General features: G+C 45.6%; 42 protein-coding genes (1 of these 42 running past the window's edge). 24 read left to right on the forward strand and 18 right to left on the reverse strand.

Going from position 1 to position 57,671, the window contains the following annotated elements:
• The first annotated feature begins 146 nt into the window (after positions 1-146).
• The gene (locus DWX23_RS22850) at positions 147-1,346 is read left to right on the forward strand and encodes an MFS transporter (RefSeq protein WP_122353476.1); all 1,200 of its coding nucleotides are present in this window, start codon (positions 147-149) and stop codon (positions 1,344-1,346) included.
• Here DWX23_RS22850 and DWX23_RS22855 read toward each other — a convergent pair.
• Positions 1,338-2,579 (reverse strand): glycosyltransferase, encoded by a 1,242-nt coding sequence (locus DWX23_RS22855; RefSeq protein ID WP_122353477.1) that lies wholly within the window; start codon positions 2,577-2,579, stop codon positions 1,338-1,340. The two genes, DWX23_RS22850 and DWX23_RS22855, sit on opposite strands and share 9 nt — an antisense overlap.
• Before the next feature lie 375 nt (positions 2,580-2,954).
• Here DWX23_RS22855 and DWX23_RS22860 point away from each other — a divergent pair, with 375 nt between their 5' ends.
• Together DWX23_RS22860 and DWX23_RS22865 are read left to right on the forward strand one after the other, a co-directional pair.
• Positions 2,955-4,133: a DUF4925 domain-containing protein gene (locus DWX23_RS22860; RefSeq protein ID WP_122376197.1), complete on the forward strand. Its 1,179-nt coding sequence runs from the start codon at positions 2,955-2,957 to the stop codon at positions 4,131-4,133.
• Between the two features lie 18 nt (positions 4,134-4,151).
• Positions 4,152-6,965, forward strand: a complete 2,814-nt coding sequence (locus DWX23_RS22865) for a TonB-dependent receptor (RefSeq protein WP_122376198.1) — start codon at positions 4,152-4,154, stop codon at positions 6,963-6,965.
• 74 nt (positions 6,966-7,039) lie between these two features.
• Here the strand turns inward: DWX23_RS22865 and purN are convergent, their stop codons facing one another.
• Complete coding sequence (purN, locus tag DWX23_RS22870) at positions 7,040-7,603, reverse strand: phosphoribosylglycinamide formyltransferase (RefSeq protein WP_122376199.1); 564 nt, start codon at positions 7,601-7,603, stop codon at positions 7,040-7,042.
• 154 nt (positions 7,604-7,757) lie between these two features.
• On the opposite strand from purN, the gene DWX23_RS22875 reads away from it, so the two are divergent.
• The 3 genes from DWX23_RS22875 to rnc are packed head-to-tail and all read left to right on the forward strand — an operon-like array spanning position 7,758 to position 10,200.
• A complete protein-coding gene (locus DWX23_RS22875; protein WP_009860668.1) occupies positions 7,758-7,994 on the forward strand; it encodes an acyl carrier protein in 237 nt (78 codons plus the stop codon).
• 21 nt (positions 7,995-8,015) lie between these two features.
• On the forward strand, positions 8,016-9,281 hold the full coding sequence (gene fabF, locus DWX23_RS22880) for a beta-ketoacyl-ACP synthase II (protein ID WP_122376200.1): 1,266 nt from the start codon (positions 8,016-8,018) through the stop codon (positions 9,279-9,281).
• A gap of 1 nt (position 9,282) precedes the next feature.
• Positions 9,283-10,200, forward strand: coding sequence for a ribonuclease III (gene rnc / locus DWX23_RS22885; protein ID WP_122376201.1), 918 nt, complete (start codon positions 9,283-9,285; stop codon positions 10,198-10,200).
• On the opposite strand, the gene DWX23_RS22890 is transcribed toward rnc, so the two are convergent.
• Complete coding sequence (locus DWX23_RS22890; RefSeq protein ID WP_122353483.1) at positions 10,201-11,214, reverse strand: ATP-dependent 6-phosphofructokinase; 1,014 nt, start codon at positions 11,212-11,214, stop codon at positions 10,201-10,203.
• Positions 11,215-11,295: 81 nt separating this feature from the next.
• Here DWX23_RS22890 and DWX23_RS22895 point away from each other — a divergent pair, with 81 nt between their 5' ends.
• Positions 11,296-12,831: a GH3 auxin-responsive promoter family protein gene (locus DWX23_RS22895; RefSeq protein ID WP_122376240.1), complete on the forward strand. Its 1,536-nt coding sequence runs from the start codon at positions 11,296-11,298 to the stop codon at positions 12,829-12,831.
• Here DWX23_RS22895 and DWX23_RS22900 read toward each other — a convergent pair.
• Entirely contained in the window at positions 12,819-13,547 is a 729-nt protein-coding gene (locus tag DWX23_RS22900; RefSeq protein ID WP_233587753.1) for a phosphatase PAP2 family protein, read from the reverse strand. The genes DWX23_RS22895 and DWX23_RS22900 overlap by 13 nt on opposite strands.
• 143 nt (positions 13,548-13,690) lie before the next feature.
• On the opposite strand from DWX23_RS22900, the gene DWX23_RS22905 reads away from it, so the two are divergent.
• On the forward strand, positions 13,691-14,527 hold the full coding sequence (locus DWX23_RS22905; RefSeq protein ID WP_122376203.1) for a copper resistance protein NlpE N-terminal domain-containing protein: 837 nt from the start codon (positions 13,691-13,693) through the stop codon (positions 14,525-14,527).
• 348 nt (positions 14,528-14,875) lie between these two features.
• The gene (locus tag DWX23_RS22910; protein ID WP_122353488.1) at positions 14,876-17,053 is read left to right on the forward strand and encodes a PAS domain-containing sensor histidine kinase; all 2,178 of its coding nucleotides are present in this window, start codon (positions 14,876-14,878) and stop codon (positions 17,051-17,053) included.
• A 70-nt stretch (positions 17,054-17,123) separates the two neighbouring features.
• On the opposite strand, the gene DWX23_RS22915 is transcribed toward DWX23_RS22910, so the two are convergent.
• The gene (locus DWX23_RS22915) at positions 17,124-18,950 is read right to left on the reverse strand and encodes an alpha-1,3-galactosidase B (RefSeq protein WP_122376204.1); all 1,827 of its coding nucleotides are present in this window, start codon (positions 18,948-18,950) and stop codon (positions 17,124-17,126) included.
• 111 nt (positions 18,951-19,061) lie between these two features.
• Here DWX23_RS22915 and DWX23_RS22920 point away from each other — a divergent pair, with 111 nt between their 5' ends.
• The 5 genes from DWX23_RS22920 to DWX23_RS22940 all read left to right on the forward strand — a co-directional run bounded on the left by DWX23_RS22920 (position 19,062) and on the right by DWX23_RS22940 (position 25,088).
• A complete protein-coding gene (locus DWX23_RS22920) occupies positions 19,062-21,032 on the forward strand; it encodes a heavy metal translocating P-type ATPase (RefSeq protein ID WP_122376205.1) in 1,971 nt (656 codons plus the stop codon).
• A 1-nt stretch (position 21,033) separates the two neighbouring features.
• Entirely contained in the window at positions 21,034-21,444 is a 411-nt protein-coding gene (locus DWX23_RS22925) for a Fur family transcriptional regulator (protein WP_122353491.1), read from the forward strand.
• An 87-nt stretch (positions 21,445-21,531) separates the two neighbouring features.
• Complete coding sequence (gene cysS, locus DWX23_RS22930; RefSeq protein ID WP_122353586.1) at positions 21,532-23,007, forward strand: cysteine--tRNA ligase; 1,476 nt, start codon at positions 21,532-21,534, stop codon at positions 23,005-23,007.
• Positions 23,008-23,089: 82 nt separating this feature from the next.
• Positions 23,090-23,497, forward strand: a complete 408-nt coding sequence (locus DWX23_RS22935) for a PaaI family thioesterase (RefSeq protein ID WP_009860656.1) — start codon at positions 23,090-23,092, stop codon at positions 23,495-23,497.
• A gap of 160 nt (positions 23,498-23,657) precedes the next feature.
• The gene (locus DWX23_RS22940) at positions 23,658-25,088 is read left to right on the forward strand and encodes a DUF4933 domain-containing protein (RefSeq protein ID WP_122376206.1); all 1,431 of its coding nucleotides are present in this window, start codon (positions 23,658-23,660) and stop codon (positions 25,086-25,088) included.
• 76 nt (positions 25,089-25,164) lie between these two features.
• On the opposite strand, the gene DWX23_RS22945 is transcribed toward DWX23_RS22940, so the two are convergent.
• From DWX23_RS22945 to DWX23_RS22965, 5 genes are read right to left on the reverse strand one after another with little or no spacing between them, the layout of a single operon-like run.
• Entirely contained in the window at positions 25,165-27,588 is a 2,424-nt protein-coding gene (locus tag DWX23_RS22945; RefSeq protein WP_122376207.1) for an ABC transporter permease, read from the reverse strand.
• 16 nt (positions 27,589-27,604) lie between these two features.
• Positions 27,605-28,294 carry an ABC transporter ATP-binding protein gene (locus DWX23_RS22950; RefSeq protein WP_122353494.1) on the reverse strand — a complete coding sequence of 230 codons (690 nt, stop codon included), beginning with the start codon at positions 28,292-28,294 and terminating at the stop codon, positions 27,605-27,607.
• Positions 28,295-28,311: 17 nt separating this feature from the next.
• On the reverse strand, positions 28,312-30,717 hold the full coding sequence (locus DWX23_RS22955; RefSeq protein WP_122376208.1) for an ABC transporter permease: 2,406 nt from the start codon (positions 30,715-30,717) through the stop codon (positions 28,312-28,314).
• Between the two features lie 15 nt (positions 30,718-30,732).
• Entirely contained in the window at positions 30,733-31,980 is a 1,248-nt protein-coding gene (locus DWX23_RS22960; RefSeq protein WP_158607117.1) for an efflux RND transporter periplasmic adaptor subunit, read from the reverse strand.
• A 46-nt stretch (positions 31,981-32,026) separates the two neighbouring features.
• Complete coding sequence (locus DWX23_RS22965; protein WP_122376209.1) at positions 32,027-33,415, reverse strand: TolC family protein; 1,389 nt, start codon at positions 33,413-33,415, stop codon at positions 32,027-32,029.
• Between the two features lie 574 nt (positions 33,416-33,989).
• On the opposite strand from DWX23_RS22965, the gene DWX23_RS22970 reads away from it, so the two are divergent.
• Together DWX23_RS22970 and DWX23_RS22975 are read left to right on the forward strand one after the other, a co-directional pair.
• A complete protein-coding gene (locus tag DWX23_RS22970; RefSeq protein WP_122376210.1) occupies positions 33,990-35,339 on the forward strand; it encodes a sigma-54 dependent transcriptional regulator in 1,350 nt (449 codons plus the stop codon).
• A gap of 5 nt (positions 35,340-35,344) precedes the next feature.
• Positions 35,345-36,412, forward strand: a complete 1,068-nt coding sequence (locus tag DWX23_RS22975) for a PAS domain-containing sensor histidine kinase (RefSeq protein ID WP_122376211.1) — start codon at positions 35,345-35,347, stop codon at positions 36,410-36,412.
• Here the strand turns inward: DWX23_RS22975 and DWX23_RS22980 are convergent.
• From DWX23_RS22980 to DWX23_RS22990, 3 genes are all read right to left on the reverse strand, one after another.
• Positions 36,386-37,270: a DUF3108 domain-containing protein gene (locus tag DWX23_RS22980; RefSeq protein ID WP_122353499.1), complete on the reverse strand. Its 885-nt coding sequence runs from the start codon at positions 37,268-37,270 to the stop codon at positions 36,386-36,388. The two genes, DWX23_RS22975 and DWX23_RS22980, sit on opposite strands and share 27 nt — an antisense overlap.
• The gene (locus tag DWX23_RS22985; RefSeq protein WP_122353500.1) at positions 37,209-39,122 is read right to left on the reverse strand and encodes an Ig-like domain-containing protein; all 1,914 of its coding nucleotides are present in this window, start codon (positions 39,120-39,122) and stop codon (positions 37,209-37,211) included. Before DWX23_RS22985 ends, DWX23_RS22980 begins: the two co-directional genes overlap by 62 nt.
• Before the next feature lie 825 nt (positions 39,123-39,947).
• A complete protein-coding gene (locus DWX23_RS22990) occupies positions 39,948-41,225 on the reverse strand; it encodes a DUF2851 family protein (RefSeq protein ID WP_122376212.1) in 1,278 nt (425 codons plus the stop codon).
• 110 nt (positions 41,226-41,335) lie between these two features.
• On the opposite strand from DWX23_RS22990, the gene dapB reads away from it, so the two are divergent.
• From dapB to DWX23_RS23010, 4 genes are read left to right on the forward strand one after another with little or no spacing between them, the layout of a single operon-like run.
• Positions 41,336-42,052: a 4-hydroxy-tetrahydrodipicolinate reductase gene (gene dapB / locus DWX23_RS22995; RefSeq protein ID WP_122353503.1), complete on the forward strand. Its 717-nt coding sequence runs from the start codon at positions 41,336-41,338 to the stop codon at positions 42,050-42,052.
• A 20-nt stretch (positions 42,053-42,072) separates the two neighbouring features.
• Positions 42,073-43,470 (forward strand): S26 family signal peptidase, encoded by a 1,398-nt coding sequence (locus DWX23_RS23000; protein WP_122353504.1) that lies wholly within the window; start codon positions 42,073-42,075, stop codon positions 43,468-43,470.
• A 19-nt stretch (positions 43,471-43,489) separates the two neighbouring features.
• Complete coding sequence (lepB, locus tag DWX23_RS23005) at positions 43,490-44,347, forward strand: signal peptidase I (protein WP_122376213.1); 858 nt, start codon at positions 43,490-43,492, stop codon at positions 44,345-44,347.
• A 2-nt stretch (positions 44,348-44,349) separates the two neighbouring features.
• Positions 44,350-44,976: a WbqC family protein gene (locus DWX23_RS23010; protein WP_122353506.1), complete on the forward strand. Its 627-nt coding sequence runs from the start codon at positions 44,350-44,352 to the stop codon at positions 44,974-44,976.
• A gap of 3 nt (positions 44,977-44,979) precedes the next feature.
• Here the strand turns inward: DWX23_RS23010 and DWX23_RS23015 are convergent, their stop codons facing one another.
• Positions 44,980-45,255: an HU family DNA-binding protein gene (locus DWX23_RS23015; protein ID WP_122353507.1), complete on the reverse strand. Its 276-nt coding sequence runs from the start codon at positions 45,253-45,255 to the stop codon at positions 44,980-44,982.
• A gap of 334 nt (positions 45,256-45,589) precedes the next feature.
• On the opposite strand from DWX23_RS23015, the gene DWX23_RS23020 reads away from it, so the two are divergent.
• Together DWX23_RS23020 and DWX23_RS23025 are read left to right on the forward strand one after the other, a co-directional pair.
• Positions 45,590-47,623 (forward strand): HAMP domain-containing sensor histidine kinase, encoded by a 2,034-nt coding sequence (locus tag DWX23_RS23020; protein WP_158607115.1) that lies wholly within the window; start codon positions 45,590-45,592, stop codon positions 47,621-47,623.
• Positions 47,624-47,634: 11 nt separating this feature from the next.
• The gene (locus DWX23_RS23025; RefSeq protein WP_122376215.1) at positions 47,635-49,737 is read left to right on the forward strand and encodes a HAMP domain-containing sensor histidine kinase; all 2,103 of its coding nucleotides are present in this window, start codon (positions 47,635-47,637) and stop codon (positions 49,735-49,737) included.
• On the opposite strand, the gene phnW is transcribed toward DWX23_RS23025, so the two are convergent.
• Genes phnW through DWX23_RS23040 form a run of 3 tightly spaced genes read right to left on the reverse strand, consistent with a single transcriptional unit; the run spans position 49,730 to position 53,017 of the window.
• A complete protein-coding gene (gene phnW / locus DWX23_RS23030; RefSeq protein ID WP_122376216.1) occupies positions 49,730-50,821 on the reverse strand; it encodes a 2-aminoethylphosphonate--pyruvate transaminase in 1,092 nt (363 codons plus the stop codon). The two genes, DWX23_RS23025 and phnW, sit on opposite strands and share 8 nt — an antisense overlap.
• A 26-nt stretch (positions 50,822-50,847) precedes the next feature.
• Positions 50,848-51,630 carry a phosphonoacetaldehyde hydrolase gene (gene phnX / locus DWX23_RS23035; protein ID WP_122376217.1) on the reverse strand — a complete coding sequence of 261 codons (783 nt, stop codon included), beginning with the start codon at positions 51,628-51,630 and terminating at the stop codon, positions 50,848-50,850.
• Between the two features lie 46 nt (positions 51,631-51,676).
• On the reverse strand, positions 51,677-53,017 hold the full coding sequence (locus tag DWX23_RS23040; protein ID WP_122376218.1) for a DUF5690 family protein: 1,341 nt from the start codon (positions 53,015-53,017) through the stop codon (positions 51,677-51,679).
• 197 nt (positions 53,018-53,214) lie between these two features.
• Between DWX23_RS23040 and DWX23_RS23045 the strand changes: the two genes are divergently transcribed.
• Entirely contained in the window at positions 53,215-54,093 is an 879-nt protein-coding gene (locus tag DWX23_RS23045; RefSeq protein ID WP_183672055.1) for a hypothetical protein, read from the forward strand.
• Between the two features lie 209 nt (positions 54,094-54,302).
• Here DWX23_RS23045 and DWX23_RS23050 read toward each other — a convergent pair whose 3' ends face one another.
• Entirely contained in the window at positions 54,303-56,558 is a 2,256-nt protein-coding gene (locus tag DWX23_RS23050) for an inorganic phosphate transporter (protein ID WP_122376220.1), read from the reverse strand.
• 659 nt (positions 56,559-57,217) lie between these two features.
• Between DWX23_RS23050 and DWX23_RS23060 the strand changes: the two genes are divergently transcribed.
• Positions 57,218-57,671 carry the start of an OprO/OprP family phosphate-selective porin gene (locus DWX23_RS23060; protein ID WP_122376222.1) on the forward strand. It continues 677 nt past the right edge of the window, so the window shows 454 of its 1,131 coding nt (coding positions 1-454); its start codon is at positions 57,218-57,220; its stop codon lies beyond the right edge, outside the window.

Here is a 57,671-nt window from a genome sequence, read left to right on the forward strand (position 1 = left end):
GTCCTTTTTGAAACTTATTTTTTTTCAAGACTGTCAACTTATTTCAGGACAGGACACATCAATATACAAAACATAATGATAAAAGGTACTGGAGATCAGCATCTTATTTATATAAAAAACAATAATAAATCCAACGACTCACAGCAATGGCGAAAGACAAATTATTATCACCCGGCTTTTGTTATATACTGATGGCAAATTTCCTGCTATTTTTTGCCTTCTACCTGATACTGCCGATCCTGCCATTCTACTTGCAGGAACGGTTTATGACGGACAAGTCGATGATCGGGTTCATCCTGTCCTGCTACACGATAGCCTGTCTTTGTATCCGTCCGTTCTCAGGATATCTGTTGGATACGTTTGCGCGCCGCCCGTTGTATTTGGTAGCTTATGCCGTATTCATGGTCATTTTTGCCGGATATATGGTTGCAAGCCTGTTGAGTATATTCATCGTGCTGCGCATCCTGCATGGGTTCGCTTTCGGGATGGTAACAGTTTCGGGTAATACGATCGTGATCGATATCCTTCCATCTTCCCGACGCGGCGAAGGGATCGGTTATTATGGGATGGCGAATAACCTGGCCATGAGTTTCGGACCGATGATCGGGTTGTTCATGCATGCCAGTTTCAGCTATGAAGTGATCTTCGGCTGTTCACTGGCTTCCTGTTTCCTGGGGTTTATCATGGCTTATCTGGTGAAGACTCCTTACAAGCAACCGGTAAAGAAAGAACCGATCTCGCTCGACCGCTTCTTTCTGGTAAAAGGGGGCTGGGCAGGCATCTCTTTGTTAATGTTATCTATTCCCTACGGGATGACGACTACTTATGTCGCCATGTATGCGGATGAAATAGGGATTTCTGTCAATTCAGGGCTTTACTTTACCTTTATGGCGATAGGCCTGGCCATATCGCGGCTGTTCTCCGGACGGCAGGTAGATAAAGGACGTATCACGCTGGTCATTACATTGGGGATGTATCTGGCTTGTGCCAGTTTCTTCGCCCTGGCTTCCCTGGGGACATTGATGAAATGGAATCCGGTATTTACTTCCTATTTATATATAGGTATAGCATTATCACAAGGAGTAGCCTTCGGTACGATGTTCCCGGCATTCAATACCCTGTTCGTGAATCTGGCCCCCAACAGTCAGCGCGGGACAGCGACCTCCACCTATCTGACCAGCTGGGACGTAGGTATCGGTATCGGATTGATGATAGGCGGAAGCATTGCACAGGAATTCGGTGGTTTTAATTATGCCTATCTGTTCGGGGCCTGCCTGACGGTATTGTCTACCTTCTTTTTCATTATCAAAGCAGGACCACATTTCAACAGGAATAAATTACGGTAATAACCGTTCGATATAGTCACACAAGTTTCCGATGCCGTTCTCGCTTTTGATCTGCCCGCTTACCGTGGCGGCATTCTTTTTATAATCCGGATTACCGACCAGGTCCGCTATTTTACGTTCCAGTTCATTCTCGGAAACTTTAGCGATCTTCACCCGTTCCGGACCTAATCCCAGCACCTGGACCCGATACGCCCAATAAGGCTGGTCGAGCAATAAAGGAGTAATCAGCTGGGGAACACCCGCACGCGCTACGCTATGTGTCGTACCGCTTCCCCCGTGGTGGATAACGGCATCGCAATGCGGAAAAATCAGATGATGGGGAATCGGTTTCTTCATCAGGAATAATTGTTCGCTTCCCTGTAAAGTTTCCCCTGTCTTCGCCCAACCTGAACCGACAACCAGCCGGTATTTTTTCCGGTCACTGATACGTGCCAGCATGCCGCAGAAACGCTCCCGGTCGTTCGAAGTACAACTGCCCAGCGTAAAGAAGATGACCGGTGTCCGGTCTCTTTGGATAAACGCCATCAGTTCCTGATATGCCTCTTCATCATATTCAAACGTATCATTGAAACAATATCCACCGATATTCCAGCGAAAACGTTCGTCCCACACCGGATCGGTATGTCCCAGATAACGGCTGTACAACAGGAAATTATCACTATTTTTTGCCGCATCCAGGCCGAAATTAGCGATCGGAGCCAGACCATACTTCGCCCGGTTCTTATTGATCGTATCTTTCACCATATAGTTGGATACCTTGTTCATCATCAGCCAAAGCAGTTTCGGCGTAATGACCGGATTAGGCTTCGGGTACGGAAAAGCAGGAGGCGGCATCTTCGTGCCGGGCAGGAAAGGAGCAAAAGCCGTACGGACAAAAGGCTTTTTACAATATTCTGCAATGCCGGTCGCGGCAAACTCCGTATTGGCTGCTACCAGGACATCGTTCTGTTCAAGAAGCGGGATCACCTGCACAAACTGTTTGTCGATCGCATCGCGCGTCCATTCCACGATCCTCTTAAAACTCTGTTTATTCTCGGCAGCATCGGCCATCATTCCGCCGATATTGTCGAAATCCTGCAAAACGACTTTTACAGGATATTTTCTGACCATTTCCTCAAAAACCTGGGGAACATTCATTGTTACCTCATGACCTCGTCCAACCAACTCGCGTGCCACCGCCAGATAGGGCAACACGTCACCTTGTGATCCTCTTGTTACAAGCAGTATTCTCATTTACTCTATATTTTTACATGCAGTTTTTTCCGGGCACTGTTCTTTTACTTCACAGGCCTCACTCACCTTTTTACCTGCAGCCTTCCGCTTAAAAAGCATCCGGACCAGAAAGGCTAAAAATCCTAATAATAGACTCATTAACATAATGAGAACAAAGAACGCATATATAAACATATCCGTCAATGTCTATTTTTCACATTCGATATTCTATTATTAATAATCTTCCTTTGGCACATATTCATATACAGACAGTTATTATACCCTATAAAAGTCAATTCTTAATAATGGAATATTGATTCTGAAATATAGCTATTGTTTGGTACAAAGTTATATCAGTACTTTGTAACATCAAATAAACAATAAAAAGAAAAGTAAATGAACAAGTATTTATTGCGCAATTTTCTTTATGCCATCTGTGTGGCCACCTTGTTGTTTGCCTGCGATGACAATGATGATTCCGATGGTTCCGGAATGAATGGAATCTATTCCAACAAGTTGAGCGCACCTGAAGGCGGCAACACATTGACCCTGACTTACAGTGGACGTGAGTTCATCGGTAAGGACGTCTCCTTTAAAATGACCAATGACAACACGGCTAACATCACTTTACATGGTATTCTCCCCGGAGAAACCACGACTCTGCTTGAAAACGTGGCCATTTCGGCCGGAAGCAACGGTTATTCTTTTTCCGGAAACGGGACAGGAACAAACGGGACCTCTTTTTCCTATACCGGTTCTGTCGAAAAAAGTAAAATGACTTTGGCTCTGACCGATGTGAAAGTCGCCACCAACCAACTGACTTCAAACGGCAACTGGTATCCGGTGCTGGGCAGAACTTCCACCGAAACAGATCCGGTGCTGGGAGAATATACCTTGATGCGCTGTGCATTTCATCTGGTGACCGATAATGCCCTCTTAGCACAGTTTGCTCCCATGCTGGAACCTATCGCCGGGAATCTGATCTGTTGGTTTATCAATGAAGTCACTTTCAATCCGGACGGTAATATCACGGCCCGTTATGCCACCATGCCGGAAGGCAAAGCGATCGGCGACCTCATCCAACTTCCCCCAAACAGACAGGACAGCGAATGGATCTCCTCTCCGATAAATCTGGCATCTTATTATGTAAAAGACGATTCGGAGCTTTATATCGTCCCCAATATCGATATGATCCTCTACCAGATCGAGCAAAACAAGACCAAAGCCGACGGAGGCCTGGATGCTGCCGTTATCGCTGCCGTCTACCAGCAACTTAACAAATGGAGTACGACAGGTATCCGGATGAATATCCGTAAAAACTCAGAAACTCCATCCAATAATATGGGCAACCTGATTGCTTACAAAGGCGACATATTCCTGTTCATCGATAAAGAAGAGATAGAAGCCTTCCTCCCTTTATTACCACTGGTAAAAGATCTGCTGCCGGAAGATATGCTCGGCGGTTCACTGGGATCGATGATAGGACCTTTGCTCGACATACTGGCGAACAGCCTGCAACAGACGAAAACACTGGAAATGGGCATGATGTTGAGCAAACAAAAGGATATACAATAATAAACAAAGAGTACAGACATGAAAAAATATACTATATTATTTTTACTGGCCCTTTTGAGCATCCCCTCTTTCGGGCAGATCATGAAAGGATTCGTGTATGACAAAGAGACCAACGAACCGCTGGCGGGTGTCAACATTACTTTCAAAAGAATCAGCGGAGAAACAAACGGAACGATCTCGGAAGCAGACGGTTCATACCAGATCAACTTGCCGGAAGGCGGTGTCGACCTGCTGTTCAGTTATATCGGTTACGAAAATGAGCAGGTTCCGGTCGTGATCAACCGCAATGAAACAAAGACGCAGAATATATTCATGCGTATTAAAGCCAACTTGCTGGGCGACGTCGTGGTCAGTGCCGGACGTTTCGAGCAGAAGCTGAGTAACGTAACGGTCTCCATGGATCTGCTGAAAGCCGAGGATATTACCAAACAGGCTCCTACCGACCTGAGTGCGACACTGAACACGATGCCCGGTGTGGATATCAATGACAAACAACCTTCTATCCGCGGAGGGAACGGCTGGACATACGGTGTCGGTTCACGCAGTATGGTACTGATCGACGGAATGAGTGCACTTACTTCTGGGACCGGTATCATCAACTGGAACATTGTTCCGCTGGAAAATATCGAACAGGTGGAAGTGATGAAGGGAGCTTCGTCGGTACTTTACGGATCATCCGCCCTGAACGGAGTGATCAATATCCGTACAAAACGCCCGGGTCTTACACCTGTCACGACTTTACGCACTTATTTAGGTATCTACGGAGATCCGGAAAACGAAGAATATCGGTGGAGTGACAAATCATTCTGGAAAGAAGGCAAATACGAAGTGGAACCATTTCTGCGTAAGAACGTATTTTCAGGTATCCGCAATCCGATATATGAAGGAGTCGATTTCTCACATGCCCGCCGCGTCGGCAATTTCGACCTTTCTGCCGGATTGAACATGTTCACGGATGAAGGATATAAAAAACAGGGATACAACAAACGTTTCCGTGCCGGAGGCAACCTGACTTACCACCAGCCGATGAACGACGGCAATTTGCTCAATTATGGATTCAACGTCAACTATATGAGCGATAAATATGCCGATTTCTTCCTGTGGCGTTCTCCGAAAGATGTTTATGAACCGTCTCCTATCGCCAATATGGGACGCGAAGCTAATACATTTTATATCGACCCGTTCTTTAATTTTACCAATCCGAACAACAATACATCACATAAGGTAAAGGCCCGTTTTTATTATCGCGGGGACAATATTGCTGACGGATCAAATAACGATGCATCCATTACAGATATTCTCGGGAATATGGGGACGGATGTCGGTGCCATCACAGGGATCATGCAAAATGTACAGAACGGTGATTACAGCATGTTCTATCCGATCATCCAACCGGCTTTGCAGGGTGACCTGAACGGGCTGGTAAACGGAACGACCAATATCCTGGGACAGATATTCCCTACAGCTACTACAGCCGATTACTGCGACTTGCTTTCATGGGTTATGAAACGCGGTATTCCGAGCAGTACGTCCGATCTGGTCCCCTGGTTGTCGAATGCGATCAACCCGAAATCCGATCCGGTCAGTATCGACAAGAACTATACGTATTATCTGGATTACCAGTTCAATAAGAAATGGGATAACGGCACACAGATCACAGCCGGCGCCACTTACGAACATATGCGTAGTACCTCGGTGACAACCGGCAACCATGACAGCGATAATGCCGCCATGTTCTTTCAGTACGACCAGCGCTTTTTCGATCGTCTGAGCGTATCAGCCGGTATGCGTGCGGAATATTACCGTGTCGATGATTTCCTGCGCGAAGCAGATACAAAGATATTCGGAACTAAGGTACCGGTAAAGCCGATCTTCCGTGCGGGACTGAACTATCAGTTGGCCGACTACAGCTTTATCCGTGCCAGCTTCGGACAAGGTTACCGTTATCCTTCCCTGACAGAAAAATATGCCCGTAAGGATATCGGTGGTGTCGGCGTATTCCCGAACAATGAAGTAAGGGCAGAAAAAGGGGTGAACGCCGAACTGGGTATCAAGCAGGGATATAAATTCGGTAACCTGATGGGATTCTTCGATGTAGCCGGTTTCTATACACAATATACGGATATGATCGAATTCCGTTTCGGCTTCTTCGATCCCAATTCGTATGCATATGCAAATAGTACGAAGGAAATTCTGGGTATCATCGCACAGGGACAGATGCCGGGCATCGGAGCACAGTTCTACAACGTATCCAAAGCACGTATCTACGGGGCAGAGATAAGTACGAACGGTTTCTATAACTTCAATGCCGACACCAAACTATCCTATAACCTGGGATATGTTTTCATCGAACCGGAAGATGCCGATTACAAGGAGAAGAACGAAATCGAAGCACAGTACAACGATCCTCTCCGTGCAAAAGAGAAATCCAATGATTCCAAGTATCTGAAATACCGTCAGAAACATACGGTGAAAGGTGTTGTCGACCTGCAATGGAAACGCCTGAACCTTGGAATGAACGTTACCTGGAAAAGCAAAATGCTGGCCGTCGACTACCTGATGGTGGACGAACGGGAAAAAGAACAGCCGGATGCCATGGAATATATCCGACAACTCCTGTACGGAAATATCGGTGGGGAAACGCTCAATACGTACTGGAAAGAAAAGAATACGGATTACTGTGTAGTCGACCTGCGTGCAGGTGTGAAAATAACGAAGGACGTGTCGTTCCAGTTCATGATCAATAATCTGTTCAATAAAGAATATTGCACACGCCCGATGCTTGTTTCGGCACCACGGACCTATGTGATGCAACTGAATATGTCATTCTGATAAACCACTAATAATTAGAAAGCCCTGCCGACACGATAATCCGGCAGGGCTTAATTTTTTATATCACTTTTCAGTTATTTCAACAAATCTTCGATCACATGCGGATAATGGGCATATTCCAGCGCATGCACCTTGGCAGCGACCTCGTCCGGCGTATCGGTAGGCAACACTTCACATTTAGCCTGAAAAATGACATCACCTTCGTCGTAATTTTCATTGATATAATGTATCGTAATACCCGATTCCTTCTCTCCGGCAGCCACTACGGCCTCATGCACATGCATGCCATACATGCCCTTTCCGCCATGTTTCGGCAACAAAGCCGGATGAATATTAATGATCTTACCCGGATAAGCACCCAGTAACGCATCCGATATCTTATTCATAAAACCGGCCAGGACGATCAGATCGACCTGATATTCCGCCAGTTTTGCCAGGACAGGCGTTCCCTCCACAAATTCATCACGGGAAAACACAAAAGAAGGAATTCCCAGTTTATTGACACGGGCATGCACGCCCACATTCTTATTATTGGACAAAACAACTGCTACTTTAACAGTTTCACTTTTAGAGAAATACCGGGCTATATTTTCGGCATTCGTACCCGAACCGGATGCAAAAATTGCTACGTTTTTCATATTTTCCTATGTTTTAGTGCACACGAAAAGAAAAAATGTGCAGTTTTCCGTATTTTTAGTGCATTAAATTTGTTTTGTAACATAAAAAATTCTTTTCTTTGCACTGCAAATTTAAAAAGTATATTCGTATTTATTAATCTAAATTGAAAAAGTTATGTCTGAAGTTGCATCTAGAGTAAAAGCTATCATCGTTGATAAGTTAAGTGTTGAAGAAACAGAAGTTACAAACGAAGCAAGCTTTACTAATGATTTAGGAGCAGACTCTCTTGACACTGTAGAGTTGATTATGGAATTCGAAAAGGAATTCGGTATTTCAATTCCTGATGATCAGGCAGAAAAGATTACAACAGTAGGCGACGCAGTTGCTTATATCGAAGCTAACGCGAAGTAATCAATCCTTTTAATTAAAGGTATGGAATTAAAAAGAGTTGTAGTAACAGGTCTTGGTGCCATTACTCCTCTTGGTAATACCCTCGCAGAAACATGGGAGGGTATTATCAATGGGAAGAGTGGAGCCGGTCCTATTACGCAGTTTGATGCATCCAAATTCAAGACACAATTTGCATGCGAAGTTAAAGGTTTCGATCCGTTATCAGTAATGGATCGTAAGGAAGTCCGCAAGTGTGACCGTTATAGTTTATATGCAATAAATGCTGCAAAACAAGCAATCGAAGATGCAGCTATGGACCTGGATAAAGAAGATAAGGACCGTATCGGCGTTATTTTTGCTTCCGGTATCGGCGGTATCAAGACATTTGAAGAAGAAGTTTTAGGATATGCGAAAACAAAAGATACGATCGGACCGAAATTCAACCCGTTCTTCATCCCAAAGATGATTGCGGACATCGCAGCCGGACATATCTCCATGCTTTATGGGTTTCATGGTCCTAACTTTGCTACAGTGTCAGCTTGTGCCTCTTCTACCAATGCAATCGCTGATGCATGCAACTATATCCGTTTGGGTAAAGCCAATGTGATTGTAACAGGTGGTGCGGAAGCTGCTATTGCAGATTCAGGTGTCGGCGGGTTCAACTCGATGAATGCGCTTTCGACTCGTAACGATTCACCCGAAACAGCCTCTCGTCCGTTCAGCGCAAGTCGCGACGGTTTCGTTATGGGAGAAGGTGGAGCCTGTTTGATTTTGGAAGAGATGGAACACGCTTTGGCTCGTGGAGCTAAAATATATGCCGAGATCGCAGGAACAGGATTATCTGCCGATGCATACCATCTGACAGCCTCTCATCCTGAGGGATTAGGAGCGAAGTTAGTGATGCGTAATGCACTGGAAGATGCAGAAATGGCTCCGGAAGATATCGATTATATCAATGTTCACGGAACATCTACTCCGGTAGGAGATGTTTCAGAAGTAAAAGCGATCAAAGAAGTTTTTGGGGATCACGCTTACAAGCTGAATATCAGTTCAACAAAGTCTATGACTGGTCATTTATTAGGTGCAGCCGGAGCTATTGAGGCTATGTTCTGCATCATGGCAATTAAAGATGGAATCATTCCTCCGACTATCAATCATGCAGATGGCGACGATGATCCTGAAATAGATTATAAACTGAATTTCACATTCAATAAAGCTCAAAAACGAGAAATACAGGCGGCATTATCCAATACATTCGGATTTGGCGGCCATAATGCTTGTGCTATTGTTAAAAAATTTGTGAAGTAACGTGTTTACACAACTATACAAAAAGATAAGGCTTCTTAAACACAAGAATAAGGAGCCTTATTCTTCTTTATATAAGATACTGGGATTTTACCCCGATAACATCCATGTTTATGAACAGGCTTTCCTGCATAAATCTTCCTCGGTGGAAGCCAGCGACGGGAAATGGCTGAATAACGAACGACTGGAGTTCTTGGGTGATGCCATATTGGATGCCGTTGTGGCAGACATTGTGTATAAACATTTTCAAAACAAACGGGAAGGTTTCCTGACCAATACCCGTTCCAAAATCGTTCAACGCGAAACACTCAACCGCGTGGCTGTCGAACTGGGTCTCGACAAGATGGTCGTTTACTCCGCCAAGCTGAGTTCGCACAACAATCACATGTACGGAAATGCATTGGAAGCATTGATCGGGGCAATCTACCTGGATCAAGGCTACAGTACCTGCTACAATTTCGTTGAGAATGTGATTATCAGAAAATACATCGACCTGGATAATATTGCCCGCAAAGAGGTTAACTTCAAGTCCAGCCTGATCGAATGGAGTCAGAAGAACAAGCTGGAGATCACATTCGACTTGATAGAATCATTCACCGACAACGACGGGAATCCAGTCTTCCAGACAGGTGTCACCCTGGCCGATATGCAAATCGGTGTCGGCATCGGTTACTCCAAAAAAGAATCGCAGCAGAATGCCGCCAAAATGGCGGTCAAGAAACTGCGTACCGACAAAGCTTTCCAACAATTCATCTCTGAACTGAAGAAAAAGCAGACCGGCGAAAGTACTGCCGATCATGAGTTTGAGGATCTTCCGGAGGAGGATGCGACGACGGAGCAGGAGCCGATACCCGCAGAACAAACGAAGAATAGCCATATACCCGAATGTATCGACGCTACGATCAATGAAGAAGTCCGGTAATTACTTACCGAACGAAATTCCCATTCTTTCTCCCTGAATAATCAGGTCATTTTCCGGAGTGACCAGTTTCAACTTGCCTGCTACTTCCGACAAGGCTATCGATTCCACCTTATCCCCTTTCATACAAACCATACGTCCGAACTGGCGGTTGGCGATCAGTTCCGTAGCATGTCCGCCTAGCCGGGTGGCCAAATTACGGTCGAAAGGCGAAGGATTACCGCCACGCTGGATATACCCCAGTACGGTATCGCGGGATTCTATGCCTGTAGCTGCCTCTATTGTACGGGTAATGTAGTCGGAAGGACGTTTCTTTTCGGGTGTTGCCACTCCCTCGGCAACGACAACGATCGAATAGGGTTTGCCGCGATGGGCACGATCGAGGATTGTCTGGTTCACCTTATCCATATCATATCCCAGCTCCGGCAGTAAGATCACATCTGCACCACCCGCCATTCCGGCATACAAGGCGATCCATCCGGCATGATGCCCCATTACTTCCACCACCATCACCCGTTTATGGGAACTGGCAGTCGAATGCAGGCGGTCGATTGCATCCGTTGCAATATTGACAGCCGTATCGAAACCAAAAGTTATATCCGTTCCCCAGACGTCATTATCAATCGTCTTGGGCACACCGATAATATTCAGGCCGAGAGCCGAAAGCATACCGGCAGTCTTCTGCGTACCGTTTCCACCGATACAGACCAGGCAATCTAATCCTAATTCTTCATAATTCTGTATAATGACCTGCGGCTTTTCGCTTTCCCCGGAAGCGAGTAACTTACGAAACGGTTTTTCGCGGGAAGTTCCCAGAATCGTTCCGCCCAGGTTCAGGATACCGGACAGGCTGCGTTCATCGAACGATTGAATATCTTTGTTCAGCAGTCCAACAAAACCACTATGAATTCCGATCACTTCCATACCATAATGCATTATGGCTGTTTTACCGACACCACGAATCGTTGCGTTTATACCGGGACAATCACCCCCCGAAGAAAGGATACCTATTTTCATTGTTTTGTTAATTATGTATGCAACAAAGATATAAATAAAAAGAGAATGCCTACATTTGCAACCAATACAAATAAAAAGAGCATGGATATTTTAACAAATACAATATCACTACTCTTCCGCCCCCGGCAAAAGGAGATAGAAAAATACGGGCAGGAGACAGACCGCTTACAGCGCAAGCAGTTGCGGTCGCTGTTATCGACTGCACGCAACACGGAATGGGGGTTGAAATATGATTACAAAAATATCAAACGATACGAAGATTTCTGCCAGCGGGTTCCGCTACAGCTATATGACGATATCAAACCTTATGTGACCCGGATGATCAACGGAGAGAGGAATATACTCTGGCCTTCGGTCGTCAAGTGGTACGCTAAAAGCAGCGGTACCACGAACGATAAAAGCAAATTTCTTCCCGTCACCCCGGAAGTTCTTCATAGTTGTCACTACCAGGGAGGCTTCGATACGGTAGCTCTTTATCTCCGTAATAATCCGGAAAGCCACTTTTTCTCTAAAAAAGGATTAATCCTCGGCGGCAGCCACAGTCCTTCCCCAATCAATCAAAAATCCCATTGCGGAGACCTTTCAGCCGTATTATTGCAAAACCTGAGTCCGCTGGTCAACCTGATGCGTGTTCCGGCAAAGCGGATCATCCTGATGGACGAATGGGAAAGTAAAATAAAAGCGATCGTCGACAGCACGTGGAATGAGGATGTCAACAGTCTTTCCGGCGTTCCATCCTGGATGCTGGTTCTGATCAAATCGGTACTGAAGAAGACCGGACGGGAATACCTGACCGACGTTTGGCCGAATATGGAAGTATTTTTCCACGGGGGGATCAGTTTCGAACCTTACCGGGAACAATATAAAGCACTGATCCCTTCGGATAAGATGCATTATATGGAAACTTATAACGCATCGGAAGGCTTTTTCGGAATACAGGATGATCCTTCGGACCAGAGTTTGCTGCTGATGCAGGATTACGGCGTTTTCTACGAGTTTATCCCCATGTCGGAAGTAGGCGCTCCCAATCCGACCGTCCTGCCGCTGGAAGCTGTAGAAACAGGAAAGAACTATGCGATGGTCATAACAACCTCCGGCGGATTATGGCGTTACCAGATCGGTGATACGGTGCGTTTCACTTCACTTTTCCCGCATAAATTCGTTATTTCGGGAAGAACCAAGCATTATATCAACGCCTTCGGAGAAGAACTGATGGTCGATAATGCAGATAAGGCAATCAGCAAAGTAAGCCGTCTGACAGGAGCTGTCGTTAAAGAATATACAGCTGCCCCGCTTTTCATGCTCGACAAGGCAAAAGGACGCCATCAATGGTTTATCGAATTTGAAAAGATACCGCCTTCCGTAGATGAGTTCGCATCCTTGCTGGATAAAGCATTACAGGAGCTGAATTCGGATTATGAGGCCAAGCGTTATAAAGAAATATCACTCCAACCTTTGGAAATCGTTGTTGCCCACGAAGGAGCTTTCTACGAATGGCTTAAACAGAAGGGCAAACTGGGTGGCCAGCATAAAATACCGCGTCTAGGCAATGACCGGACACATATCGAAGAACTGCTGGCAATCAACAGCAGGCTAACCCCTTCTCAAAACGCATAGGAGAAATAGACTCCCCCGCCCTGTTCATTAAATGTCGGGGCGATCACCATATTCCTGGCTGCTTTGCTGTTTACTTTACGGGCAATGGCATTGCGGAGGGGGAAATAAGCCCAGTAGGCCAATTCGACGGAAAGGATACCGAAACCGGCACCCGCTATTACATCTGCTACCCAATGCCGGTTATTGTACAAACGGGAACCGGCTACAAACAAAGCTATCGCATATCCTGAATAAGCCAGTACGGGGCTACTATCCTTAAACTCTTTATAGGCCATGTGTGCCCCCAGGAATGCATTAGCCGTATGCCCCGAAGGAAAAGAATACGGACCGCCATCCGGACGTGTCTCCTTTACCGTATATTTTAAAGTACGTGTCATAACAGCATTCATCCCTTCCGCCAAAGTCACAAGCATCAGTTGATCCACCCAGTTATGTTTCTCCTTCCCCATCAGGTCGCAGACAAATACCCATCCGAGCATCCCCCATTCCAGATAGTCGTCCGCCCGTATCTTTTTCACATCGCTTTTCCGGGAGAAAAAATGAAAGTCATTCATCCCGTCGATAGCCGTTCCTACCGCCCCGACTGTAATCAGGGAAGCCGGAAGTATCAGATGCTTCGCATTGAATTTATATTCGATAACAGGCATTTTCTGTTTCAAGCTGTCAGACTGTACGGCTCCATCCTGTGCCTTGACAGGCAATAAACAGACTATCATTAAAAACATAGAAATATAAAAGGAGGTTCTCATTCCTACAGGCTTTATCTTTTATTCAGGTCACAAAGAAACAAAAAATAACTTATCTTTGTTTCTATATAGAACGATATCCGTTTATAAACAAATTAAAATCATTCATTCCGATGAAAAAAACTTACAACGGGCTTATCCTATCAGCTCTGATCATTTGTGCAGGACTTCTTTCTTCCTGCGGACAACAAAAAGCAAAACAAGTATCCGGTACAGAACAAGACTCCACCGAAATGGTTGGAAATGACAAAGACGAACATGGCTGCATCGCCTCTGCTGGTTATACATGGTCGGAAGTACAACAGAACTGCATCCGCCTATTCGAGTCCGGCATACGCCTCGAGGCTGTCGACGGCAAATCATCCGCTTATCTGGTATTCAGTTCCGATTCACTAAAAGCAGAATTATTCTTTTCGAACGATGCTCCCAATGAAATACTCGACCGGCGCTCACTTCCGGCCGGCGATTATGCCTGGAATATAGAAGATGACGATACAAAAAATGTACGCCGGGTCGACGGCGTATGGACGATCAGCCAGCGAGGTAAAGAAATCTATCGTCAGAACAAGAAAGATGCCGACAATTCATTAGGTGACATTCAGACACAAACTTATGAAGGCGTTTTGCCTTGTGCCGACTGTCCGGGCATCCGTTACGACCTGACTATCCGCAGCCGCGAGAAAAGCGGAGAAGGAACTTTCTCTCTCTCACAGACATACCTGGAAGCAGAAGACGGTAAAGATGCAACATTCGTCACAAACGGAAAATGCATCACCCTACAGGATATACCGGGAGAAAAGAATGTAACCGTATGGCAACTGGTTTCCGACAACGGGGATGAAGTGATGAATTTCCTTTGTGAAAACGATTCGACAATCACACTGATCGGCGATGATTTCAAGAAAGCGGAAACAGAACTGAACTACAGTTTGAAAAAAGTACAGAAGTAACAGAGACAAGTTCTCTGGCCAAACATTACTTTTTAAGGCAATCACAAAAAACAGTACCGCCATGCCAAACGGATTCCATCCTTGGCATATAAAATAAAGACTGGTCTTTTGAAATGTTAAGACCTGAGTTTTGATTTCAAAATAAGGGACTTTCATTTTTAAAAGACCAGTCTTTTTTCCAGATTCTACCCTTTCACCCTTTCATCCTTTCTTCTGCTATGCAGATTGTTTTTCAAACGATTGAAATAGATGACTGCTGAAACATCATTCAATTATTCGTTTTTTACATTTAAGATTCAAGAATATATTTATCTTTGCGGATTAAGGACCTTCTGAAAATTATGGGTTATGGCGTACGATGAAAACACATTGGCAGGAATGAAACAGTTTTTGAAACTTCTTCCTGATACAATTTTAATAGTTAACAAAGAGGGGATAATTGAAGATCTGCTCAATTATCAGCCCGAAATATCTCTGTCTCTCACGCCACAGCAACAGAAAGGGCAAACCATCCAGGATTTATTCCACTATAAGAATTTAAAGGGAGACTCCGGCAATAAACTGCTGAACGCCTTTCTGGATACGATGCAAACACGTAAACCGAACACCATTCATTACGAAGTGGAGAATGACGGTCACACAGGTTATGCGGAAGGGTATATAATTCCTTTTGAAGACCATACTTTCGGTATCTTCCGGAATATGACCCGACGGATGGAGACTCAACTTGAGATCATCAATGAGAAGAACAAACTGTCGATGGCTTTAAAAGCCGGAAATCTGTCTGTATGGTCTTATCTCCCCGATAGCGATTCTTTTGACCTGGCTGATGAGAATACAGTGCCGCAACCAGGAATGAAATTATGGGATGTTACCAAGCAACTCATTCCGGAAGACAGGGAACGCCATGTCAGGCTGGTCACCGATATCGTTAATGAAAAGCATAAACAAAGTACCGAACAATTCCGCCTGCTGACTCCCGAAGGACAAATCAGGTGGTACGAGATCTACTCGATGGGTATTCACGGAGAAGACGGGAAAATTGACCGCCTGATCGGAACCCAGAAAGATATTACCGACCAGAAAAACAAAGTACAGGAACTTATCGAAAATCGCCAGCAACGTGATCTGCTCCTGCAGATTACCAATATGATCATTTGGGAATACGATCGTAAAACAGATATCTGCACTTCTATCAGAGAATCTTTATTTTTCGATCATAATACGACGCTAAAGGATATTTATGAGACAGTGGCTCCCGAACATCAGAAGATGTATTTAAAGGCATATGATGATATTCTGAACAAACGATCAGAATTAATGAATATTCAGTTCCGGGTAAAAGAGCTGAACGGTCCGTACCGATGGGTCAGGCTGATCGCCAAAGTATCCAAATATGATAAGGATGGAAATGTTCATAAACTGATCGGGACACGTGAAGATATAACGGAAGAGATAGAGCGGGAACAAAGGTTGCGCAACTATATACAACGTAGCGAACTGGCAATCCAGGCCGCCAATATTATACAATGGGACCTGGATATCAAGACACAGGAATATACCCGGCTGTATCCTGATCCGGTCGCTCCCGGAAACTTCATCCGGGGATCGTTCAATTTCACGGTTCATCCGGACGACCGTCTTATTTTACAACAGGAACAGGATAAACGTATCCGCGAATGTAAAGGATACAGCAACCTGCATTTACGGATCATGCTGGATGGAGACACGGATTACCGCTGGACAAATACCTTCTCCGTTCCGCTGGAATATTATCCCGACGGAAGTATTAAAAGCGTAACGGGTCTTCTGATCGATATCACACATATCGAAAAGGTAGAGGAAGGTAACCGGATGAAAATGGCTTTCCTCGCCAATATGAGCCACGAAATACGAACGCCCCTGAATGCTATCGTCGGTTTTTCGCAGCTTTTAGCCCAGACCGATGAGCATGAAGACAAAGAAGAATTCGTCCGGATCATTGAAGAGAACAACGACCTGCTATTACAAATCATCAATGATATACTCGACATTTCCAAAATTGATGCAGGGAAGATGACTTTCAACTACAGTGATTTTGATATTACGGAAATAATAACAGACCTGAAGCAGGTTTATAATTCCCATTTATCACCGAAAGTAAAGTTTATCTGTAATCTGCCTTATAAAAAATACATGATCCGCTCCGAAAAGAACAGACTGATACAGGTAATAACCAACTTGCTGAACAATGCAGTCAAGTTCACCTCGGAAGGATCGATCACAATCGGTTATGAAATAATTCCGAAGGGATTGTCTTTCTATGTTTCCGACACTGGAAAAGGGATCGACAAAGAAAATCTAAAACATGTTTTTGAACGTTTCGCCAAATTCGACAAATTTGTACCCGGCACCGGACTCGGACTCTCCATTTGCCAGATGATCGTGAATAAACTGGGAGGTGAAATATCTGTTGAATCTGAATTCGGAAAAGGTAGTACGTTCCGGTTTACGATAGCGTGCGAAGCAAATACTGAAATTAACTAAAAAACTACCGGTCTAAAAGATGTGATCTTTTAGACCGGTAACATTCTTATTAGAAACGAAATAAGACAAATTAATTTTCCACTTTCAAATCCTTTTTCTCATCAAAACCACCATCAAACTGATTATCCTTGATGTCGTAATTGATCACACGCTGGAAGAAGAAACGATGCTTATTCCAGTGGAAAGCCGGATATTGGTTGTTTTGCTTGATCACATTGTTGCGGAAAACCAGTCCGTCTACCGACTTTGCATACAGGATCGGAGCGTCGAATGTTTCGAACTCGTTATTCTCGATCACGATGCCGCTGTGGAAATATTTCTTCTGATCTTTCAGGTCTGGGATTTCAGGATAAATAGAAATAATGGCGTTCGTGAACTGGAACATATTCGTCAATGAGTTAATGAACTTGTTATCACGGATCAGGACATCATGGCAGGCACCGGTCTCAAACCAACCGTTACAATCGCCGCATAACAGGATGGCGGTACCGGAAGTATGGTCGAAAATATTCTTTTCCACAACGGTTTTCTTCGGAGTACTGAACAAAGAACCACGAGCACGGTTATTACGGATCGTATTGTCGGCAAAATAAACTTCCGGCGTCCACTCCAGGTTTTCGATGCCGAAAGTGCCGACTTCACTAATCGCCGGATCAATGGCTTTTTCAAAAACGATCTCAAACTGTTTGGCCCCATGCGCACCCGGTTTATCCATCGCTTTGATAGAAACAACCTTATTCTGGTCGCCTATAATCTCCATTGTCTTCGAATCGATGAACTGTACGGCATCTCCCGGGAATCCCCATTCAAAACCATAACTCTGTCCATGCATATACTCACCGAGCAACGTCTTGTCGTCTACGCGTTTTTGTATTTTCAGATAGGTGCCGTGCACGTTGATTGCATCATCCATCATACCTTCATACAAACCACCAACGGAAATGATCTTTCCTTTACAGCCGGAGAAATGGGTAGCATCTGCCTGTGTTGTAAAATAACGGGGATCGTTATCACCGCGAAGGCATACCGAAAATTTATCCAGCGTGATATTCTCGCTCATCTGAGCCAACAATCCCATTCCTTCCGCATAATGAACCTGGATATTTTCAAGAATCGTATTCGTATTATAGGAGACAAAAATACCCGGTGTAGGACGCCCCCAGCCACGCATAGCCACAACAGTTCCGGGAATCAGTTTCTTATTATTCCATTTGGCAGATTTGATCACGCGGGGAGAGATCTCGGATACGCCTTTCGAACCGATACTGATATCGCTGGTCGTATAAACAAGACGTTTCGTATCTCCTTCGAAAGCGATTCCCCAGGCAGGTGAATGCTCCCAGCCTTCGCCTTTGGCAAAAAAGACACTGTCACGTATTTCATACTCCACCCACGGAGCTACTTCATACGTTATCGTACCGGCAACCGTATCGTTTTCCAATACTTTTACCTGACTGATATGCGGATTTTCAAAATCAATACTGAAGTTTTTCAACGTACAGTTCTCCGAATTGATCAGTGAAACCGGTAGCATACGCCCGTGGAAGATCAACTCCGAACCTTGCCCGTCGAAAACGATATTCTTCATGTTCTCAAAAGGAAGTCCCACCAGTTTCGGATTGTCCTGATCATGGTTGGAGATGAAATACTCCTTTTGGGCGGCCCCTTCAGGATAAAAATCATAGCGCCCTTTAGGTAGAACGATCGTAATAGTATCGCTCCCGGTATGGGAAGCAGCAATTTGTTCCAACGCCTTTGCCATTAAAGGAGAAGCATTGTCTTTTTGGTCAGGAACAAGACCGAAATTCGACAAATCATAGGGATTCTTCGTCTGGGAACAGGAACAAAACATCACCAGACAGAATAAGATAGCAATAAAAGTTTGAGTGTTTTTCATATTACGTGTTTTCTAAACATTAACCGGACAAATATACGGATTCTTTGCAACTTTGTTGCACCTTGTTTCCTTTACCTTTGTATCAGAAAAACAAATAAAGAGTAAAAAGATATGGGACATTGTAATTGCAACCATTGTCATAACGAACAAAAAAGTAAAGTTTCACCTTATCTTCTCCCGACAATCTCTTTTCTTATGTTATTGGGAGGGATCGCCCTACAGGTGATAGAAGCAGAGTTTTTCAATCAAACGATACGACTTATATGGTATGTGCTGGCTTATCTGCCGGTCGGACTGCCGGTCATGAAAGAAGCGGTAGAGAGTATCCGTGAAAAAGATATCTTCAGCGAGTTTACACTGATGTGTATTGCAACACTCGGTGCTTTTTATATCGGGGAATATCCGGAAGGAGTAGCCGTCATGTTGTTCTACTCTATCGGAGAACTATTCCAGGGAAATGCCCTGGCGAAAGCCCGCAAGAACATAAGCGCCCTGCTGGACGTCCGTCCTGAAACAGCAACCGTCGTGCGTAATAACGAATACTTCCGGACTGCCCCCGCCGATGTGACTCCGGGAGAGATCATTGAAGTAAAAGCCGGCGAACGGGTTCCTCTCGACGGGAAGTTACTAAGCGAGACCGCCGACTTCAACACGGCAGCCCTTACCGGAGAGAGCGTACCGCGTACGATCAGCCAGGGCGAAGAGGTGCTGGCCGGAATGATCGTAACCGACAAAGTGATCCGCCTGGAGGTAACGAAACCCTATAACCAGAGTGCCCTGGCGCGTATCCTCGAACTGGTACAGAACGCATCGGAACGGAAAGCTCCGGCAGAACTGTTCATCCGCAAATTCGCACGTATCTATACGCCGATCGTAACCGGACTGGCTTTCCTGATCGTTTTACTGCCTTATTTATATTCATTGATACAACCGGACTTCCTGTTTATTTTCAACGACTGGCTGTACCGGGCACTGGTGTTTCTGGTTATCTCCTGCCCTTGTGCACTGGTTATCAGTATCCCGTTGGGTTATTTCGGAGGGATCGGAGCCGCTTCCCGGCAAGGTATCTTATTTAAAGGAGGTAATTATCTGGATGCCATTACCAAAATCAATACAGTCGTATTCGATAAGACCGGTACACTGACCAAAGGGATATTCGAAGTACAATCCTTATCAGCGGCCGATCATCTGTCGGAAAAAGAACTGCTTCACATTATTGCTTCTGTTGAAAGCCGCAGCAACCATCCGATCGCCAAGGCGATACTTTCCTATGCCCGTCAGCAACAAACGGAAATAGATACGACCATCGAAACGACCGAACTGGCAGGTTACGGATTAAAAGCAGTGATCGATGGAAAGGAAGTATTGGTCGGTAACACCCGCCTGTTGGATTCGGCAGGAATTTCATTCCATTCGGATGAAAATAAAGTTTCATCCGAGAGAAATTTTATTTTCTCCCGGTTGAATGAGATTCCCGAAACAGTTGTTGTCTGTGCCATCGACAGGCAATATGCCGGTTATATCCTCCTGGCCGATACGCCTAAAGAGGATGCAGCAACAGCTATCAAACAATTAAAAGAATTAAATATTAATAACTTAGAGATATTATCCGGAGATAAACAAATAATTGTTTCTAAATTAGCTACCCGTTTAGGAATCCCGCATGCATACGGTGATCTCCTGCCGGAAGGCAAAGTTGCCCATCTGGAAGAGCTGAAACGGAATCCGGAGAACCGGATAGCCTTTGTCGGTGACGGAATCAACGATGCTCCGGTACTTGCCCTGAGCGATATCGGTATCGCGATGGGCGGATTGGGCAGCGATGCTGCGATTGAAACGGCAGACGTGGTGATCCAGACCGACCAGCCCAGTAAAGTGGCTACGGCGATCCGCATCGGAAAGTTCACACGCAATATCGTATGGCAGAACATTGCGTTGGCATTCGGAGTCAAGCTGGTCGTCCTGATCCTGGGAGCCGGTGGTGTCGCAACCATGTGGGAAGCTGTATTTGCAGATGTGGGAGTCGCCTTATTGGCGATCCTCAACGCAGTAAGAATTTTAAGGACAAACAACCCCGACTGATATGGAAGTTTATTTAGACATACTGAACAGAAGAAAGATAAAGCCGACCGCTATCCGTTTGCTTATCCTGAAAGCCATGATGCAATTCGAGCGTGCCTTCAGTTCGCTCGACCTGGAAAACTATCTGGAGACAGTGGATAAATCGACAGTATCCAGGACGATCAACCTTTTTCTGGAGCATCACCTGGTTCATTGTATCGACGACGGTTCAGGCTCATTGAAGTATTCGGTTTGCGGAAACGAATGTAATTGTTCCGTGGAAGAACTTCATGCGCATTTTTATTGTTTAAAATGCCACCGGACGTTTTGTCTGCGCAATATTCCGGTCCCGATGGTGGAACTGCCGCGTAATTTTACGCTGGAAAGTATCAACTACGTATTAAAAGGTTGCTGCGAAGATTGCTCAAAATAGACAAAGACACTATCTTTGCGGTCTGTCTTCCTTCCGGTTATGAAAATACGGGAGAAAGCAAAGCAACCTTTAAAGTATAAAACAGATATGGAACATCCATTAAGTATTTACAACACGCTCACAAGAAAGAAGGAACAATTTATTCCGTTGCATGAACCCCACGTAGGCATGTATGTCTGTGGTCCGACGGTTTACGGAGATGCGCACCTGGGACATGCCCGCCCGGCTATCACATTCGACCTGTTGTTCCGCTATCTTACACATATAGGATACAAGGTGCGTTACGTACGCAATATAACCGATGTCGGCCACCTGGAACATGATGCGGACGAAGGCGAAGACAAGATCGCCAAGAAAGCCCGCCTGGAACAATTGGAGCCGATGGAAGTGGTGCAGTTCTATCTGAACCGCTACCATAAGGCGATGGACGCTCTCAACGTGCTTCCTCCCAGTATCGAACCGCATGCTTCGGGACATATCATCGAACAGATCGAACTGGTAAAAAAGATCCTCGACAACGGATATGCCTACGAAAGCGAAGGCTCCGTTTATTTCGATGTGGAGAAATACAACAAAGATCATAACTACGGGGTCCTTTCCGGTCGCAATATCGAGGATATGCTGAATACGACCCGTGCACTGGACGGACAGGACGAGAAACATAACCCGATCGACTTCGCACTCTGGAAATGTGCACAGCCGGAGCATATCATGCGCTGGCCTTCTCCATGGAGCGACGGTTTCCCCGGATGGCACTGCGAATGTACGGCCATGGGTAAGAAATACCTGGGACAGCATTTCGATATCCACGGGGGCGGCATGGACCTGATCTTTCCGCACCACGAATGTGAGATTGCACAGGCGGTTGCCTCACAGGGTGAGGATATGGTCCACTACTGGATGCACAATAACATGATTACCGTCAACGGGCAGAAGATGGGTAAGTCATTGGGTAATTTCATTACGCTGGACGAATTCTTTACCGGCGACCATAAAATGTTGAGCCAGGCCTACTCGGCGATGACGATCCGTTTCTTTATCCTTCAGGCCCATTACCGCAGTACAGTAGACTTCAGCAACGAAGCACTGCAAGCGGCCGAAAAGGGATTAAGCCGTCTGATGGATGCTTATAACCATCTGCAGAAACTGACTGCTTCGGACGCTTCGACTGTCGATGTGAAAGACCTTCGCAGGAAATGTTACGACGCACTGAATGACGACCTGAATTCACCGATCGTTATCTCTCATCTGTTCGATGCCGCCCGCGCCATCAACTCTGTAAAGGACGGCAACGCAACCATCTCTGCTGAGGACCTGAAAGAACTGCAGGACGTATTCCATACATTCATATTCGATATCCTGGGTATGAGAGACGAAGCTTCTGCCGGAGGCAACAACTACGAGACATTCGGCAAGGCTGTAGACTTGTTGCTGACTATCCGCCAGCAGGCGAAAGCAAACAAGGACTGGGCTACTTCCGACAAGATCCGTAACGAACTGACCGCCATGGGATTCGATATCAAGGATACCAAGGACGGGGCAGAGTGGAAACTTAGCAAATGATCAACCGGTCAATGTGCTAATATGCCAATCGGAGTATCTTCATTGGCACATTGGCATATTTTCAAATTAGCATATTATCATAATGACTATCAACGAATTTCTTCAGGGCGACAAATTTGCATTATTTGCCGGAGTAGAATTACTGGAAACGGGCAACGGCTATGCCAAAGCGCGTATGGAAATAAAGCCTATGCATCTGAATGGTGGTGGTGTTTGTCAGGGAGGAGCCATCTTTACACTGGCCGACCTGGCTTTCGCAGCGGCAACCAACAGCCATGCGCGGCTCACTCTGTCCATTACTTCCAATATCAATTTCTTCAAAGCCGAAAGCAAAGGCTTCCTTTATGCCGAGGCACGCGAAGTATTCAGTCACAAAAGACTGGCAAATTGTGAAGTTAATATTACAAACGAAGCAGGTGAACTAATCGCCACATTCAGCGGTTCCGGATACAGGAAAGATACGGAACTGCCGTTCGCCCCGATAGAATAAAAGCAAAATGTCAACGGACAAATAGCTTATCATAGCTTTATATACCTGAATAGCAAACGTATAACGAAACAGGAAGAGATAAATATGTCAACTCCTTTTTTTGTTATACGTTTTTGTTTTCCCTACTTTTGATTTTCCTGAAACTATAAATATACGAATTATGAAACACAAGAAAATCAGAACAACGACAGCTATTCTATGTATCGGAACCATCCTGTGTGCCTGCGGAGGGAAACAATCCACCCGTCAGGCGGACGAAACGGTTGAAGCTGCCCCTAAAGCACCGGTGATCATCGAGACCAATCATCTGAATCCCGGTGTACAATATACGGAAGAGCGTGGGATATCGCCAGCCAGTCCACCTGTGATCCTGGACTTTACTGCCAAGTTACCCACGCAACCTTTCGCACTGAAGGATCATTTCAGCAAAGTAACCTGTATCACATTGAAAAGTCCCTTATCTCCCGAACAGGGAACTTTCCTTTACGATGCCAGCATCATTGTCTCTTACGACCGGGGAATGAGCAGTGCCAGCGGTGTGAATACAAAGATACAACTGCTGGAGAACCGGATCCTGACAAACGATCTCTTCGGTTCTTTTTGCTTTGATTCGAACGGGCAGATTACAGATACACTGCTGATCGCGCATATCGAGGGATTGAAATATGATCCTGCCACCCAGAAACTGGAATTTCATGCCAATAACAGGAAAAGCCCGATTGGCAATATCAGCCTGGAACCGGGAAACCAATACAGCTATGCAGGTAGGGACACTGTCAACAACTACAACATCATGGGATGGAAATCCCTTGAAGACGGCCGCCTGGTCGAAGAGATCCGCTTCATGGACGACAAACATTCGACTTTGCTGGCCAGCCTGGACGATTCGACCCTGGTAAACGTATCGAGGAATTTCAGGTCACCGGACATGCTCACGACGTTCAATAAGAACTCATACGATACCCTGTGCATATTCGGAAACTATAATCTCCCGACCGTTAAGTTAAGCGGACCGTATGCATTTCCTGAAAGCAACTGGACTTATAAGAACAAGGATAAATTCTATTTCAGACAGGCATTCAACGATACGATATTCAGTCTTTCCTCTCCTAACCGTTTGCAGCCGGAATATATCCTGCAATTCGGAGAAAACAAACTGACTATAGACAACGGACTGTACGGAGATAAATCGCAGAAGTATGCTATCCAGTCGTGGGTGGACACGGATCATTTTATTCTTATCACTTATTCCAGAAATTACGATTGCCCGAATACCCGTAAAGAGAAGAGCGTATTCTATTCCTATGCTTTATACAACAAGGATACAAAACAGCTATCGCTTATCCAGGATAATCATAGTTACCCTGAAGAATTCCTTTTGCCGACGGAACTGCCGGACGGCATACCTGCCATCTTAGGAGAACTCACCTGGCAGGATAACAAATTGTTCACTTCTTACACCAAAAGAAAGCTGGAAGCCTTGCAGAAGATGGATAACTTTTCCAAATTGCCTGCAGAACAACAGGAACGCGTCCGGCAACTGGCCGGGACACTAGGGGAAGATGAGATGATTGTGATGATACTTGAATAATGTGTCAATGTGGACAATGCGCCAATATACCAATGTATGGAATACTATTTCCATTGGCATATTGGCACATTATTTTTTATTCATACCGCAACGACCGGGCAGGTTTGCTGAGGATTGTTTTAGCAGTCTGCCAGCCTATGGTCAACAAGGATATCACACACAATAAAATCACCGGAACAAGGAAAAACCAGGCTTTCCAGTCGGTGCGGAATGAATAATGATCCAGCCAGCCGTCCATAACCCACCACGACAAAGGAAGTGCGATAACGACCGCTACACCGATCAGGATAAAGAACTCGCGGCCCAACTCATAGAACAACTGTATTTTCGATGCACCCAACACCTTACGTATTCCCATCTCACGCACCCTCGTCGAGCAGGAGAACATCACCAATACCCAAAGCCCCATACAGGAAATGAAAATCGCCAGTATGGCAAAGAGGGCAACAATCAGCCCGAACACCTCATCCTGCCGGTATTGCTGGTCGAAGAACTGATCCAGGAAGAAATAGTCGAAGCTGGAATCAGGGAAATAACGGTTCCATATCTCTTCCGACTGTTTCACCAACTCACGGGGATTCGCATTCTCCATAACGACAGAGATATAACGCTGTTTCATCCAGCTCAACTTATCGTGCAAGGCGAACAGAAGAGGCGTATACCCCTTATTCAGCGATTGCTGGTGATAGTCTTTTACAACCCCGATGATCTGCATTGGCTGGTCGACAGTCTCCACGGAGAGACGTTCGCCCAAAGCAGCCTCCGGCGAAGCAAAACCTAATGTGCGGACAGCCGTTTCGTTCAGGACGATATTATAGACATCCCCTCCGAAATCCTCGGCAAAACCACGTCCGGCAACAAACTCCAGGTCATACGCATCCAGATAATACACATCGCAGTTGAGCATTTCCAGCAAACGGGTCTGTTTCGTCACGTCGCTCAGGCGGACAATCGACAGGAAGTCAGTCACCTCCGTCCCAGGAACGGCACCGGAAACCGTCACGTTCTTCACAGATGGCAATGCCTTCAACTCCCGTTTCATGGCAGTCAGCTTGGTAGCCATATCCTCACAATGAGCCGGAAATTTCAGCACCAATGTCTGGTCGACACGCACACCCAACGAAGCCTGACGCATATACTGTAACTGTGCATAAACGATCAGCGTGCCGCACAACAATGCCAGAGACGCCGTATATTGCAATACAACCAACACCTTACGGGTCAGCGTCGCATTTTTCGTATGCGTAAATTTACCTTTCAACATTTTGATCGGCTTAATACCCGATAGGATTGTTGCCGGATAGAAACCGGACAGGAAAACACCCAGTGCAAATATCAGCAGCAGCATCCAACCCAAAGAGGTCGTTACCCACACGGAGAAACCCAGATCACGCGATGTCAGGTTATTGAATGCAGGCATCAGCGCCTCCATCAACCCGAGCGCCAGGATAAAGGCAATCCCGTTCGTCACCAACGATTCAAACAGGAACTGAGTAACAATCTGCCGGCGACTTGCCCCCGAAGCCCGGCGTATCCCGATCTCTTTGGCACGCTCCATCGAACGGGCTACCGTCATATTTATATAATTGATCCAGGCAATGCACAGGATCGCCAACGCCGTACAGATCAGGACCAGCATGGACGAACGGTTCCCTTTCGTCTCCGGCTCATAGGCTTTCTGGGGATTCAGGTGGATATCCTTCAAGTTGGTCAGCTGGATTGCCCAGGTTTTATTCTTCAAGGCCTCCTCCGTTTTATATTTCTCTGCCATCGCAGGGAAAGCATCTTCGACCTGCTTCTTCATATCGGCAGATTTCAGGAGGACATACGAATACACTTCATGCCGGTACCAGTATTCATCCATCCATTTCGGAAGTGTTTCATATGAGATCAGCATGCTGTAACGCACATGCGAGTTGACAGGCATATCCTTCATGATACCCGTCACTTCGCATGCTTCCTCGCCGATATTACTGCGGAAGATCAATATCTTCCCGATCGGGTCGGCACCCTTGAAATATTTACGGGCGATACGTTCTGTGATAACTACTTTTTTCGGTCCATCCAGGCAGGTATTCTTATCCCCTTTCAATAACTCGAAATCGAAGAAGTTAAAGTAATTCTTCTCAGCGTAGCCGATGTTCGTTTCACGGTAGAGAAGTTCATTGTATTTAACGATCTGCTCGGGGTAATACTGGCTACCCACACGGGTATAGTCTTCTACTCCGGCCAGGTTGCGTTTCATGGCAGTAGCATAACCTGCCGAGCTGGAAGCCCAGTTGTCGGTCATCTCGCCGTTCTCGAAAAAGCGCGCTTCCACACGGAAAATGCGGTCGGCGCGGCTGTGCATATGGTCGTAGCTGTATTCGAAAGCCACATAAGTCAGGATCAACAGGGCGGCCGCCATTCCGATCGCCAGGCCGAGTATATTGATTGCACTGAAGCCTTTTTTCTTTGTCAGGCTGCGCAAGGCACTGTTCCAATAATTTGATATGATCATATTCGTTGTTATCTGATTATTTGATGGAAATATTGTTTCTATCTTCCGATACGATTTTTCCATCTAATAAGTGGATCACGCGATGGGCATATTTCGCATCCCGCTGTGAGTGGGTAACGATCACGATCGTCGTCCCCTGCCGGTTCAGTTCGCTAAGTAACTCCATTACTTCAACACCATTGGTAGAATCCAAATTACCTGTCGGCTCATCCGCCAGGATCAGGTTACAGTCCGTCACCACGGCACGGGCAATAGCGACACGCTGCTGCTGACCTCCGGACAACTGTTGCGGGAAATGTCCGGCGCGATGGGCAATATTCATACGGTCCAATACCTCCATTACCTTCTTTTTCCGGTCCGCTTTCTTTCCGTTCAGATAGACCAGCGGCAGTTCCACGTTCTCGAAAACCGTCAGCTCGTCTATCAGGTTGAAGTTCTGGAAGACAAAGCCGATGTTCCCTTTCCGGAAAGAAGTCAGCTGGCTCTCGCTCATCTTATCTATCTCTTTGCCTTCAAAGTAATATTTACCGGAAGTCGATGAATCCAATGTTCCCAGGATATTCAGCAGGGTGGACTTTCCACACCCCGAAGGCCCCATGATAGCGACAAACTCGCCTTTCTTTATCTCCAGGCTTACCTCATTCAACGCTTTGGTCTGTACATCTTCCGTTGTGAAGAGCATAGACAGTTTTTCTGTTTTAATCATATTTCTTTGTTTATAAATTATTCACTCCTAAGAATATACATCGGTTTCAGACGGATGATGCGCCATACCTGTCGTGCGACGGTCCCGAAAGCAATACACATCAACAGGACAAACGCTACTGCATAACTCCACCAGGGCAGTACGATATGGAACGCATAGCCTTCGAGCCAGTTGTTCATCAGGAAAGCGGAGGCAGGAATACCGATCACGGACGCGACCACCGTCAGGAGTAATAACTCACGTGTCAAAACTACAAAAAGATTTACTCTCCCCGCTCCCAATACCTTACGTATCCCTATTTCTTTCACCCTCGACAGGGTGGAGAAAAGTGTGACGGTCCACAACCCCAGGCAAGCGACAAAAACGGCCAGCAAGGCCGAACCGGCAAACATCCATCCGAAATTCCGGTCTTCCTGATACTGGTTCCTGTTGAAATCGTCAAGATAGAAATAAGAGAACAGCGAAGTCGGGAAGAAATCCCGGTAGGCCTGTTCGATCTCCGCCAGACGAGCTGCATCGGCAGTGCCGTCTATACGGATGGAGATATAAGGTGTCCCGATAAACGGTACGCGTTCTTTGATGAAGAAGATGATCGGTTTGTACGGTACGGCAAGCGACTGCTGATGGTAATTACGGGCTACACCGATCACCTGGAGAGGTTCTTCCACCACCTCCATCGTCAACTGCCGGCCGAGAGCAGCCTCATTGGAAGGAAAACCCAACAGACGGACAGCTTCCTCGTTCAATACCACTTTATTCAGTTCATCCCCGTATTCTTCCGAGAAACCCCTGCCACAAACCATATCGGGGGAATAAGTAGAGAGATAATCGTAATCGACAGCAAACATCTGGATCAGTTTCACTTCCGACTGGTCGCTTCCATAAGGACGGTTGGTAAAATAATTGGCAACCTCCACGCCCGGAACTGCCCCGGAGACAGTGACCTGCCGGATATATGTCTTTTGTTTCAAGTGCTTTTTAAAGCTCTCCATCTTTGCAGACAATTCATCCGTGAAAGAGGGATATTTCAGAACGACGATCTGCCTCATCGCTACTGAAGCCGTTTCATTCTGCATATAACGGACCTGGGCAATGACTACGAAAGTCCCGGTAATCAGAATAAAGGAGGCGACGAACTGCACGACGATCAAGGCTTTCCGCATCCTATTTCCTTTCCGGCTGTGCAAGAGTTTCCCGCGCATAATATCCGACGGACGGATACGTGTCAGGAGATAAGAAGGGTATAAACCGGTAAAGAGAGTCCCCAAAACGATAATACCCGACACGGTAACCCAGAACTCCGGCTGCAAAAGAGCATTCGCTCCAAAATCGTAGGTAGCCAGGGAATTGACGACGGGCAGGAGCACTTCCAGCCAGCCTAATGCGATCAGGGCAGCCAGGAAATTGACGATCCCGGCTTCGAGCAATCCCTGGAAAAGCATCTGCTTGCGGGATGCCCCGAAGGCTTTACGAACACCGAACTCTTTTCCCCGCTCCAGGAAACGGGCGACCATCAGATTCAGGGCATTCACCCAGCCGATAAGCAACAGGGCGACCGCCATCACCGACAGGATATAGACGGCAGTACGGCTGCCTTTCGTCTCTTTCTCATACGATTTCTGTGGGGTTAAATGAATCTCTTTCAACGGGATCAACTCCACCCGCCAGTCTTTATGCTTCAAAGCGGCTGTCTTGTATTTATCGGAGATGGCGGCAAAGGCATCGGCTATCTCCTGCGGATTCTTTCCCGGCTCCAGGCGGACGTAGGTATACACGCCGTGGACATACCAGATATCCTGTCGTTCTTTCGGTATCGTGGAATAGGAAAGGAGGAAGTCATAATGTAAATGTGAGTTTGCCGGCATCCGGTCGATAATGCCCGTGACTTCAAAATGCTGCTCGGCTGTTACCGTCCGGAATGTCAGGATCTTCCCCAACGGCTCCGCTTCGCCGAAATAACGGTGAGCAGCACTTTCCGTTAATACGACGGTGTTGGGACGGACCAGCTGGCCTGTCTTCTCTCCTCTTTTTATCGGGAAGTTGAACAATTCGAAGAAAGCGGGCTCGGTAAAGCAATAGCGTTCTTCGGCAAATTGTTTATCCTGATAGGTAACGACCTGTTCCCTGTCCTGTGCGGTAAGGCGAACGAACTTCTCGATACCCGGAATCTCACGGCTCATGACCGGCCCGTGTCCGAGAGAGGTAGTGGCCCAGTTGTCGGTCAGTGCTTTTCCTTCATACAGGCGGCTTTCGACACGGTAAATACGGTCACCATCATGGAAAGAATCGTAACTCAGTTCAAACCGGACATAGAGCAGGATCAGCAGCGCTGCCGAGATACATACGGACAGACCGAGGATATTGATCACCGAAAGTGACTTACGGGCCCGCTGGCTTTTAATGACTTGGGACAGGTAATCCATACTTTTCTTTTTTTATTATCTGATTATAAGACGTTCGTTCTCGCCAAACAGTTCATAGCCTGAAATGATCACTTTCTCTCCGGGTTTCAATCCTTCGGTCACTTCATAATATTGTGGATTCTGACGACCGATCTTCACCGGACGGCGACGGGCGGTGGTCTCGTCTTCATCTACTACATATACATACTGTCCGCCGCTTGCCTGATAAAAACTACCGCGGGGAATCAGGATAGCTTGTACCGGATCACCCAGTTGCAGGTTCAGGTGATAGGTCTGTCCGGCACGTATATTTTCGGGACGGCCACCGGTAAAATGGAGGTCTGTACGGAACTGACCGTCGCGTACTTCGGGATAGACTTTCGTCATTTCCATCTCATAGGTCTTTCCTTCACGTTCGAAGCTGGCGGGTAAGCCGGGCATGACACGTTCTACGTAATGCTCGTCGATCCTGGCTTCTACCTTCAGTTCGGGGGTAATTACCTGACCGATGCGTTCTCCCTGGGCGATCGACTGGCCGATCTGGGCTTCCAGGTTACCTAACTGGCCGCTTACGGGAGCTTTCACTTTCAGATTCTCCAGACGTTCGCGAACCAGTGCCAGGCTTCGTTTCATATTCCGGATATTTTCATCCAGGCTCTCCAGCTGGCTGCTGCGGAAAAGGTCGTCCTGACTGATACGCTGGTCCAGTACGACGAGTTGGTCGCGTGAGCTTTCGTAATCTTCTTTTGCCAAAAGATAATCTTCGCGGGCAAGAAGTTGTTTGTTGTACAAACGTTCGTATTGTTTGTAACGGCGTTCTTTCTGTACCAGGTCCTTATTCAGATTGATACGTTCTTGTTTCAGGCTCAGATGCTCCTGCTCCATACTGATACGGGTATTACGAAGTTCGTTTTCCTGATAGGCAAGGTCGGCTTCGCTCTGGAGGATGCCGATATTTAATAGCGGGTTACTCAGGCGGAGGATGACATCTCCGGCTTTGACCTGCGTTCCCTCTTCGATGAGGCGTTCTTCCACACGACCGCCTTCGATGGCATCCAGGTAAATGATACGGTCCGGCAAGACCTGACCGATCACACGGATATAGTCGTTAAATTCACCCTGGATGATGGTAGAGATCGTCAGGCGCTCTTTCTCGACCTTCATAGAGGAAGAAGTATCACGAAAGATAAAGTAAAGCACGCAGACAAGCAGGAAGACACCTCCTGCTACAACGTAAATATGTTTTTTCTTCAAACGGGACTTCCGTTCGATCGGAGTGTCCATGGTGTTGTTATTCATATCTGTATCTATATTTTTATTCAATTACTATTTATAAAAACGACCCGGTACGGTAAAACTCAACCATCCGATGCTTCAGATCATACTGCAACCTGGTACGAACCAGTTCCGCCCTGGCTGAAATATACAGGTTACGTTTCTCCATCAGCTCGAAGACGGAAATCATACCTTCCTCCCACTTTTCCTCATTTTCTTTGAGGGTGGTAGTCAAAGCCTTCAGTTGCAAAGCGGCCTGATGATACTCTTCTGCCGAAGCCTGGAGAGTAAGGCAGGCATCTTCTATCTCTTTATATAAGGATATACGTTGCCGGTCGTTATTATTTCTGACCTGTTGCAGGCGGAAACGTTCTTTCCGGACTGCCGTGAAGCGCGATAAGCCGCTAAAGATCGGGAACGATACCCGCAAACCGATATACTTATTCCAGTTATTTTTCATCTGTTGTCCAAAAGAGACGATGTGCCCGTCTGCATTACGTTCCGTATCGTAATAGCCCGAATAAAGGCTGAAATCTGCCCGGATCGAAGGGGAGAAAGCACCGGATGCGATCGCCAGCGATTTCCGTGATGTCTGTTCCCGCAGGTCCATCATCCGGAATTCAGGAAGTGCGATCTCCGACTCGGCATAGACGTCCGGAGCCGAATAATTACTGAGGAGTGGCGGTTCATCTCCCTCTGCATCTACATCAGCAATGGATAACGTATCCGAATCACGCATCTGTAACAATTCCTTCAATGCCAGAAACGACAAGCGTTCTGTCTTGTTTTTCACTGTCTCCTGATAAATATCGCTCTGCAACCGGGCTTTCACCTCCTGCAGATCCGACGGGGAACGAAGACCGAGGTCCACATATTCAAGCATCTGTTCATGATACCGTTCACTCAGTTTCCGTTGTTCGGCAGCCAATAGGCTCATCTTCCTGTCAAAGATATACACATAATAGGCATCCATCACCTCAAAAGCCACCCGATTCTCTTCCGCTTTCTCCGTTACGCCGCTCAATTGCCTGTTCAACCGGGTAAATTGTGCCCGGTTGATACGCTTGAAACCATCAAAAACAGGTAAGGAGATATCCACTCCCACCGTGCTTTCCAGAAAAGAAGAGGTGGTGTACATATTCGTCTTCGGGTCTACCGAACGTCCCATCCGTTTTCCGAACGCCCCATTGGTACTAACAGAAGGGAGGAAGTCGCCGATTGCAGCAGTAAAATCCTCACGGGCAATACGGGTATCCAGCCGGCTGTTTTTCAGCGTCAGGTTCTTCTCTATAGCATAACGCATACAGGAGTCGACAGTCCAGGAATCCCGGGCATGTGCTGTGACTACCGAGCCTAAAAGCAACAGTCCTATAACCCGTAATCCATATTTGGTTGTTATTTGCATTTTCATCATGTAAATAGAAGAGCAAATGGCATGCCACATTTAATCACTTATTGATTATCAATAATTACAAAAATAAAGCACATGTAAACTGTAAAATATATTGACACGCAATTGTCAAATATTTTGACGTCACAGACTAGGTAGTATATATAAGGTTTGTAATAGCCAAGTTTCTTTGATAATGGGATAGTTCACTTTTAGAAAGATTTGAACTATTCAGCTATAAACCATCAGTCATCAATAGGGCTGGTATAGTTACAGGTCCATTTGCCGTCGGTTTTAACCGACGGATAAGTAAATGCTCTATCTCTTTGGACTTTAGTCCCATTTAAAGAGTCTCTCTATGTAAAGAGAAATGTGGCTGAAGCCAATAAAGAGAAGCAACTTGTAAACCGTCAGTTAAAACTGACGGCAAATAAACCTGTAATGGCTAAGTCACTTTGATTAAGGGATAGCTCATTATTGATAATTATTGAACTAATAAATAGCATTGTTTCCGCAGAAAACCGATAGAACAGCACTCTATAAAATAACTCTCCTTAAAGTGTCAAATATTTGGACGCTCATTTGCAAAGTATCACGGAAGCCGATACCTTTACAAAAAAATTGACGTATGCAAACCGGAACAGTTCTTATAGTAGACGATAATAAAAGTGTACTGACCTCACTCGAATTATTACTGGAAGACGAATTCGAACGAATTGAAACAACTTCAAATCCGAACCGTATCCTGTCCGTTCTGGATACAATGCCGGTCGACCTTGTCATTCTCGATATGAATTTCTCCGCCGGAGTCAATACCGGGAACGAAGGCTTATTCTGGCTACGACGTATCCAGGAGATAGCCCCCGGACTGCCTGTTATCATGCTTACCGCCTATGGAGACGTGGAACTGGCTGTCAAGGCACTGAAAAGCGGAGCGGTAGACTTTGTGCTCAAACCCTGGGACAATGATGTCCTGCTGGAAAAGATACATACCGCTTTACAGGCTGCCGAGGAAGAACGAATGAAACAGAATGCCGGAAAGGGCGGGATCACCCCTCCCTCTGAACCGGCAATGATCATCGGGCACTCACCTGTTATGATGAAACTGATCAAGATTGTAACCAAAGTTGCCAAAACGGATGCGAACGTACTGATCACCGGGGAAAACGGGACGGGTAAAGAGATGCTCGCCCGCGAAATTCACCGGCTGTCCCTCCGCAGCCGCCGGGAGATGATCAATGTCGATATGGGAGCCGTCAGCGAATCTCTGTTTGAAAGCGAACTCTTCGGACACGAAAAAGGAGCCTTTACCGATGCCCGTGAAAGCCGTCCGGGTAAATTTGAGGCTGCCAGTGGAAGTACCTTGTTCCTGGATGAGATCGGCAACCTCCCGGTCGGGTTACAGGCCAAACTGCTCGCCGCCCTCCAGAATCGTGAAGTGACCCGCCTGGGAAGTAACAGGAAAATCCCGGTTGATATACGCCTGATCGCCGCCACCAACCGGAACCTGCCGGAAATGGTCGGACAATCGCTTTTCCGTGAAGACCTGTTCTACCGTATCAACACCATCCAGATAGAGATCCCGCCGTTACGGAACCGACGGGAAGACATTCCCCTTTTCATCGATTATTTCCTGAAAAAATATACCACCCAGTACAAACAAACAGGTATGACGATCCACCCGCAGGCCATGAACAAGCTGGAACGGTACGACTGGCCGGGTAATATACGCGAACTGCAACATACCATCGAAAAGGCCGTGATCCTCGCCGAGAAAAATGTGATCCGTGCCACCGACCTCTTTATCCGTCCCGGGAAAACCGTCTCGTTCACCGAAGCTCCCAACCTGGGGGAAGTGGAACGGAAGACCATCGAAGCAGCCATCACCCAAAACGACGGGAACCTGACTGCTGCTGCCGAACAACTGGGCGTAAGCCGGCAAACCTTATATAACAAACTAAAACGATTCAACCTGTGAAACGGATGTTCAGCACACGCATCTATCTGAAGATAGTCTTCCAGGTAGTGATCATCGTCATCGTCGCCGGCCTAGGATTAGCCGGTATTGTCAGTGGCAAGGCCATCATCCTGGGATGTGTCACCCTGCTGATCGCCTTATGGCTGATCGGCGTCCTCGTTTATTTCCTGAACGCATCGAACCGGCGTATCCAATTATTCCTGGATGCCATCGAAGACAATGAATCGATGCTTTACTTTCCCGAAAACACCGGACCGGAAGAACAACAACGCCTCCATACGGCATTCAACCGCATCCACGGCCTGATGACGGAAAGCAAACAGAAAGAGTTTGAACGTGAACTGTTACGGAAAGAATACGAATCCTACGATAAACTGATGCATGTCCTGACCCACGAGATCATGAATTCGATCGCCCCGATCGTATCCCTTTCAGGGACACTTCTCTCCTATTACCGGAATAACGAGACGACCAAAAGCAGCGACGAGATCACCGATGCCACGATACGCAAAACGATACGCGGACTGGATACGATCAAGAGCCAGGGGCAGAGTCTCATGAACTTTACCAATTCATACCGGCAACTTGCCCGCTTGCAGGCTCCTAATCCCAAACCTTTCTCCCTCTCCCACCAGGTCCATAACATCGAACTATTGTTCCAGTCAGACCTGCAACGGTTACAGATCGGCCTGAATGTCTATCTATACCAGGAAGAAATAACGGTGGATGCAGACGAAGAGTTGCTTTCGCAGGTACTGATCAATTTATTGAAAAATGCGATAGAAGCATTGGATGAACAGGATAACGGAGAGATAACACTCGCCGTAAAACAATCCGGCAACACCACCCTGATCGAGATCACGGATAACGGACCCGGCATTCCTTATGATCTGCAGGAAGATATATTCGTACCCTTTTTCACCACCAAAAGCCAAGGAAGCGGCATCGGCCTTAGCCTCTCACGCCAGATCATACGTATGCACGGGGGCGAACTTCAGGTATATTCGCAACCCTATGCCGAAACACGTTTTACGATCTCGCTACCCTCAACGGCGGGGAATTTCCACACGTGAAGAGAGCGGATAACGCAATCCTTGGGATGACTTGTAATAGACCTCCGCAGCCCCGATCTTCAACTTGGCACGTATCTTGACCGGAATATGGTTTTCGTCATCTCCGATCCATATCTCGGCTGCCGCCTTACTTTGGGTGAATGCATCGTCATAAATATCAATGAAGAAATGACGGGTACGATATTTCAGTGTCTCGTTACGTTCCACAATCTGCTGTCCGGTATAACGGAAACTGATATTGATACGCTCACGCCCGATCGCCACATGGAAAGGGAACTCATCCCCATATTGCATCTTATCCCAATCCAGCGACCGGAGATACATGGTAGCCCCCAGCATATCGAACATATACTGCTCCGAAACGATCATCGTATCGATCTTTGTCCGTGAAGGTGTATACCGATGGGAATGTGCGGATGTCTTTCCATCCTGATAAGAGAATTTCAGATCATCGATCAGATAGTAATCATTCTCATTGACCCGTTTCTCACTTCGCAGCAACAACATCTCAGGCGAGAAATAACAATCGATCGTATCACGCATGGAGTAGACCTTCTCGAACATGCCGGAAGTCCGGAACAACAGGCGATAATGATAGGCCGTCTCTCCTTTATAGCGGGCATTCTTGACAGACAAAGTGGCCTGCCCCGCACGCGGCATCAGAATGCCCCATTTGAAGTAAAGCTCGTATTGCACCTCCTCACCGGCACTGAAACGCTCTTTCACCGGAATAGTTTGCGCACCGGTCACTTCCGGAAGAAGCAACAACCAGCCAAGCAGGAAGAAACCGATCGCCTTAGAACGGCATTCCCATACTACCACTGCTACTGCGCGAAGAAGACTTCTGTTGTCCTTCATCTTTATAATTTCTTTTCTTCTTGGTTGCCTCTTTAGGCTTATTCTTTGTAATCTCGATAGGTTTCTGTTTTGCCCACGGGGTCGCTTTGACATTCCAGGTCTCTTCCACCTGCCAGTTCTGCATCACATTATACTTCACAGGTGAGTAGAAGACTTCTTCCGGCTGCCGCTTTTCGGCATAATTGCCGGTATCCCATTTACCGTTGTCATTTAGGTCGACCACCAGGCGGACATAATATTTATCCGGCTTCAAGTCCATGAACAGGGCACCCCCGTTCTTTACCTTCGTTTTCCTTATCGCGACATCGCTGCCGTTCAGCAATTCGACATAAGCTGTCGTATCTATTCCTTCTATATTCAGATACAGATGGCCGTATTCATCTTCTTTCTTGATCTTGAACTCACTCGAATATGGTTCGTTCCATTTGTCATAGAGGCTGAATACCGTTGCCGAATCCACAGACAAGCGATACTCTTCGCCATATTTCCACGGACGACGGATAAAGTAGTTCAGGGTGTTGACAGAATCCCTGAAAAAGTCGAAATCGACCGGTGTCCAGACCGTATCGACCTTCTGGTCCAAATAAAAGACCTCTTTCGGCAGGTCGAGAACCGGTTCATTGAACGTCACGGAAACGGTATCGAACAAGTCCATCGAAGTCGGTGCATCGATCTGCATACCGAGGAAGACGATCGGTTCAGGCTCATCATCTTTCTTCTTTTTCTTCTTTTCCGGACGATGGCGCATCAGGAACTGAAGCGTATCGGTTTGCGGCCGGAGAATATTCAACGAGTCGCTTTTCGGATAGGAAAGTTCTACCAGCAAAGTATCCTGTTTCCATACCATCGAATCGGTCAGCCAGAAATTGACTCCCGTACCTCCTTCCGTTTCCTGTGTAAAGAACCAGGCTGAATCGGCTGGGGTAAAGTTGATCGGCTTCGGCAACGGTATCGTATCCAACGGCGCGTTAAAACGGATGGTCAACAGATTTTCCTGCTGGCGTTCCGGTTTCAGGAGATATTGCCGCATGAAGTTTTCCTTGAACAGACGCAGTTGAATATCGTCCGGGAAATAGCGGGTATAGGCTACCGTCCGGATCGTATCGATGGTCAGGCTATCTTTCCACAGCGTATCCTGGCGGCTGGTAAGTTCCAGCGAGGGGATAATGATGGAGTCGTTGAATGCGATCTCTTCGCCCGGCTGGTCGAACTTATAGTCGCGGTTGACATCGTTCAGACCGAATATGCGGTAACTGCCCGGAGAGATATTACGGATAGTGAACTCCCCTTTATCGTTTGTTCGCGAAGTACGGTCGAAAGGCAGTTTTACAAAAGCCGAATCTTCCAGGTTCTTATGCAGACCGACCGTAATGCCGGGCATCGGTTCCAGGTTTTCCGCGTTCAGCAAGACACCTGACACCTCCAGCGTATCGATCACATCACCGGTAGAGAATGCAAAAGAGAAATTCTCGAACACATTCTTCTCATTATTATCGGAGATCGAGTTGGTGAAGTCGATCGTATAGGTCGTATTCTCTTTCAAGGTATCTTTCAGCTCGACCACAACCTTTTTCCCCGCGGCACGGATTACCGGCAACTGCATCTGCGGCGGCGTAATGATCACATTCTCCGACGGCTTGTCCAGCTGCACCAGTTCATCAAACAGGATTTCCACCTTTTTCCCCTTATAGTTTGTCTGGTTCGGGGCCGGAAGGCTGCTGACAAATTTAGGAGGCGCTTCATCGTAAGGCCCTCCGTTCGGAGAAGCCATATTGGCACATGAATACATGGTTACCAACAGAAAAAGGCCACATACTGCCAGTAATAAATTGTTTATATATCTGTTACCCATTCAATCTCTTTTTATTCAAATGGCAAAAATAGGGAAAAATCCGATGACAAACAGTGATATATACGCTAAATTAACGTAAGTACACCCTAACAAATCAGAAATAAGCAAGATGCAACCAGCATACCTAACAGTATCCATACGCATTTATCAGCGTAACTCTACCGCTCGTCTGCATCCGGTAAATATGAACATGAATATGGATTACTTTTCCCTGGAATGAATTAAGCAATAAATCAAAACAGTTTTTCATCATTCCGCGATGATTTTTTGATGACATAATGATTCTAATTACGACATTTAAGTGTTAATATGTAAAACAATATATTGATCTGACAACTCGACAATTTCCTGAAAGGTAACTTCCGGGAATCTTTTTATCACAATAATTAACAATTCATATCTCTTACTTCCAGCTTTCAGTTCGTTTTAAAGAAATTCCCACTTCGTTTAAAACGAATTTTTTTTTGTTTTAAACGGAATGAGGGTTTATTTTAGACAAAAAGCCACGTGAATATATGTTAAAACAGATCTGTTTAGTCCCTTTTTTATCCTTGAATTTTATGTTTTGTAGCAGTTTCTTGATCTGGAAGCTGCCGGATACGAACCATAACAGTAGTGACATAATTCTCGATGAGATCTTTTATCAAAGAAAAAGTTTCGTTTTATCTATTTTTTTGTATGATTCGGAACGGTTAATCGGGTTATTACGTTCAATATGACAATACGAAAACCGGCTACGTTTGCGTAAAAATAGCCACTACCGTCCTGAGCCCCATAGAAGCTCTTCAGGAACTACTTAAAATAGCATTTTGACAATTTTATTTTTTAAGTTGATTGGGAGATCTGTTTCAGATACCTGAACCCGATCCGGCAATACAAACATTTCTTCTTCTCGCAATACTCCCGTTTCAACTGGACAAGCGCCTGACTGTCTCCGGCATGACCTGTTTTTATCCCCGCCTGAGTAAAACCGGAAACGATCGCATTCTTCTCCGGCGGAAGACTTTCAAGGATATGGATGGCGCGGTCGCAATATTCCGGCTGTTTACTCCTGACACCATAGGCAAAAAGCACCGGTACTACCGTATTTATCAACAGGATACACAAAGAATTTTCCCCCACCTGCTTTTCCTTCCGGACAGAAACAGAACGGAAATTATAATGCGTTTCCCAGTAAACAGAAGGAGAGACACGAAAGCATTGTTTGATACGGCCGATACTACCCGCGGCCAGTATAACAGAAAACAGGGTATCGTACTGCGTCCAGACAGCAGCCAACTGTGCCAGTTTCAGACAAGGGAAATTAACCGGACGGATACGCAGGCTTCTGAACTGGGAAGGATCGAGCGGCGTCAACCCGAATTTATGCCGAAGAAACCGGTATTCGCGTTGTAACAAACGATAATAAGGACAATCGAGCGTTTCATCCAGCATCCCCGCCTGTCCGAACAACATCGCCTCTACCTGCGAATGACTACCGCGTTGTTTTTGAATACAGCGTAGCGGCAGACTTTTAGCCAGACGTTCGAAAATATCGTTATTCACTCCGAAACCGAAGTTACGGGTTAAAGTAATATAAAAGACTTCATTCCAATCACCACCGTACAGGTCCAGCAAACGGAAAATATCAGCAGTCTTACGCTCCAGCCGCTCCCCCAGCAAAGCATCCAGCCAGGAAGATATATACAACGGTTCTATTTCCGGAATATATCCCAGGCACGGCATGGCCACTTCGCGGTACAACAACCAGTCTATATTTTTAACGATAGCTTCCGGAACAATCAGTTTTAGTTGGGGGATCGGCTCACCGTCCGTCCGCCTCACCTCACAATCGACACACTCCACAACATGCAGGATAACGGCATCATAAGCTTTGTCTTTATCATGACGATGGACCAGCCAATCGGATGCCCGGGTATGAATTTCCACACTGCCGACCCATAGGGTATCAGCTATTTTTATCTTTGCATTGAAGAAGTCCGGTCCGGCATCGGAATTTAGTGTTCCGGGATCGATAACAGAGACAGGACGACCATCGGTGGTAAGAAGCGGCATTGCCGGATACAGTTTGTATTTCCAAACATAATGTAATAAACGTTCCATATTCTTTTCAGAGTTAAGATTTATGCCACAAATCTAATTCATTTTCTTTATATTTGCACCCCTGAAGGCTAAGTTATTAGCCATATTAATTCATTTTATTCTGAAAAGATATGAAGATTGCACTTATCGGTTACGGAAAGATGGGGAAAACCATCGAGCAAATCGCACTCAGCAGAGGACACCAGATCGTCTCTATCGTAGATATAAACAACCCGGAAGAATTTCAGTCTGTTAATTTCAAGAGCGCAGACGTTGCCATCGAGTTCACGACTCCCGCCACGGCTTTCGATAATTATATGAAAAGTTTCGCTGCCGGCGTTCCCGTGGTTTCCGGGACGACAGGCTGGTTGGACCGTATCAGTGAAATAAAAGAGAAATGTGAAAAGGAAGGCAAGACATTCTTCTATGCTTCCAATTTCAGTATCGGGGTAAACATCTTTTTCGCCCTCAACAAATATCTGGCGAAAATCATGAATAATTTCCCTTCTTACAATATCAGCATGACGGAAACGCATCATATCCACAAGTTGGATGCTCCGAGCGGAACAGCTATCACGTTGGCAGAAGGTATCCTTGAGAACGTAGACCGGAAAGAACGCTGGACGCTGGAAACAGCCGAACAACCGACTGACCTGCCGATCCATGCTATCCGTGAAGGGGAAGTGCCGGGTATCCATGAAGTGACCTATGAATCGGACGTCGACTATATCAGCATCAAGCATGATGCTAAAAGCCGTGCCGGTTTCGCTCTCGGCGCTGTCGTTGCAGCCGAGTTTACTGCCGGGAAAAAAGGCTTCCTCGGTATGGATGATATGCTTAAATTTTAATTCCACAGATTAATCTACAAATGAAAAAGTTTTCCAAGAAACAATGGATCAAGTTCGGCATCTCAGCCGTATTGTATATACTCTTTTCGATCTGGATGCAGAACCTCTGGTTGTTGCTGGGATTGATCGTGCTGGTGGATATCTTCCTGACAAAATACATTCCCTGGGGCGCCTGGAAACGGTCGAAGAACCCGAGTGTACGGAATGCATTGGAATGGGTGGACGATATCCTGTTCGCACTGATCGCCGTTTATTTCATCAATCTGTTCATCTTCCAGAACTACCAGATCCCGAGTTCTTCGCTGGAGAAATCGTTGCTGGTGGGCGATTATCTGTTCGTGAGCAAGTTGAGCTACGGTCCGCGCGTACCGAACACGCCGTTATCATTTCCGTTGGTACAAAACACACTGCCGTTCTTCAACTGCAAGTCGTATCTGGACTGGCCGGAATGGGGGTATAAACGTGTAAAGGGTTTTGGACATGTAAAACGTAACGATATCGTAGTGTTTAACTTCCCGGCTGGTGACACAGTTGCCCTGAATGTACAGAATCCGAGCTACGACGAACTGGTTGCCCAGTACGGACGTGAAGCCATCCGGCTGGATAAAAAGACATTCGGAGATGTCATTTATCGCCCCGTAGATAAACGTGAGAATTATGTAAAACGTTGTATCGGTCTACCAGGCGACACGATCGAGCTACGTAACAATCAGGTATATATCGATGGAAAACCCGCCAAGAATCCGGAGAACATGCAGTTTAACTACTTTGTTGAAACAGACGGTTCGCCTCTTACGGAGGAACAATTCCGCCTGATGGAGGTAAGCAAAAGCGACCGGATACTGGCCTCCAACAACGGGTATTTCCAGGATCTGATGTCATTCCTCGGTTTCGAGCCGATCGCACCCGGACAGTTCAACCCGGTTTATCATTTGCCGCTTACCAAGAAGGCGCTGGCCATTGCAGAGAAACTACCTTCTGTGAAAAAGATCGTTATCGAGCCGGATGCCTGGTCGGGATCGACTTATCCGGCCTGGTATAAAACCGGTTGGTCACGTGATAACTTTGGTCCGCTATGGATACCGAAAAAAGGAGCGACAATTCCGCTGAACGAACGTAACATCGCCCTGTACGGCCGTTGCATCAAGAATTACGAAAACAATACACTGGAAGTAAAAGACGGCACCTATTATATCAATGGCAAACCGGAAACAGACTATACATTCAAATACGATTATTACTGGATGATGGGTGATAATCGCCATAACAGTGCCGACAGCCGTTCGTGGGGATTCGTTCCGGAAGATCATATCGTAGGAAAACCGATCCTGATTTGGCTGTCACTGGATAAAGACCGTAGCCTGTTCGACGGTGGTATCCGCTGGAACCGTCTGTTCCGCATGGTGCACCCGGATTGATAGTTGACATATTGATTCTATGGCAAGACAGACCTTCATATCTGCTGTAAAATGGCTGGCTACGATCGCGTTGCTGGCAGGAGGCGTTATGGCAGTCCGTTACTATTGTATGGAATCTTTCCGTGTATCGACCGATTCTATGGAGGCTGCATTACATAAAGGCGATTATATCCTGGTCAACAAGTTGCCGTTGAAAGATAATCCCGGACGTAACAGGGTGGTTTTATTCACCAGCCCGTTGCTGAAAGATACCGTTTCAAACCCTTTATTCCTGAGTCGTTGTATCGGTATGCCCGGCGATACGATCCGTGTCGGCAACGATGGCTATCGGGTCAACGGCAAACTGATCCCTCATTCCCCCCAATCGCTCAACCGTTATATGGTGACGAAGGCCGGGCAGAACGAGTTATCAGCCGTACAGAAGAAACTGAATATACCCATCAGGGAATGGAAAGAAGAGGCATTCGGCTTCTCCCTCTACCTTACCTCTTTCGAAGAATATCAGATCAGGGAGGAGTTATCGGAAGACACCAATATCCATTTTATAAAAGACCATACGGATAGTTATGAACTGATCGTTCCCCGGAAAGGTAGAGCTTACCGGCTCGATGCAGCCGCATTGACTGCCTGCCGTGAAGCAATTCAGACTGAAGCCGGCGACAAAGCGGTATTCCGCAACGGGAAATTATTCCTCGACGGCCGGGAAACAGATTTCTTCTTCTTCGATCAGGATTATTACTGGATGCTTTCGGACAATACCAACGAAGCGATAGACTCCCGCCATCTGGGATTCATCCCCCGCGACCATATCATAGGAAACGCCTGGTTCTGCTGGTATAGCAAAGACAGGCAACGAATTTTTAAACCCGTAAACTAATCATGCAACCTGTATATATTTCATCGGCCTACCTGGGCCCGGTACAACAATACTGTAAACTTTTCCAATTTGAAGAAGTACGGATCGAAACAGCCGAAAACTACCTGAAACAAACCTATCGCAACCGCTGTACAATAGCAGCCGCCAACGGTCCGCTATCGCTCTCCGTCCCTATTATCAAGCCCGACACTCCGAAATGTCCGACAAAGGATATCCGCATATCCGATCATGGGAACTGGCGCCATCTCCACTGGAATGCGTTAATATCTGCTTATAATATGAGTCCTTTCTTTGAATATTATGAAGAAGAGTTCGCCCCGTTTTATGAAAAGAAGTTCGATTTCCTATTCGACTTCAATGAAGAGTTACGCAGGTTGGTTTGCCGTTTACTGGATTTGCAGCCGAACATTGTCTATACGGAAACATATATGCCGGAAGTAGCGAACGATTTCCGGGAGATCATCCGCCCGAAACACGAAGGGGAAGATCCAGACTTCATCCCGCAACCCTATTACCAGGTATTCCGGGATAAATTCGGATTCCTCCCCAACTTAAGTATCGTAGACTTACTATTTAATATGGGACCGGAAGGAATACTTATTTTGCGCGATTCTGTCCGCCATTCATAGCAGTTACTTGTTCAGATCTTCAAAAAGATATTTACCGACGCTGAATTTCACACTCAGACGTTTCGGGATGACAACAACCTCACCTGTTTTGGGGTTGCGGGCCGGACGACTATTCTGCTCTCTTGGAGAAAGAGTACCAAAACCTTTCAGTACTATCGGGTCCCTCTGACGAAGTGCATCAGTCGCAACAGAACAAAATGCTTCGAGCATTGCATCTACATCTTTTTTACTACAACCACTTTCAGCAGCTATAGCTGCAATTAAATCTGACCGTTTCATTTGCTTTTATTAATTAAAGTACAACCTTTGTTAAAAAAATTCTCTTGGTAAAATCTCAGATTAGTTGAATATTAATGGATACAAACGTAATCAAAAATATTAAGTATCTACTCTTTTTGCTGATTTATTTTTAATTACGGTATAAAAATAATACTATTCGGCAATATATACTGGAAAATATCCAAAGACAACATAAAATAAAGCTTTTAACTCTATCTACAGGCCTTTTACATCAAAAATATTATCTTTGTAACATTGTTTTTCAAGACGAATAAAGATTTGTCTTCAACAGTAACCTATGACAAAAAAGATTTCAACGATATTGCTAATTATAATGACAGGATTATTCTCTTGCACACAGTTGCGGGCAGAGATAGACCGGGCCCTGACTGACAGCTTATGCAATGTCTTGGAAAACACGAAAGATCCAGCTCAAAAACTGCCTGTATTACTTTATTTATCCCAACTGTACTGGCAAAAACCAGAAGAAGCTTCTTATCTGAAAGAACTGGTCGACCTGTCCACTGAGCTCGATTCTCTGAACTACGTTTACGATGGATATTCAAAATTATGCCGTTACTATTTCAACGATTCTCAGTTAGACAGCCTGATCATCATGAAAAATCGATTGGACTCAATCTGTCGACAACATTCGGTGACACCCCCAGTATTTTTTCAGGTCAGAAATCTATTATGCAAATATTATCAGGGAGAATTAAACTATGAGCTGGCTATCAGTGAGGCTTTTAAACTATTGAACGATGCTAAAAAAGCACAAAACGATTATGCATTGATGCTGGCAAACCAAAGTATAGGATTTGCTTATCAAGCTATGGGCCGAAATAAAGAAGCCGTTGTTGCATACCGTAAAGGACTGGAATACTTACATAAGTTAAAGGACAACCCGATTTATGAAATACAATATCTATCAGAAATGCTCCCATCGTTTCTGGATGAAAACCTATTGGCTGAATCTAGGCAAATACTGGACAGATACAACGAACTGTATCAGATCGCAAGTAAAATATTTGAAACTAAAGGAATCCCCTACCGATCTATATGGCATCGCTGGCTGTTCAATAGCTATTACGCTGAATTATATATGAAAATGGGACAGCTTGACAAAGCAGGAAAATATATAAAAGAAGCAAGCAAATATACGGCCAACTCGACCGAAGAAAACATGAAATACCCATATTACCGCATAAAAGCTCTGTACCATCTCAAGACAAAAGATTACCAAAAGGCACTTGAAGAGATCGACAAGGGATTGGATATCGAAGTACAGCCCAATTACCTGAAACTAAAGATCGAGATTCTGCGTGCCGACGGGCAAAAAGCCAACGCAATAGCAACTTATGAAGACCTGTTCGCTTTGGATGCACAGATAAAAACAGAGGCATTCGACCGCCAGATTTCCCAACTCCGCCTATTAAACGACCTGAACGACCAGGAACAGCAAACGTTCGAATTACAACGGCAAAACGATGAACTGGCAATGCAGCGACAATTGGTAAGAATGGGTATGTGGATTTCACTGTTATTGCTGGTCCTTTTATCCCTACTGGTTTGTTATTTTCTGCATTCCAATAAACTGAAAAATGCGTTGCAAAGGGAAAAAGACTCATTGGTGGAACTGGAAAAACAATTACAGATCGCCAAAGAAAAAGCAGAAGAAACAGACCGGCAAAAGACTGCTTTCATTGCGAAAGTCAGCCATGAAATACGCACCCCTTTGAATGCGATCGTCGGGTTCTCCAAACTATTAGGCGAAGAGGACGATTTCTACTCAGAAGAGGAAAAGCTCGAATTTGCCGGATTAATCAAAAGCAACTTCGAACTGCTGATGGCTATTGTAAACAACATACTCGACATCTCCCTACTGGAAGCCGGTAGAATAAAACCAGCCATAGACGCTTATGATATCGTATCCTGCTGCCGGGAAGTCATAGAAGAAATAAAGCATCTCATACTCCCCGGAGTAAGACTGACATTTATCCCACCTGTCGAACAGTATATGTTAAACACAGACAAACAGCGTTTCAAACAAATCCTGATAAACCTACTGGGAAATGCCGCCAAATTCACCCGAGAAGGAGAAATTAGACTCACATTCGAAATAGAGCCGAATCTCCACCAGATCCGGTTGTCGGTAACAGACACAGGATGTGGCATTCCTATTGAGAAGCATCCGCACATATTCGACCGATTCGAAAAAGTAAACGAATTTGTCCAGGGGGCTGGCTTAGGATTAGCGATCAGTCTGCTAATCGCCCAACTACTAAAAGGCAGCTTATACATAGACTCCACCTATACGTCTGGTGCCCGCTTTGTCTTTATCCATCCAATCGGACTTACAAACCAATAACAACCAGGAAGATGCAGCATACTTTTTTCAAATATCATCCTTCTATATGGAAAGTAACAGGACTCTTATTGTTACTTTTCGTCCTACCTGCTTCAGCGATCAAAGAACACAAGACAGAGATAGATAGTCTTAACCGCATTTTATCGGAGCATCCCTCTCCCTGCCGGTCAATTCCCGTGTTATCCCGGCTCGCAAAACTTCATGAACAGAAACCTGAACAAGTCGTATATCTGAAAGAACAAATAAAGGAAGCAGAAAAGATCGATTCCATCCAGGCCGTCTATGCTGCTCTATCCGAAATTTCCGTTTATTATTATAACATGAAAAACGGAAGCGACAGTTTAACTTACTGGGCACAACAGATCGACTCGATCACCCATAAACGCAACGAGTACCCCGACGTATTGTTCAGGGCTAAATCATTGTATTGCCAGGATTTATTATGGAGTGGCAATTATGAAGAATCCATGAACCGCATAACCGATCTATATCAACTGGCAGTAGAGAAAAAGCAAAATTACGGACTTATGCGTTGCTCGGAATGCCTCGGTCAGATCTACCAGGCCATCCGCCGGGACAGTGATGCTGTCGTCGCTTTCCAGGATGGACTCGACCGATTGGAACAACTGGGAGGAGATGAAGAGACCGAACTGCGTTTAATCTCCTATCAGATAGAATCGAACCTGCGAACCGATGCGTATGAAAAGACAGCCGGAATGCTCGCTGCTTATAAAAAGTTGATCGACAAACTAAATGAATTGAATGCCACCCACAACGGCCTGTATGTGGTTAACCGCGAATACTGGCTTTTTTATTCTTTTTATACCGACCTGTATCTACAAGAGAATAAATTAGATAAAGCCAAGGAAGCGCTCGATATGGCAACTCGTTTCGAAGGTAGCGAATTTGTAGAAGGCGATTATGCCTGCAGAGTCTATCTGAGCGTAAAGTCCCGTTATTATGCCCAAACCGGCAATCTCTCTACTGCCTTATATTACATTGACAAACTATTGGAAGAAAAGCGTTTGCCGGAAGCATTGCTACTGAAAGTCGATATGTTGAAAAAACAAGGTAAACAGGATGAAGTATTGGCACTCTATGACGAAATAGATACATATAACACGAAAAGAAACGATGAAATGTTTCTGCGCCAGGTCAATCAATTACGCACCTTGCACGATATAAATTTCGAAATTGCGTTAAAAGAAAAAATAAAGAACAACCAGAAACAGATCAGACAGGAACGTTATCAGCTGATCTTTTTTATCTCACTGATCATCATATTAATAATAATTCTGTACATTCTATACATTTACATTCGCCGGACACAACGTTTGAAAAACGATTTATTGCAGGAAAAGAACACTTTGCTGAAGTCAAAAGAGAAACTGATACTTGAAACGATGCGAGCCGATGAAGCCAGTTATATGAAAAGTTCTTTCATCGCAGATATGAGCCATGAGATACGTACACCTTTAAACGCAATTGCCGGTTTCTCCGAATTACTGATAGATGAAGCAACCGAGTCAAAAGAAAAAAAAGAATATTCCGCTATTATCCAAAATAATACGGACTTGATGCTGACATTGGTAAATGACGTACTTGACCTGTCGAAAATGAAGACAGGCGACATGAGTTTCAATTTACAGAAAGTTCCCCTGGCTGAATGTTGCCAGAAGGCTCTCGACAGCATCCGGCAGAGTGTCCATGAAGGAGTGGCACTGACATTTAATCCGGCTCCGGAACAGGTCATAATAAAAACGGATGTCATGCGCCTGCAACAATTATTTACAAACCTTCTGGACAATGCGATCAAGTTTACAGAAAAAGGCGAAATCAACCTTGCTTATAGCCTGGAAGCCGACAGAAAACAGGTGCGCATAACGGTAACCGACACCGGGACAGGCATCCCTCCGGAAATACAGGAAGAGATATTCAAACGTTTTAAAAAACAGGATGACAGCAAGGCCGGGACAGGACTGGGACTTCCTATATGCTATTATATCGCTGAACATTTAAGCGGGCCGGGCAAGATATTTCTGGATACTTCCTATACCGCCGGAGCCCGCTTTGTGTTTATTCATCCTTGTGAAACAGACGTTCCCGTCATCTAACAGGCGTCAGTTTTATCGCTTCCAATAATCTTTCCATATCCTGTGGGAAGACATCTCCGATATTACCGATACGGAAGGTGTCGGCATCCGAAATCTTTCCGGGATAAATAACAAAACCTTTCTGTTTTAGGGCTTCATAAAAAGCCGGAAAGTCAAAATCTGCATGAGGATATAAGAAAGAGGTAATGATAGGCCCTTGTGAAGCATCCGGCAATAACGTCTTGAATCCCAATGCACGCATACCATCCACCAAGGTGCGGTGATTCTTTTTATAACGTTCGTAACGGGCAGCGATGCCTCCTTCTTCATTCAGTTCTTTCATTGCCTGGTAAAAGGCACGGACTACATGGGTAGGAGACGTAAAACGCCATTTGCCTCCTCCTTTTTCCATCGTTTCCCATTGTGCATAGATATCCAGTGACAGTGAACGGGCCACCCCTTTACAAGCCATCAGTTTTGCTTTCTTTGCAATGACAAAACCAAAACCGGGAACTCCCTGGATGCATTTATTGGCACTGCTCACCAGAAAATCGATATCTAATTTCTTCATATCGATAGGTACGCCTCCGAAACTACTCATCGCATCCACGATAAACGTGATCCCCTTGCCACGGATCACTTCCGCTACCTCTTCGATCGGATTCAGCAAACCGGTCGTTGTTTCACTGTGCACCATAGATAGATGGGTGATGCCCGGATTTTCTTCCAAAGCACGGCGGGCGACTTCTCCTGTGATCAACTCCGTTTCGTGCAGAGAAACCAATACATGGTCGATATGGTAATATTCCGCAATCTGTGCCATACGTTTTCCGTATGCGCCATTCGCAAGGATCAGCAGCTTGTCGGCCGGTTTCACGGCCGCTCCGATCGTTGCTTCTACGCAGTAAGTGCCGCTTCCCTGTAAAAGCACATCGGTATATTCGTTCTCGTCCAATCCCGCAATAGCCAGTAAGCCTTTACGGATCGAAGTTACAATTCCTTCATTATAATCTTTATCCCAGGTACACCAATCCTGGAGCATGGCTTCGCGTACAGTCTGTGACGTACTCAACGGGCCGGGAGTCAGTAAAAGATAATTTCTCATTTCAATGGATATGTTATGTCGTTATTTTATCTATTAATTTTCTCAATGCAAGCAGGTAGTTCAGTAATATTATCCAGCACAAAATGAGCACCTGCTGCCAGCATTCGTTCACGCACTTCGCGTTTCAGTTCCGCCAGCTCGTCGGCAGAGCGATGGTTGTATTCTTCCTCCGTAATTCCCATCTCGTTACTTCCTGTTACGATACCGATGCTCCACACCTTCGCATTCAGGCCCTCTTTGATGTCGGCAATCGTATCGCCCACCTTAACGACGTTATCCACAGACGGGATAGCCAGATCGATCATATTCTTATAAATCATATAAGGTGCAGGACGTCCGGCGGGAACATCATCCGGGGTAACCAGGTTATCGACTTCGTAGCCTTTGGCCGCGGCATCAGGACGGACCACATCCATCATAGCCTGTGTATAACCGGTTGTAGAGCCGATCTTTATACCGTCTTCGCGCAACAACTTGATCGTGTCGAGTACGCCCGGTATCGGTGTGGTAAAATTCTTCAGAGAAGCAAACAGATGTTTCTCGAAACTCTGGTACATCTCATTTACATCAGTCATATTCCAGTCGCGGCCATAACGGGCACGGAACTTATCACTGACGTCCGGCATGTTCAGAATTGCTTTGATATGATCAATCTTGAGGAGTCCCATCGGCTCACGTGCCTGACGGTAAGTAATATCGATCCCTTTTTCTTCCGAGAAAACTTTCAGGAAAGCGTTCAGAGGGGCAAAACAACCAAAATCGACGGCCGTTCCGGCCCAGTCCATAATTACACATGAAATCTTCTTCATAACTTATTATTTATACTAATTATTCTTTTATTCCGGCATATCAAATTCAGGCTACGGTGATGGCATTCTGCGGAACGGCTTCAAGTGTCTCTTCCCTGGCGGCTGTCACACCTGTCTCCTTACGGAAACGCTGGTGCAAATATACAAAAGAACAGGCAAAAGTGATACAGCAAAAGATGCCTACATAACCTGCAAGTTGGTTATAAAACAGTGCCCAATCGATATTGGGATTGAAAAATTCTTTCAGGACAAGTACCACAACAGTTCCGGTATATCCCAAGAAGTCTGTCGTTACGATAAAGAAACCTACATTCCCACGGATCTTGAAACAAGCGATAAAGCGGTCGAAAAAGATAGTCTGGAATGTCAGATAGGTTATATACAGGCACAAACTCTGGATAAACAACCATACGATAGGTGAAAACCGGAACTGCTGCTGACCAAAAGAGACGACCGACATCGTAACCATCCCTATCATGATCAGGCTAAACAAGACAGACAGTGCCTTCAAATTATCCTTCACTAAAACCATCAGACCGAATATCCCCAGGATAATCAATGTAACGATACTGTCGACCTGTGCGAAAAGCCAAGGCGAATAGGCAGAAACATCTATGATATTCACCAGAAAGTCTTCCTTAATATCACGTAGAACAACGATAGCGATATTTGCCACGAAAAGCATACTTAAAAAAGGCATATAACTTTTGAAAAGTTCCTTGCGTTGTCTCCCGTTCAGTGTTTCGCGTTCAGACTTCATGGCTATATCTTCTTTCGTCGGCTTGGGAAGTCTGTTAAGCGCCCACCCCAGTAAAAGCAACAGAGGAAGTGCCACCGCACCGATCAATGCAGGCATCCAGAACTCGCTGACATGTAAATGATTCATGACATACAATCCGACCGACTTGGCCGTTCCCGAACTGACAACCATGCTGACTCCCAACAGGCTCGCCAGAATATCCGTTACCCGGCGTCCTTCTATAAAACTGAAAATAACTCCCCACATACATCCCAGTGAAAGGCCGTTGAGGAACATAGCAGCCACGTTGAACGGAGTGGAAAGCAATCCGAACAGGATCAGCGACGCTTCCGCCAGCAATACAGATGTCAGGATAAACCTGAACCGCTCTTCCGCCCTTAGTTCAGAGATCAGTTTGATACCGATAAACTTAGAGATCACATATCCCAATATCTGTGAGATCGTCACTACCACCTTATAATCCAGATCAAAAAATTCCGCATTCTCGAAAGAAGCAGCGGTGAACGGCTTGCGAAGTGCATACACCAATGAATAAGATAATAAAGCTGCACCTCCCGCCCAAAGGATAAAAAGGAAATCGGAAAAGCGTTTCCGGGTTGTTTCATTTATCTGCAAAAAGTGATTCATATCATGCTGTCATTTTGTTTTCGGCAGCAAAATTACCCCGGTGATATTACAGGAATATTACTGAACGCATGAATCTATATTATTAATATATAACGATATATCAATAAATTATAAAGAAATATTTATGTAACATTCATGTAACGGAAATGCAACAACCTGGCCGTTATTTTGTACCATATTTAAGAAGATATTACATGATGAACGATTTTCTGGAACTCTACAAAAGAATCGAATATTTAAGGAACAGCGGTATAAAAATGAAAGAGATAGCAGACTGGGTGGGAATGGCTCCCAGTGTGTTGTCATCGCTCTACACAACAGTTTTGCCTGCCTATTTTGAAGGAAGTAAAACGATGCCGCAGGAAGAGGCACTCGATCAGGCGCTGTCGCTGGTCAATAACGTATCCAAACGGCGGCTGCTTTCAGGACTGGAAGAGACCTTGCAGCGGCTGGATGAACTGGAACCGGCTGAACGGCATACACAAAAAGGAATCCCCTTTGTCGAATCACTTATCGAGGAAATGTCTCTTTCCGCACGCCAGTTGCCTGATATCTGCGGAGTATATACCAGTTACAGCCTTTCTTCCTCTTCCGATTGTCTGAAATGCGAACCTTATCTGATCGCGTTATCCGACAATAAAGATCATATCCGTATCGGACGCCTGAATGCTTACGGAGAAGTACAATGGGGCATCGGTGTAAACGGGAATCCCCAGAATCTCTATTGCCTGTTCAGCGAAAGCCCGGTTCCGCCCCTTATCCTGGTTACACTTTACCTGCAAATTCCCATGTTCAAAAACCCCGGACAGTTACGGGGATTGTACCTTGGACTGGATTACAACCGGAATCCGGTTGCCCGCCGGATCGTTCTCATAAAAGAATCGGAAAACACAGATACGGAAGAATTCCTGGCAATGAAAAGCGGCCTGATCGCTAAAGAAGATTTCACCCCGGAACAGCAGGCTTATTACGATTATACCTGCCAGACCGGCGATTATATCAAAATGTGTACCGTCCCTTCTCTCCGCATGGATGAGAGCGACCTGATAAAAGAGAAGAAGATGCTGGCCTTATAAAGCCGGCATCTTCTTCCGTTATAATTTCCTTTCAATTTCCTTACTGGGAAACGACAGTTTCCTCGGTAGGAAACTCGAGTTCCCTGCCTGGGAAATTACAGTTCCCTCCGCAGGAAATTACAGTTTCCTAAAGCAGAAACTACGAGGAAACTGTAATAAATTAGAGAACAGCACTATAAGCCATTTTGACCAAGTGCTGTTTTTATTCCTTATTCTTTCTGGAATTTACGGCTAACCTTGATCAGGTTTGCAGTAAATGATACGACATTTTGTGCTTCCTGCACCATATTCAGGTAAACCATGCTTACCTTAGTACTGCCGCTCTGTCCCTGGATACGTTTCAACTCACCTTTTTTCAGAGCAGTAAGCTGGTTAGTCAAAGCTACAGATTCTGCAATCACATCATCAAGGCGGTGATAATCGTTCTTTTCGATCATCGAGGCGCAACGTTTCAGGTAAACTACAATGCTTTCCGTCATCTTTCCGAAATCTGTTTTCTGTATTTCACTCAGCGGACTGAAATTATTGTCTACATGTTCCTTACTCGGTTCCGTCAAACGGCGGACACTGAAGATGATCTCACTGGCGAAGTCATTTCCCTGATAATAATACAACCCTTTTTCAACTGCTATATCATGTTCCAGATGTGTAACGCCTAACGTTCCGACGCGTTTCACCTGTTTCAGATGAATCTTTTTCTCTTCCACCTCATTCAGCACTTTACGCAACTCACGGAGGTTCTCATTCATAAAGCCATGGACTGAACGGTCGAGAGCATCTGCCGTAAACAACAAGACTGATTGTAACTCTTCACGGCTATGTTCGCGGAACAAAGAAAGAGCTTCGTGACTATCCGTCGTATCACGCAATTTAGCAACAGTCGTATTGACTTCTTCTTTCAAGGCTTCTTTCTTTAACTTTTTCTTATAGGCAATCTGACTACGGATCAGCATATAAACAGCCAGACCGACCATCGCAGCCATGGCAGCAATACCACCGAAATAGATCACTATAGCAACCAGGAAGCAGATAGTAAATGCCGCACCCGCTGTAATAAACCATCCGCCGATAACGGATAACACGCCGGTGATACGGTAAACCGCACTTTCACGTCCCCAGGCGCGGTCAGCCAACGAACTACCCATTGCCACCATAAATGCCACATAAGTAGTTGAAAGCGGCAATTTCAAAGAAGTACCCAACGCAATCAGCAGACCCGAAAGTACGACATTGACAGAAGCACGCACAAGGTCAAAGCTGGCTCTATCTTCAAGAATAATCTCATCGTTATTGAACCGGCTGTCGATCCAGTCTTTCACTCGTGGAGGAACCACGCTCAGGATAGTGCTGGATGCATTATTACAGGTACGGACCAGCATACGTGCCACCGGAGATGTACCGAAACTTTCATTCCCTTCCGACTGACGGGACAGATCGAGTGAGGTTTTAACCACATTGTGTGCTTTCTTGGAAGTTGCCAGGGCAATCACCATGACCAGCCCCGATCCTACCAGGAAATACCAGGGTGTCTGTGCCGGAGCAAGCAACGATCCCATCAGGAAGGTATCTGTTGTAGTCGTTCCTTCCTGTGCCATCAAATCTATATAAGAAGAGTAACCGACCAAAGGAACACCGATAAAGTTCACCAGGTCATTCCCTGCAAAAGCCAGTGCCAAAGCAAAAGTACCCAGCATGACAATGACTTTGAACACATTCACTTTCAACCAGTGAAGGATCTGCATCAAAATGGTGAACAGGATAAAAGCTCCCCATACGACCAGACTCGTATTGCTATAAACAAGATCTTTCAAATCTCCGTTCATGAACGAACTTTCCTTCAATCCTTTTATCAGCATAAAATAAAGAATGGAAGTAGCTGCCAGACCGCCGAATAAGGCTATGAAATATTTTGTATGTTTCTTGTAGTTAAATGTAAAGATAAGACGCGAGAGATACTGCACCACGGTTCCGAAGAAGAAGGCGATCGCCACGGAAAGGAAGATGGCAAGGATCACAGTAAACGCTTTGTCGGTATTCAGCAGATCCCCGAGTTGCAGAGCCCCGTCCGAATGGGCTATTTTAACCAGGGCAATAGCTACCGTACCGCCGAGTAATTCGAAAACCAGCGAAACCGTCGTCGAAGTAGGCATCCCCAGCGAATTAAAGATATCGAGCAACACGACATCCGTGAGCATAACAGCCAGCAGGATACACATGATCTCGGAGAAAAAGAAGTGTTGCGGCTGATAGATCCCGTGCCGGGCAATATCCATCATACCGTTTGACAAAGAAGCGCCGACAAAAATACCGATTGCGGCAATTACCATAATAACTTTAAACGATGCGGCCCTCGAACCGATTGCAGAATTCAGGAAGTTTACTGCGTCATTGCTAACTCCGACCGACAGGTCGAACACCGCCAGCACAAAGAGGAAAATTACGAGGAACAGATAAAATGTTTCCATAAATGAGTGTTACATATTCGACGACAAAGGTCTGAAACAAATATTTCACATGTGTTACACGGATATTACAAACATGTTACAATTGTTAAAAACGCCCTTATTATTAGAACAACACAGAGAAAACACTCGAAGCTCATATCGCTACCGCAGTAAAAAAATTACGCGAATCGCTCAAACAGGAAAAATAGGCAAGCCACGACTCATTCGGAAATACTCCGAAATCGAAACTATTACCACAACCTGGCATTTTTCCCAAAACTACCGGCAAAGGAAAACGCAATCTGTATCCGACATGAAACCAAAGACAAAGAAAAAGGATGAAATTTGCCTGCCCTTCAACAGAATTTGCTTGATTTATGAAACAAATCATTCTGACAAATGACATACATTTGTTATATAAAACTTATTGGGAAATAAGGGGGTCGGTTAAGTAAGAGAGGGAAAGAACTGGAGTCAAATCCGGACTTTCCCTTTCATTGTTTTTATATTTATCGTAACCAGAATATTTTTTGTTTATCAATAGGGGTATTATCTGAATTTTTGTCTTATTAGTAAAGATGCAAACTCGGTCTATAACCAATATCTTTACAATATCACTTCAATTTTTTCCATTTTTTTCGTTCCTTTACAGTTTCATACTGTAAAGGAACACTTTTTTCATGAGACAAATAACAACCTTATTTCTTATTCTACTTATTACTATTCCGGTTTTCGCTGTGCCGGACTCTTCTCCCATTGACTGGAAAGTTTCCGGGCGTTTACTCCTGGATGGTGGCGCATACATTCATTCCCCGAAAACGTTACATGCCGGTGCGCATATTTCCGATGTACGATTAGCGGCAAAAGTCCGTATCTATTCATTCTGGTATACCAAAATAGATGTCGGCTTCGCAAACAATAAGGTAACACTGAAAGATGCCTTTACCGAATATGGAAAAGACGGGAATTATTTTCGTGCCGGTTATATGCTTGGTTATTATAGTATAGACCAATCGACCAGTACAAACGATCTCGTTTTCAACACAGCCTCCAATGTGGCAGAAACATTCTATCCGGACCGCCGGATCGGTGTATCCTATACCCGCTCCCTTCCTTCATATTATTTATCTGCAG

Origin of the sequence: Parabacteroides sp. AF18-52 (assembly GCF_003479145.1) — a bacterium.
GTDB lineage: Bacteria > Bacteroidota > Bacteroidia > Bacteroidales > Tannerellaceae > Parabacteroides > Parabacteroides faecis.

Bases quoted from the DNA above. Each gene is read 5' to 3' on its own strand.
- DWX23_RS22850 (WP_122353476.1), top strand. From the start codon at position 147: ATGGCGAAAGACAAATTATTATCACCCGGCTTTTGTTATATACTGATG.
- DWX23_RS22855 (WP_122353477.1), bottom strand. From the start codon at position 2,579: ATGAGAATACTGCTTGTAACAAGAGGATCACAAGGTGACGTGTTGCCC.
- DWX23_RS22860 (WP_122376197.1), top strand. From the start codon at position 2,955: ATGAACAAGTATTTATTGCGCAATTTTCTTTATGCCATCTGTGTGGCC.
- DWX23_RS22865 (WP_122376198.1), top strand. From the start codon at position 4,152: ATGAAAAAATATACTATATTATTTTTACTGGCCCTTTTGAGCATCCCC.
- purN (WP_122376199.1), bottom strand. From the start codon at position 7,603: ATGAAAAACGTAGCAATTTTTGCATCCGGTTCGGGTACGAATGCCGAA.
- DWX23_RS22875 (WP_009860668.1), top strand. From the start codon at position 7,758: ATGTCTGAAGTTGCATCTAGAGTAAAAGCTATCATCGTTGATAAGTTA.
- fabF (WP_122376200.1), top strand. From the start codon at position 8,016: ATGGAATTAAAAAGAGTTGTAGTAACAGGTCTTGGTGCCATTACTCCT.
- DWX23_RS22890 (WP_122353483.1), bottom strand. From the start codon at position 11,214: ATGAAAATAGGTATCCTTTCTTCGGGGGGTGATTGTCCCGGTATAAAC.
- DWX23_RS22895 (WP_122376240.1), top strand. From the start codon at position 11,296: ATGGATATTTTAACAAATACAATATCACTACTCTTCCGCCCCCGGCAA.
- DWX23_RS22900 (WP_233587753.1), bottom strand. From the start codon at position 13,547: ATGATAGTCTGTTTATTGCCTGTCAAGGCACAGGATGGAGCCGTACAG.
- DWX23_RS22905 (WP_122376203.1), top strand. From the start codon at position 13,691: ATGAAAAAAACTTACAACGGGCTTATCCTATCAGCTCTGATCATTTGT.
- DWX23_RS22910 (WP_122353488.1), top strand. From the start codon at position 14,876: ATGGCGTACGATGAAAACACATTGGCAGGAATGAAACAGTTTTTGAAA.
- DWX23_RS22915 (WP_122376204.1), bottom strand. From the start codon at position 18,950: ATGAAAAACACTCAAACTTTTATTGCTATCTTATTCTGTCTGGTGATG.
- DWX23_RS22920 (WP_122376205.1), top strand. From the start codon at position 19,062: ATGGGACATTGTAATTGCAACCATTGTCATAACGAACAAAAAAGTAAA.
- DWX23_RS22925 (WP_122353491.1), top strand. From the start codon at position 21,034: ATGGAAGTTTATTTAGACATACTGAACAGAAGAAAGATAAAGCCGACC.
- cysS (WP_122353586.1), top strand. From the start codon at position 21,532: ATGGAACATCCATTAAGTATTTACAACACGCTCACAAGAAAGAAGGAA.
- DWX23_RS22935 (WP_009860656.1), top strand. From the start codon at position 23,090: ATGACTATCAACGAATTTCTTCAGGGCGACAAATTTGCATTATTTGCC.
- DWX23_RS22940 (WP_122376206.1), top strand. From the start codon at position 23,658: ATGAAACACAAGAAAATCAGAACAACGACAGCTATTCTATGTATCGGA.
- DWX23_RS22945 (WP_122376207.1), bottom strand. From the start codon at position 27,588: ATGATCATATCAAATTATTGGAACAGTGCCTTGCGCAGCCTGACAAAG.
- DWX23_RS22950 (WP_122353494.1), bottom strand. From the start codon at position 28,294: ATGATTAAAACAGAAAAACTGTCTATGCTCTTCACAACGGAAGATGTA.
- DWX23_RS22955 (WP_122376208.1), bottom strand. From the start codon at position 30,717: ATGGATTACCTGTCCCAAGTCATTAAAAGCCAGCGGGCCCGTAAGTCA.
- DWX23_RS22960 (WP_158607117.1), bottom strand. From the start codon at position 31,980: ATGGACACTCCGATCGAACGGAAGTCCCGTTTGAAGAAAAAACATATT.
- DWX23_RS22965 (WP_122376209.1), bottom strand. From the start codon at position 33,415: ATGTGGCATGCCATTTGCTCTTCTATTTACATGATGAAAATGCAAATA.
- DWX23_RS22970 (WP_122376210.1), top strand. From the start codon at position 33,990: ATGCAAACCGGAACAGTTCTTATAGTAGACGATAATAAAAGTGTACTG.
- DWX23_RS22975 (WP_122376211.1), top strand. From the start codon at position 35,345: ATGTTCAGCACACGCATCTATCTGAAGATAGTCTTCCAGGTAGTGATC.
- DWX23_RS22980 (WP_122353499.1), bottom strand. From the start codon at position 37,270: ATGAAGGACAACAGAAGTCTTCTTCGCGCAGTAGCAGTGGTAGTATGG.
- DWX23_RS22985 (WP_122353500.1), bottom strand. From the start codon at position 39,122: ATGGGTAACAGATATATAAACAATTTATTACTGGCAGTATGTGGCCTT.
- DWX23_RS22990 (WP_122376212.1), bottom strand. From the start codon at position 41,225: ATGGAACGTTTATTACATTATGTTTGGAAATACAAACTGTATCCGGCA.
- dapB (WP_122353503.1), top strand. From the start codon at position 41,336: ATGAAGATTGCACTTATCGGTTACGGAAAGATGGGGAAAACCATCGAG.
- DWX23_RS23000 (WP_122353504.1), top strand. From the start codon at position 42,073: ATGAAAAAGTTTTCCAAGAAACAATGGATCAAGTTCGGCATCTCAGCC.
- lepB (WP_122376213.1), top strand. From the start codon at position 43,490: ATGGCAAGACAGACCTTCATATCTGCTGTAAAATGGCTGGCTACGATC.
- DWX23_RS23010 (WP_122353506.1), top strand. From the start codon at position 44,350: ATGCAACCTGTATATATTTCATCGGCCTACCTGGGCCCGGTACAACAA.
- DWX23_RS23015 (WP_122353507.1), bottom strand. From the start codon at position 45,255: ATGAAACGGTCAGATTTAATTGCAGCTATAGCTGCTGAAAGTGGTTGT.
- DWX23_RS23020 (WP_158607115.1), top strand. From the start codon at position 45,590: ATGACAGGATTATTCTCTTGCACACAGTTGCGGGCAGAGATAGACCGG.
- DWX23_RS23025 (WP_122376215.1), top strand. From the start codon at position 47,635: ATGCAGCATACTTTTTTCAAATATCATCCTTCTATATGGAAAGTAACA.
- phnW (WP_122376216.1), bottom strand. From the start codon at position 50,821: ATGAGAAATTATCTTTTACTGACTCCCGGCCCGTTGAGTACGTCACAG.
- phnX (WP_122376217.1), bottom strand. From the start codon at position 51,630: ATGAAGAAGATTTCATGTGTAATTATGGACTGGGCCGGAACGGCCGTC.
- DWX23_RS23040 (WP_122376218.1), bottom strand. From the start codon at position 53,017: ATGAATCACTTTTTGCAGATAAATGAAACAACCCGGAAACGCTTTTCC.
- DWX23_RS23045 (WP_183672055.1), top strand. From the start codon at position 53,215: ATGAACGATTTTCTGGAACTCTACAAAAGAATCGAATATTTAAGGAAC.
- DWX23_RS23050 (WP_122376220.1), bottom strand. From the start codon at position 56,558: ATGGAAACATTTTATCTGTTCCTCGTAATTTTCCTCTTTGTGCTGGCG.